This is a genomic window from Arthrobacter sp. ISL-65 (assembly GCF_018613795.1).
In the GTDB taxonomy this organism is placed as follows: Bacteria; Actinomycetota; Actinomycetes; order Actinomycetales; family Micrococcaceae; genus Arthrobacter.
The window spans coordinates 1-57,671 of record NZ_JAGGPN010000028.1; the positions used below are offsets into that span (position 1 = coordinate 1).

Sequence of the window (57,671 nt, forward strand, 5' to 3'; positions counted from 1 at the left end):
AGGGCGTTCCCAGCGCTGGGAACGCCCTCAGCTGCTACTCAGTTGGGTGTTGCTACCTGCCGAAGCGGCGGAGCCTCAGCGAGTTAGCCACCACCAGCACCGAGCTCGCTGCCATGGCCACGCCTGCGATCATCGGATTGAGCAGGCCGAGGGCCGCCAGTGGAATGCCCAGCGCGTTGTAGAAGAAGGCCCAGAACAGGTTGGTCTTGATGGTGGCCAGGGTGCGGCGGGACAGCTCGATCGCGGTGGCCACCTGCCCCAGGTCGTTGCCCATCACGGTCAGGTCGGCGGCTTCGATCGCCACGTCCGTGCCGGAGCCCATCGCGATGCCCAGATCGGCCTGCGCCAGGGCCGCGGCGTCGTTCACGCCGTCTCCTGCCATGGCCACGGTCGCGCCGCCAGCCTGCAGCCGACGGACCGCTTCCACCTTGCCCTCGGGCAGGACGCCGGCGAAAACATCCTCCGCGGCGATTCCGACGACGGCGGCCACCTGGGCTGCGACCGCGGCGTTGTCGCCCGTGAGCAGCATGGGCCGGAGGCCGAGGGCCTTGAGACGTGCCACAGCGGCCTGCGATCCCGCCTTGACCGTGTCCCGCAACTCGACGATGCCGGCCGTCTCGCCGTCCACTGCCACCCAGATGGCCGTGGCACCGGACTGTTCCGCGGCGCGGAGCGCCTGATCCTGTGCCGGCGTGGGCTCCACGCCGTTGTCCCGCAGCCAGCCGCTGCGCCCGGCAACCACGAGCCGGCCTTCAACGGTTCCCACCACTCCGCCGCCCGGCGCGGAATGGAAGCCGACGACGGCGGGCAGGCCGGCGCCGTCGTCCGCTTCACTGCCGCTGTGGCTGGTGTGCGACCGCTGGCCCATGGCGGGCACGGCGGACCGTGCGGCGGCGGCGATCGCGGCGGCGATCGGATGCTCCGACGCCGACTCGACCGCACCGGCCAGCCGCAGGACTTCCGCCTCGCTGAACGAAGCGAATGCCAGGGTGGCCTCGACGGAGAGCTGGCCGCTGGTGACGGTTCCGGTCTTGTCCAGCAGGATGGTGTCCACCGTGCGGGTGTCTTCCAGGACCTGCGGGCCCTTGATGAGGATGCCCAGTTGCGCGCCGCGGCCGGTGCCGGTGAGGAGACCCACGGGGGTAGCCAGGCCAAGGGCGCAGGGGCAGGCGATGACCAGCACGGCCACCGCGGCTGTGAAGGCCGAGCGGAGCTCCGGCCCGGTGATGTCAGGCCCGGCTGCCAGCAGCCAGCCGGCGAACGTGAGAAGGGCTATGGCCAGGACCACCGGCACGAATACTGCGCTGATGCGGTCAGCAAGCCGGGCGATGGGCGCCTTTCCGGTCTGCGCCTGGGAAACGAGCCGCCCCATCTGGGCCAGGGTGGTTTCCGCGCCGACGCGCGTGGCCCGGACCAGCATCCGGCCGGACGCGTTGATGGTGGCACCGGTGACAAGGCTGCCCGGACCGACGTCCACGGGAACGGATTCGCCGGTGACCAGCGAGGCGTCCACCGCCGAGGCGCCGTCCACCACGACGCCGTCGGTGGCGATCTTTTCGCCCGGGCGGACCACGATCAGGTCCCCGACCGCCAGCCGGCTTGCCGGGATCTTTACCTCGGCGCCGTCTTGCAGGATGGTGGCGTCCTTGGCACCCAGGTCCAGGAGCGCGCGCAGGGCGTCACCGGCCTTCGATTTGGCGTTCGCCTCCAGGAACCGGCCCAGCAGAAGGAACGTGGTGACCACGCTGGCCACCTCGAAGTAAAGGCCGCCTGAGCCAGCGCCCATCTGCTCCATGCCGGGGTGTTCGGTCAGGCGGGGGTCGGCGAGGAGCTGCCAGGCGGAGAACAGGTAGGCGGCGATGACTCCGAGCGATACCAGGGTGTCCATGGTGGACGCGAAGTGCCGGGCGTTGACGGCGGCCGCCTTGTGGAACGGCCACGCCGCCCAGCTGACCACCGGCAGTGCCAGCGCGCCCACCACCCAGCCCCAGTTGGGGAACTGGAAAGCCGGGAACATCGAGATGAGGAACACCGGCACGGCCAGGCCCGTTGCGACGAGCAGGCGCGGTTTCAGCTCTGATGCCTTGCCGCCGTGCGACATGTGGTCTTCGTGGTGCGGGTCGACGTCCGCCGAAGTCGCGATGGCCTCGTGCCGGGCGCTCTCTTCTTCTTGGCTTCCGCGCGCAGGTCGTTTGATCCTTGCCTTGTAACCGGCTGAGGCTACCTGGTCTGTGATCTGTTGGTCCGTGATGCCGGCCGGGACGGTCACGTGGGCTGTTTCCAGGGGGAGGTTGACGGTGGCCTGGACGCCTTCGAGCTTGGCGAGCTTCTTTTCCACCCGGTTCACGCACGACGCACAGGTCATGCCCTCGACGTCGAGTTCGATCACCCGGCTGGCGGAGCCTGCGGAAAGGTGTTCGGTGCCCATGACTGGTCCTTCTCTGGTCGTGCCCGATTTTGGTCGTGCTCGGTGCGAATGGGGCGGGTCAGGCCTCGTTGGCCACCACCAGGTAGCCCGCCTCGGCCACTGCCTCGCCGATTTCGGAGGGGGAGAGCTTCTGCGTGGAGGTGATGGTGACGGTCGAAACGCCGCCGGCATTGAGGTCGATGTCGATCTCCTCGACGCCGGCCAGCGCCTCGAGCTCCTCGCTGACGGCCGATACGCAGTGCCCGCAGGTCATGCCGGAGACGTGGACTTTGGTGGAGATGGTGCTCATTGCTGACTCCTTGTTGGGGCGACGACGGGGTTGGTCGGCTGGTGGGTGGTGGTTTGCGCCTAGCGCAGCAGGCGCCCGATGGCACCCGCCGCCTCCTTAACCTTGAGGTCGATGGCTTCAGCCCGCAGGTCAGGATCAGGTTCGGAGGCCGCCCCGACAACGCAGTGGCCGATGTGTTCTTCCACAAGGCCCAAGCTGACGGCGTGCAGGGCCTTGGTCACGGCCGCGACCTGCGTCAGGATGTCGATGCAGTACTTGTCTTCCTCAACCATCCGGGCAATTCCACGGACCTGTCCCTCGATCCGCCGGAGCCGGCGCAGGTACGCATCCTTGTCGGCTGTGTAACCGTGCTGCGGGGCCTCAGCAATCGCTTCTTCGTTAGACGCCGTCGGCGTCCGTCCTTCGGAAGTTTCCATGACCTCAAGTTATACCCCTAGGGGGTATTAGTCAAGGGCCGGGCGGCAAGCCGAAGTGGATGCGGAAGGTGATGGTGCGGAAAGGAATGGTCCAGTGCCGGCGGTTTTCGGGCAACAAAAAAGCTCCGGAGCGCGTTATTGGGGGATACGCACTCCGGAGCAGTCTTTAGGCGGGCCTCGTCGGCCTGCCTGATCAGCTTACTTGCCGGTAGCCGAGTTGGCCACCACCTCGAATAACTACTTTCGCTTTACTTTTCTGAGGCTGCCTGGAGCCGCTAATGGCTATTCGGCGCGGTCCTGGTGTGCGGCCATCCGGAACGGGACCACCAGCACGGGACGGCTTTGATGGTGGGTGAGCCAGGCAGCCACGGAGCCGTTCAGGAGTTCCGTGATCCGGTGCCCGAAGCCGCGCTCCGGCGTGCCCACGATGATCATCGGAGCATTGACTTCCGATGCCAGCCTGCCGAGGGCCCGGGCAGGATCCCCGGCCAGCGTGCGCAAGGTCCACGCCGGCCCTCCGTCCTGCATGGCCGAGCCGATGGCCGACTTCAGATCCGTCGTTACGGAACGGATGTCGTCGTCGTCCCTGTCGGGATGCAGGGAAAGCCGGTGCGCAGAGCGCGCGGGATCCCACTCAACCAGGTAGCTTGCCTCGTCCACGTAGGCGCACAGCAGCGGGGCGGACAGCTTTTCCGCCAGGGTGACGGCGGTCTTGAGGACCTCCGGATGCTGGCCGGGAACCATACCCACTAGGAGGGGAGGCGGGCCGCTGAAATGCTCTGCATCCATAGTCAATTGTTGCCTGCGGCATCAGGAAAGACCAGAGCCACTGCCGCCTGCGCCCCAGCTCAGCGGCGGTTTTCAGCCCTGCGGTACGGCTGCTGCCCCGTGGAGAAGAGTGCTGATTCTCCCTTGAATCCCGGCCGCGGCGAGCCTAGCGTGGAGACGTAGAAAGGCGGCGTCCCATGCAGATTTACATGTGGTGGCTTGATCTGGACTTGAAAAGCAAGGAGTGGCTTCGCGAGAACCTGCGGGCCGGCGACGTTCCGGTGTTCGTGATGCAGGGGATTGCCGAGGCGGGAGGTCCGCACCCGGACACGCCGCAGGCAGTCCTGACCGAAGCCGAGTGGGATTTCATCGAGACGCAGTCTGAATTCGTGGACTGACTGATCGCGGACCGGTTCGCCGCTGCCGGTCATGCCGCGCGCACCACCGGCAACTCGTCCCAGTGCGCCGTGTACCGCGGCGAACGCATGCCACGCCTCATGCTCCAGTCCAGGTCGCTCCTCAAGCCTGCAAACCCGAGTCCGATGGTGCCCCTGCCGTACTTCCGGCTGATCTGCTCAAGCAACGGGCCGATCCCGCGTTCCTCGTGCGGGTTGGTGAAGGGCTCCAGAGGCTGCTGATTGCCGGAGGGCCGAAGGTCGGTCACCATGATGCCGGCGCGGGCGTATTTGACGCCATCCTGGATCGCGGGAAGCAGGGCGTGGGCAGCCCTGGTGAGCAGTACCGGGTCTGAGGTGGGCATGGGCAGCGGAATGCGCACCGAGGGAAACGACTTGTCCTTCGGGTTGTAATGGGACGTGCCGGCGAACGCGGTGAGGACCTTGGCCTGAAGGTGGTGCCGGGCCAGCCGGGCAATCGCCTGCTGCGCGTAGACGCTCAGGACCTGGCGAAATTCGGGGACCGACGTCAGGGGAGTGGAAAACGAGCGCGAGAAGATCAGCTGATCCCGCCCCAAGCGTTCCTCCTCCAGCGGTATGCACGGTGTTCCACGCAGCTCCAGCACGGTGCGCATGAGCACCACCGAAAAGCGGTCGCGCACCATCACCGGATCGGCCCGGCTCAGCTCCAGGATGGAGCAGATCCCCATGGCGTTCAGCCGCTTTTCCAGCCGGCCCGCCACGCCCCAGACCCGATACCGGCAGCCGGGCCATCGGCAGTTCACGCGCTTCCGGGTCCATCGACTCCCAGCGGCACACCCCGCCGAGAGCGGGGTTGTTCTTTGCCCACCGGTTGGCGAGCTTGGCGAGCGTCTTGGTGGAGGCGATGCCTACGCATACGGGCACCCCGACGTTGCGCTGGACCGCGGCCTTGATGGTCCGGCCGAGGCCCGCAACCGTCAGCGAGCTTGCCAGGACAGCGGCGTGTCACGCTCCTGGCTTTACACCCAGCCAGACCTGTTGGAACAGCTCCAGCAGCGGAAAGGACCGGCCAGAACATCACCAACGGCGTAGTCCGTTCGAGCGTCGGAGGCATCGATGCACCGACGGCTTCAGCTTGCCCACCAGCGCATCCGTCAGCTCACGGACGAGAATCGCCGACTGCAAGATCGGCTGGCACGGGCGCATGGAGCGGCGCGCGGGGCCCGACATTGACATTGCAGTAATCCCCCGTCTCCGTGCATTTGATCCTGCACGCTCCGGGCTGTGACTGTTCGTTCGGAATGGCGGTTCACTTTTGTAGGCCTCCCACAAGGGCCCACATCTTTGGAACGGAGACATCGTAGCCGGCGCGCCGGGCATGCGGGAGCCACATTCAAACTCGGCGGCCGGATGTTGGGCATGCTGCGGCTGACGGCCTTTACAGCGGGGTCAGCCCGAAGGCGCGGACGCCCTCGGCCCGCTCAGCGCGGCCCAGACATGATTCGCATCTTAATCAGCTATCTCCTGAGTGCGCAGCACAAGGTCCAGACTGTTTTTCTCCACATAGTCCAAAGCGCTCCTCGTGGCACCTACAGCAACTATCGAATCTTCTAGCGGAGAAACGGCGATCCGCGGCGGGGTCGCCGTAAATTCTTTCAGTCGCTCGGCGATGGGTTCAAGCAGCACCCCGGCGGACTTTGCCACGGCGCCGCCGATGACGACCAGTTCCGGGTTGAAGATGGTGGCTACCGCTCCGATGACCCTGGCCATCCTGTCCGCGAGACGGTCCAGAATTTTTACGGCCACATCGTCTCCATCTGCGGCTGCGTCGAAAACATGTTCGGCTTCGACGCCCTGTCGGGTATGAGTTCGGAGGGATGTCTTGGCTTTGCCTGCCAGGGCTTCGGTGGCCCATGTTCTGGCCATGAGGGCGATACCGAAGGTATCGCCTACACCTTCAACCTGCTTCAGGAACGCCAACTCGCCGGCGCCGCCGTGGCTGCCGTGCAGGAGCCGCCCGCCGTCGATGACTCCCGAACCGAAGCGTTCGCTGGAGAGGATCACCACGACGTCGTCCACGCCGACAGATGCGCCGCGCCAGCGTTCGCCCAAGGCAGCAAGGTTTGCATCGTTTTCCAGCAACACGTTCCAGCCGTGGAGGTCTTGGAAAGCGGCTTTGAGGTCGACGTCAAAAAGCTCCCAGAAGCGTTGAGTGGCCAGCACCTCACCGTTTCGGTCAACGGGTGCTGCTATTCCCACGCTCACGGCAAGCACCTTGTCGGCAGAAACACCTGCGTTTTGAAGGGCCGTCATCGCCGTCCGATCGATGACGGCAAGGCGTTCCTCGGCAGTCATCTGGACGCCCGGGATGCGCTCCTCGGCCCTGATCTGGACACCGGGAAATGGCTGACTGGACCTTCCGACAGTTTCCCCCCGGAGGTTTGACACGACGGCAGTGGCCTTTGCGATTCCCACGTCCACGCCCATGACGTAACCGGCACTTTCGTTGAGCTCGAACCGGCGGGCGGGCCGGCCTTTCTGGTACTGGCCGAAGGCGCGCTGGTTCTCCAGTTCCCTGATCCAGCCCCGCTCCATCAGCTCCTCGCACACCGATATGGCAGTGGCCCGCGCGAGTCCAGTTGCCTGCATGACCTGGGTAACGGTCACTGCACCCGAAGCTCGGATGAAGTCCAGAACAGCAGTGGCGCTTACTCTGCGCAGCAGCTGGGGCCCGGGTGGGGAGATCACAGAAGACATAGGTATTGACCTCTCTCTGAGTTACGTCACATAATACTTGAGCGACTAAATTTTTGTACTGAATTAAAGTCGAACGGTAAATGGACTCCCCTCCGGAGCACTCCCCTGTTCATGACGGTTCCCCTTACTCACATCTTCCGGGCCCAGCATGGGCCTGGTCAGGAGGTCAACGATGATCCAACAATTCTCGATGAGTGGCTGCAGGCGAAAAGCGCTGTTATCGGCTTTGGCCATCGGCACCAGCATTCCCGCTGCACTCGCCGGTGCGGCCTTACCTGCAGTTGCGGCGCATACAGAGTTGCCAAGCTCTGTGACTCTTGTCGGATCGCTTCAGGATGAACTGGGGTGTGCAGGGGAATGGCAGCCGGAATGTGCAGCTACACGGCTTCAGCCTGTCCCCGGCACCGATGGTCTTTACAAAGCGACCTTCGACGTTCCGGCAGGAAGTTATGAAGTCAAGGCTGCCCTGAACGACTCCTGGGCAGAGAACTACGGTGCGGATGGAATTGCTGGCGGTGCAAACATCCCGGTCCAGGCACCGGGAGGACCGGTCACGTTCACTTACGACCACAGCACGCACCGCTTAAGTGACGACTTGCCTGAGTCCTTGGGCGGTCCCTCTGCAGGACACTGGCTCACGTCGGACACGATCACGTGGAAGGGACTTGACCCGGCCCAGGCGACTTCATTCGCGCTCTACACTGCCGCGAACGGCGGCCTTACAGTCTCGGACGGGAAGATACTCGGCGGAACGGCCAAGCCCCTTAGCCTCAAGCCTGGGGGACTTGACGGCGCGTTGGCTGCGAAATATCCGCACCTGGCCGGGTCCACGGTATTGAAACTGCCCGCGGAGGCAGCACGGGAAGCGCGGAGACTTCTCAAGGGCCAGCTGATTCTGGCAGCCCAGGATGCGGCAGGCAACACCGTCGCAACCACCGGTCTTCAGATCCCCGGGGTCCTGGATGAGGTGTATGCCTCTGCTGCAAAGCAGGACCTCGGGCTGCGCTGGAAGAGCGATCGGCCGGAGCTGTCCCTTTGGGCGCCCACCGCCCGCAACGTAACACTGCATGTCTATGACAACGGATCCGGCGGTGAGCCCAGGGCCAGCGTCCCGATGAAGGACGGCCGGAACGGCGTGTGGGCAGTCCTGGGCGACAAGGCCTGGAAGGGTGACTACTATCTCTTCGAAGTGGAAGTTTTCGTCCCCGAGACAGGCAAAGTCGAGAAGAACTTCGTCACCGATCCTTACAGTGTGGGATTGTCAACGAACTCCGAACGCAGTCTCTTCGTGAACCTGGCCGACCCGGCCCTGGCTCCCGCCGGTTGGGAAAACATCGCCAAGCCGGTTGTCGAAAAACCCGAGGACCTCTCGGTCTACGAACTGCACGTCCGTGACTTCTCTATAGCAGACAAGACCGTCCCGTCCTCAGACCGCGGAACGTATAAGGCTTTCACCCACCAAGACAGTGACGGCATGCACCACCTGCAGGAAATGACCAAGTCCGGCATCAACGCCGTCCACCTTCTCCCGGTGAACGACATTGCCACCATCGATGAACGTCGCGAGCTGCAACAGGAACCGCAATGTGATCTGCCGGCCCTTCCTTCGAACAGCGAAGAACAGCAGGCCTGCGTAGGCGCCGTTGCCGCCAAGGACGGGTTCAACTGGGGTTATGACCCACTGCATTACGCAACCCCGGAGGGGTCATACGCCACCAATCCCCAAGGCGCCGTCCGAACCCTCGAATTCCGTGAAATGGTCGCTGGGCTAAACAAGGCAGGGGCCCGAGTGATCCAGGATGTCGTCTACAACCACACTTCCGGCACCGGACAGAACTCCTCCCACAACCTGGACCGCATCGTCCCGGGCTACTACCACAGGCTCAACCCAACCACCGGCGCCGTGGAGACTTCAACCTGCTGCGCCAACACTGCAACGGAAAAAACCATGATGGGCAAGCTCATGGTCGATTCCCTCGTCACGCTGGCCAAGACATACAAACTGGACGGATTCCGCTTTGACCTGATGGGACACCACACCAAGCAGAACCTCCTCGATGTCAGGGCAGCCCTGGACAAGCTGACACTCCAGGGGGACGGCGTGGACGGCAAGAACATCTACCTCTACGGGGAAGGCTGGGAATTCGGGGAAGTCGCTAACGACGCACGCTTCGTGCAGGCCACTCAGCAGAACATGGCCGGCACGGGAATCGGCACCTTCAACGACCGGCAACGTGATGCCGTCCGCGGAGGCACCCCCTTTGACGAGGACCCGCGCATCCAAGGCTTCGCCTCCGGGCTCTTTACCGATCCGAATCCGTCCCCGGCCAACGGAAGCCCGCAGGAACAACGCGCCACGCTCCTGCTCGCCCAGGACCAGCTCAAAGTCGGCCTGACCGGAAACCTCAAGGACTACTCATTCATCGACCGGACCGGGGCCACCGTAAAGGGATCGGACGTCGTCTATGGGGGCAAGCCCGCCGGGTACACGGCGGACCCCTCTGAAGCGATCACCTACGTTGACGCGCACGACAATGAAACCCTCTTCGACGCACTGACGCTGAAGCTTCCCCAGGGAACCTCCATGGAGGGTCGCATCCGGATGAACACCCTCGCCCTGAGCACCACGGCCTTCGGCCAAGGCATATCGTTCTGGCATGCAGGCACAGAAAACCTGCGCAGCAAGTCCCTGGACCGAAACAGCTACGACTCCGGTGACTGGTTCAACGTGCTGGATCACACCGGTACCACGAACGGATTTGCCCGGGGCCTACCGCCTGAGCGCGACAACAGGGACAAATATCCCTACATGAAGCCCCTGCTTGCAGACCCGGCACTGAACCCGCAACCGGCACATATCGCCGCCGCTCGTGAGCGCGCCGAAGAGCTGCTCGAAATCCGCAGGAGCTCTCCGCTGTTCCACCTTGGGGACGCCAAACTCATCCAGCAAAAACTCTCCTTCCCCTCGGCCGGCCCAAACCAGGCTCCCGGGGTTGTGGTGATGCGACTGGACGACACCGTGGGCTCTGACGTCGACAAGGACCTCAAGGGCATGGTCGTCATCTTCAATGCCTCGGACAAGCCGGCCACCCAGACCGTTCCGGGCACAGCGGGCGCGAGGTACAGCCTTCACCCGGTCCAGGCCTCCGGCCCTGACCCGATTGTGAAGACAGCAGCCTATGATCCCGCCAGCGGTTCATTCACCGTCCCCGCTCGCACCGTAGCCGTCTTCCAAGCCAAGTAAACGCAAGGGGGCCGGCAGAGCCACTCTGCCGGCCCCCTTGACCCTGTAGCGCGAAAGGAAACGCTCAAATGCAACTGGTTATCCGTATCTCGCCCGAGACCTGCTCCAAGAGGGACGTGGACGTCCGGCTTAATGAAGCGATCGACACCGCCATGAGCATGGCGACAAGGGAACGGAGCGGAGGGGTGCTTGTCACCAGGCACTCGCCCGCATACTTCACCGTCTCTATCACCGCCGAGGTCCCTTATGGCTGGGTGAGAGAACATGACGAGACATGACCGGCCACATTCACATCACCAATAGTTCTGACGGGCCCACCGGGGAAAACATGACGCACCGGAACCGCTCAGTCGAACACAACTCCTCCGAATCCGAGGACGGGCGATGGGAAAGCTCTGGGAACCGGCAGCCCGCCACTACCAGCCCATAGAACACCCCGCACCAGGCGCCACGGGAAGGACGGCTGCGCCCTACCGCCGCTAGCGATGCATACGTTGGCGGAACTTGAAAATCTTCTGGTCGCTGCGCGACCAGAAGAACCCCAACGCAGAATGCAGAGCGTCCCACTCACACAATCAGGCTGGTTGAATTCAGCAATAAAGCGACCGGTTATGAACTCCGGAGATGCACAGCCGTGGATGGGCTGTGACAGCCCCTGTGCCAATGGCACGGGCCTCAGCCATTCTCTGCCTTCCCCTCTGTCCTGAATGGGCACCTATGGAGGACTGCACCCTAGTTTCAGGCCCGAACTTCATCTAAAAGTCTTAACCCCTCGAAGCTTGACTTTGTGGTCTGCGTCACCCCATGCTTTTGACGGACACTAAATTTACTAGCAATATAAACTGCTCCGCGGTTTGGCCTGCCTCTTGGCCACCCGCTTAGCTGAAAGGACTGACGTCGATGTCTGACTCCCTCTTCTCACGTTCTGTTGACCGCCGTGCCGTTTTGCGGACCGGCATGTTGGGTGCGCTGGGCCTGGCGGCCACCCCGGCACTGGCGGCCTGCGGTGGCGGTTCTGCCTCCGGCGGATCCGGCGCCGGAGGCAGTGTTTCCTGGGCGGCATGGGCCAACCCGGGCGAGGGTGAACGGTATAAGCAGTTCGCCACCGAGCTCGGCAAGAAGATCAACGCCAAAGTCAACTTTCAGGCCGTCGTCGGCGACTATCAGGCCAAGATGCTCTCACAGCTCGCGGGCGGTGCTGCCCCCGATGCCTTCTACGTGGGCGATGCCGATATGGCCAAAATGATTGATGCCAAGCAAATTTCGGATTTGACCGAATACCTCAACGGCGGGAAGGCCCCCATCAAGCTTGAGGACTTCCCGGAGGATCTGTACCAGTGGTGCAAGCCTGCCGATGGCAGCGCCGGGATTTTCGGTATCCCGGTGGACTGCAATCCTTCAGTGCTCTGGTTCAACAAGGACGTTCTCTCCGCCGCAGGGGTGTCCCAGGATCCCTCCCAGCTTTTCGAGGCAGGCAGGTGGACTCCGGACGCGCTGGAGGATCTGCTGGGTAAGGTCCGCGCCTCCGGCAAGAAGGGGCTGATCCTGGCCAACTGGTGGTTCAACTGGTGCTGGGCCACCACCATGTTCGGCGGTCAATTGACCGACGGATCCGGCAAGCTGGTTTTTGCCGACGATCCCAAGGCCCAGCAGGGACTGGAATGGCTGCTCGCGCAGTTCAAGTCGGGCAACATCACCTATGCAGGTTCCCTGCCTAAGGGCCAAAGCGGGGACGCCCTTTTCCTTGCCGGCCAACTTGCTTTGAACAATGTCGGCCGTTGGGCCCTGCCGACGCTTAAGGATGTCAAGTTCGGTTATGACATCGCCCCGGTCCCCTCGCCCTCGGGCAAGGACATTGTTCCGGTACCGGTCGCTACGGCGGCTATTGCGCTCAATGCCAAAGCCAAAAACCGAGAGAAAGCCCTGGAGCTGATCGGCAACTACGTCAGCCGTGACGGTCAGAAGTTCCGGCTCTCCGGTGGCGGTAACGCCGTGCCGTCAATTAAGGGACTGGACGAGATCGCCACAGAGGGCGGCGTGCCGGTGCACGGCCAGTGGTTCAACGATGTTGTGGCCAAGGGATACGCCATTCCCCGTGCTTTCGTCGGCAATTCGAAAACCGCCACTGAGCTGCCCCTTCTGGTCGACAAGCTGTTCAAGGATTCCTCGACGACGGCGGCGTCTTTCAGTTCTGCGGTCACCCGGCTGGTGGAGTCGACGAAGTGAGCACGCTGACCGCCGCCCCCACGCAGGCACGGGTTGCCCAGTCCTCTGGACGCGGTCTCTCGCGGCGGCGCAAGGACACAATCGCCGCGCTGGTCTTTCTGTCGCCGCAACTGGTCGGGCTGGCCGCCTTCATGGTCGGACCGTTGGTGTTTGCGCTGGTGTTGGCCTTCAGTGATTGGGATGGCTTCGGTGCCGCGACGTTTGCCGGGTTCGGGAACTTCGCGGACGTGCTGTCCAACCCGCGGATCCAGCGCTCGGTCCTGAACACGGTGTGGTTTACGGCGCTGCAGGTGCCGGGTCTGATGATTTCAAGCTTTGTCTTTGCCGTGCTGATGCAGAAGGCCGGCAAGATGACTTCGGTCTACCGGCTTTGTTTCGTGGCACCTGTGGTGACGTCTTCGGTGGCGGTTGCTGCGATCTGGCTGTGGCTGTTCAACCCGGACATCAGCCCGCTCAGCAGCGCTTTGCGCAGCATCGGCATTCAGTCCCCGGACTGGCTGCAGGACCCCAATTTCGTCATCCCGGCCTTCGCTATCGTGGCAATCTGGCAAGGCCTGGGCTATCAGCTGGTGATGTTCATGGCCGGACTGCAGAGCATCGGCTCGTCCTTCCTGGAAGCGGCCGAGCTGGACGGCTGCAGCGGGTGGCAGAAGCTTGTGCACGTCACTATTCCGCTGCTGTCCCCTACCATCCTGTTCCTCTCGATCACCTCGATCATCGGCTCCTTCCAGATCTTCGACTACATCTATGTCTTCATGGACAGCAACGCTCCGGAGGCGGCCCGCACGATCGTGTACGAAATCGTCCAGATCGCCTTCCGCGAGTTTAATTTTGGCCAGGCATCGGCCTTGGCATTCCTGCTCCTGCTGTCACTGCTCGGCATTACCGCCCTGCAGCTGGCAGTCCAAAAGAGATGGGTCCACTACGCAGAATGAGCACTTCCACCACTATCCGAAACAGCCGCCGGAGCGCGAGCGAGGATCCGAAGCGCAGGGGGTTGCACCCACGGCGTCTGGCCGGCCGGACTATCCTTCACGTTGCACTGGCTGCCTGCGCCATCCTGATGGCCCTGCCATTCCTCTGGATGCTGCTGTCCTCGTTCAAACCGCTGACCGAGATCTTTGCGCAGCCCCCGGCCTTGTTCCCGCTTGAATGGACCACGGAGGGTTATGAGAAAGCCTTCGCAGGTGCCGACTTCGTTCGCGGTTTCTGGAATAGCACCTACATTGCAGTAACCGTCACCGCAGTTTCCCTGCTCACTTCATCCATGGCCGCTTACGCCTTTGCCCGGATCGAATTCCGCGGAAGCAAGCCCCTGTTCATGGTGTTCCTGGCGACGATGATGGTTCCGGCCCAGCTGACCATCATCCCGCTCTACATCATCATGGGATGGCTCGGCTGGGTTGACACCCACGCAGCACTGATCGTACCTGCCGCACTCTTCAACGCTTTCGGCGTGTTCCTCATGCGCCAGTACGTTAAAGGCATCCCAAAGGAGCTTGAGGAGGCAGCCGAGCTCGACGGTGCGAGCCGCTTCCGGATCTTCACCACCTTGATCCTGCCGCTGCTGCGCACCCCGCTCACCGCGCTCGGAATCTTCACGTTCCTGGGGCAGTGGAACAACTTCTTCGGCCCGCTGATCTTCCTCAACAGCGACGCGAACTTCACGCTCCCGCTGCTGGTGAACCAGTTCAAGGGCCAGTACGGCGCTGACTGGACCGCCCTCATGGCCGCTACCACCTTGGCGGCAGCACCATTGCTGATCATGTTCGGCATCGCCCAACGCCAGATCGTCGAAGGCATCGCCCTCTCCGGATCCAAATCCTAACAACCTCATCGACGGCCGGATGACGGTGGCAGGAACCACCCTCATCCGCCATGGTGGGCATCTTCGCCTTCCTGGGGCTAATGGAACGACTTCCTCCTCCCGCAGATGATGATCGCTGACCCTGCCCTGCAGACCTTCCCGTGGTGCAGATGCTGTTCCAAAGCGAGTTCAACACCAACTACCGCCTCGCATTCGCGTCCTACCTGATGGCCATGACACCCACCCTGGTCGGTTACCTCCTCGCTCAGCGCTGGGTCCTGTCCGGAGTAATGCGCCGGACCGTTAGATAGCCAGACCAAGCTCATCAGCAATAACGAGCCCATCAGCAATAAGCAGCTACAACAAGAAAAGGATCACCCTTTGTCCATAACCGCCACCCTGGCAAACTCCTCTGAATCCGAGCGCATGGCCGATCCGAACTGGTGGCGCCAGGCCGCCGTCTACCAGATCTACCCGCGCAGCTTCGCCGACTCCAACGGCGACGGCATCGGCGACATCAAAGGCATCACCGCCAAGGTCCCGTACCTGAAGTCCTTGGGGATCGACGCCGTGTGGCTGAGTCCGTTCTACCCGTCGGCGCTGGCTGACGGCGGCTACGACGTCGATGATTACCGCGACGTGGACCCGAAACTGGGAACGCTCGAAGACTTCGACGAGATGGCCGCTGCCCTGCACGCCGCCGGCATCAAGCTGATGGCAGACATCGTGCCCAACCACTCATCTGACCGTCATGAATGGTTCAAAGAGGCCCTCGCCTCGCCGAAGGGTTCCGCGGCGCGCGACCGCTACATCTTCCGTGACGGCAATGGCGACAACGGGGAGCTGCCGCCGTCGGACTGGGACTCGGTGTTCGGCGGACCGGTCTGGGAACGCATCACGGAGCCGGATGGTACGCCGGGCCAGTGGTACATGCACATCTTCGCCAAGGAACAGCCGGACTTTAACTGGGACAACCCGGAAGTCCGCGGGGACTTCCTGAAGACCCTGCGTTTCTGGTCCGATCGCGGCGTGGACGGCTTCCGCATCGACGTCGCCCACGGCATGGCAAAGGACCTCACCGAGCCGCTGCCGTTGAAGGCTGAGCTGGAAGCCAAGGCCGGCGCCGAGGGGTATATAGACGGTTCACATCCGTTCTGGGACCGCAACGAGGTCCACGAGGTGTATGCCGAATGGCGCAAACTCTTCAACGAGTACAACCCGCCGCGGACAGCTGTTGCCGAGGCGTGGGTACACGAGACGCGCCGTGCCCGGTATGCCAGCCCCGAAGGGCTGGGCCAGGCCTTCAACTTCGACCTCCTGCAGGCCGACTTTGAGGCGCCGAAGTTCAAGAAGATCATTACGGACAACCTCATCGCGGCCAAGGAAACGGGGGCATCCTCGACCTGGGTGTTCTCCAACCACGACGTTGTCCGCCACGCCACCCGCTACGGCCTTTCCAAGGGCAATACCACGGCAGCCCAGGGAACCAACGCCGCCCAGGACGTGACGGCGACCGAGCCCAAGGGCCAGGACGGCAAGGCCTGGCTGCTGGCGGGCGGGCCGGCCGAGGAACTCGACGTCGAACTTGGCCTGCGCCGCGCCCGCGCCGCATCCCTGCTGATGTTCGCCCTGCCCGGTTCGGCCTACCTGTACCAGGGAGAGGAACTCGGCCTCCAGGAAGTCGCGGAAATTCCCGATTGGGAGCGCCAGGACCCCGCGTTCTTCCGGAACAAGGGCGTGGAAGTGGGCCGCGACGGCTGCCGCGTGCCCCTGCCGTGGAAGGTGGAAGGTACCGCCTTCGGCTTCGGTGACGGTGGCGCGCACCTGCCCCAACCGGACTGGTTCAGCAAGTACGCGGTGGAGGCTCAGGACGGGACCGAAGGTTCCACCTTGGAGCTCTACCGCGCCGCCCTGCGGCTGCGCCGAGAGCTCCAGGCTGACGAAGAGCTGGAATGGATCGAGACCGGCAACCCGGACGTCCTGCACTTCAACCGCCCCGGCGGCTGGCAGTCCATCACCAACTTCGGGGACACCCCTGTCGGCCTTCCCTCCGGAACCGTGCTGGTCAGCAGCGCGCCGATGGAAGATGGCAAACTCCCAGCAAACACCACGGCGTGGGTGCGCTGAGCCCAAATCCTCCCACACCGGTTGGCAGGTCCGATGCAGAACCCACGGCAGCGTAGGTCATGACCAAAGCCTGTGTGGAGGCTGCAGACGCTTCCAGCTCGATCCCGTCAGCCACGTCATGATGGTGCGCTAACTCCCACAAAGTTAATTGCATTGGTGGTCGTTCCGAAGCCTGGAACGACCACAAATGCGCCCAGCCGCCCCGGCCGTACGCGAATCAAAGCCGCCACAGCGTTGTCTTACCGTCGAGGAGTATGCCGGTAGAGGTTCGGTGAAGGGTCAGCTAAACCGCCGCCACTCTGAGTTGAAGCATGTGTCGGAGGGCCAGCTATCCATTCTTCGTTCACGCCGAACCCGAAGGCTGCGTGGGTCATGATGCCTCGTTCCCCGATGCGCTTCCTTTCGCGCGTAATCCACGACTGCGCCACGACTAGAGCCACAGCTTCTCGCCGACTCGACGGGTGGTTGTCAACTTCGAGCTCCACCGTGCTGGCCAGCCGGCCGCGACCCACTCGGCCTGCGGGTGGTGACCGAGCCCGCCGAGATAGACCACCTCATCAATCGCAATCTGCTGCCGGGCGGTGACGGCAGCAACCACATCAAGAGGTCCCTCCCACCCGTATCCGTCAAGGAATGCGGCGGTGCGAGTTCGTCGGTTCACCGTTTTATCGAACCCGCGGGATCGAAGCTCGGCCGGGTCATCCTCGAACGGAGCGAACCACTCCAAGGCATATGCAACGTCGCTCAACCTGCTCGCCGGACGCGCCATATCCCAATCAAACAGGCCGACGGCGACACCGTTGCGCCACGTGAAGTTAGCTGGCTGCGGGTCGCCATGGCAGATTACTTCGCCTGGCGAGAAGGGCACCGCCCACGTCGCATCCGTCGGTGGCACCCAGCCGACCGTCGCATCATGAACCCTGCGCAGCAGCCGGCCAGCAGAACGAACCGACTCGACGCTGAGCTGATGAGCCCATGCATCCGCTCCAGCTTCGCCGGGAACAAGGGTCACATGCTCGACTGCATCGCCGAAATCAAGGGGCCTTGGAACGGGCAACCCCGAATCATGCAAATGCGTGAGAAGGGCATGTACCGTCGGTGTCCACGGTTTCACCGGGCGCTCCACCGCATTCTCGTTGACACGGATCGCACGCTTGTATCCCATCCGACAAGATTAGCCGCGGCGCATACAGCCCGGCGGCCCACTCGTGCAGAGCCTCTTTACTGGAAGTATCGGTGGATGGTTCTTATCACCGCTGCTGACGTCCCGGCTCGGCTTCGCCCCGCACTCCTCCAATTGCTCGCGGCGTGCAGTGACGACCTTCGAGTGCGTGCTGCATGGCTGGAAGGCTCGTTTGCACGGGGTGAGGCCGATGCATGGAGCGACATCGGCCTGCACCTCATCGTTGAGGAACCCGAGACGTTCGGCGCTGTTGAATGGCTGGGCTCGCTGATGCCTCTGGTGCTGGCGGATGCCATCCCGGGATTATCCGCGGCCTTCATCTGTCTTACACGTGATTGGGTCCACATCGATCTGAACCTTCACTCGGTGGAAGATGAACTACGCCAGGAGACACCGCGGCAGGTACTGGTGGATAAAGATGCGCTGATACCCAGCACATCGGCGGCGGAGGTCTCCTCGGGGCCGCCGTTCTTCCCGGCGCAGCAGACCCAAATTTTCCTGTACCTGATGGGTAACGCCGTCACTGCCTTCCAACGCGGCGATCTCATTGCACTCTCGCAAACAACCGTGATGATGCGCGATGGTCTGTTGATTCCGCTGATGCTGGCAGAGAACGGGATCCTGAACGAGACAGGGGCCAAACGGGTTGCCAGGCATCTGACCACGGAGCAACAGGACTGCCTGGAGCGGCTGCCAGCCATCGGGCTCACCGAGATTGGCCTACGGGAGGCGCAACGGACTTTGGCCGTAGAGTACTTGACCAGAGCCCGAAGGCTCGCCGACGTGTGCCACGCCATCTGGCCAACCGAGCTGGAACTGGCAGCCACGCGGCTATGGCGGCACGAACTCGGAATCGATCTGTAGAAATCCTTTACAGCCAACGTGTCCGGAAGAGGGCAAGCCGCGCTCGGGGGGGTGGTAGTCCAGTTCGCGCTCAAATGCAAGGGGCTTCAGACATTTCGTGCAGCCGGACTTCGAATTGAGAGGCTACTTTTAGAGTTCTTGGAAACGAAGGATTTCGAGAATAGGTTGATTCGAGAATCGCTGGGCTTGCAACGGGCTGCCCCCCAAGCGACGTCATTCTACGGAAACCGGCGGGCATCGCGGGGCAAGGCAGGAATCACAACTGGTCCGATCAAAGCCCACGTCGGGGATCACGGAGAAAGAAAACGCAGCGCCCTGACCGAAAAGTCTCCATGCGAACGTGGCGCACGGCTGACGACCGTTGCGGGTCCCCGCGGAATCTGGTCAATGGGGCACGCAAGGATCGGGCAGCAGTCTACGAACAGCAGAGTTCACGAGCTTGGATGTGCGACGCCACCGCCCCAGCGAGGGGATCCTTTCCGCTAGCGCTAGCGGCTTCCTGAGGGCGTAAGTGAGCAAAAACTCACGCGGGGCCCGAACGCATTCGACCCTGTCTCTGTCGGTTCCTCGTGATCCCGCTGCCAAGTCATTGAAGACAGGTGTCTTAGACGTAAAACCCATGCCCTGAGCGGGAAGACTCGCCGAGAGCTAATGGGAATATATTTTCGATAATTCAGTGTAGTCGCATGGGCTGACAGAATGTAGCCAGGCCAGGCAGCGGTTGTGTTCATCACACGTTCGCCGTGCCGTCTCTGTCACAACGGGTCTGCGTCGCATACTGGTCTCATGGGGATGCAAGGCACAGGAGGATCAGTGGTGGAAACCTTAAAAAGGGTGGTGCGGAACGAGTACTTTCCGGCAGCGGCCGTGCTGACGCTGGTGGTGCTCTTCTGGGTGGCGGGCCTGTTAGGTGGCCTGTCTTTGCTGAGCCGGAGCCAGCCTCCGATCGCCACGCTGACATGGCTACTGTTCGTTTACGCCGCCGCCGTCCTTACGCCCCTGGCCGGAGTTCTGGCCGCCGCCGACCTGATCCGCCGGTGGTGGCGAAACCGTCATGCCGCGAAAGCCGGCACCGCCAAAGCCGGTGCGAGGACCGGGTCCTAGGTCCCGCCCGGGCAACGGACCCAGGAAAATCCGTGGGGGCCCAAACCATTGCAGCCCCTCCGCCGGAGTGATTGCATGGGGTGCATGAATGCCTCAGAGAGTTTCGTTTTAGCGATCGGGACCAAAAAAGGCCTCTGGCTGGCCACCAGCCAGGACCGGAAGCAATGGTCCTTCTCCGGCCCGCACTTCCTGATGAGCGAGATACCGAGCATCGGAATCGACACGCGGGACGGCCGCACACGCATCATGGTGGGGGTGCGGTCCGAGCATTGGGGCCCCTACGTTGCCCACTCGGATGACCTCGGCGCCAGCTGGACCGAGCCCGAGCAGGGCGCCATCAAGTTCCCCGAAGGCACCGACGCCGCCGTGGAACGCATCTGGCAGATCTACCCCGACGCCGAATCACGCCCGGGGGTGGTCTGGGCCGGTGCGGAGCCGATTTCGGTGTGGAAATCGACCGACGGCGGAGACCACTTCGAGCTGAACCGCGGACTGTGGGACCACCCGCACCGCAGCGAATGGGGCGCAGGATATGGCGGCGCGGCCGCCCACTCGATCGTGGTCAACCCCTCCGGGGACGACGTGCACGTGGCAATGAGCACGGGAGGCGTCTACCGCTCGCTCGACGGCGGGACGTCCTGGGAGCCGCGGAACAAGGGCATCTCCGCCTACTTCATGCCCGATCCCAACCCGGAATTCGGCCAGTGCGTGCACAAAATTGCGGCGGATGCCGCCGTCGAAGGCCGCCTTTACGCGCAGAACCACCACGGCGTGTACCGCACCGACGACAATGCCGAGAACTGGGAATCGATAGCGGAGGGCCTGCCGGCCGATTTCGGGTTCGTCATGCTGACGCACCCCAGGCGGGCAGGCACGGCCTGGGTTGTTCCCCTGAAAGCCGACGGCGAACGCATCCCCCCGGACGGAAAGCTCGCCGTGCACCGTACCGACGACGCCGGCGCCACGTGGAAGCGCCTGGACTCCGGCCTGCCGCAGTCAGAATTCAATGCCGTCCTCCGTGACGCGGCCGGCGTGGATTCCGCTGAGCCCGCCGGGGTCTACTTCGGAACGCGCGGGGGCGCGGTGTACGCCAGCGCCGACGAAGGTGAAACCTTTGCCGAGGTGGCGTCCCACCTTCCGGATGTGCTGTGCGTTCGCGCTGCCGTAGTGGCCGGAGCCCCGGTTGCAGCGGGGACTCCCAAGTGATGACGTGCAGTGGCTGAGATCAGCGTGGTCCTTCCCGGCGTCCTCCAGCCGCTCGCCGGCGGGCAGTCCATACTGACTACACCCGCCGACGGGGCGGTGACTGTGGGTTGGTTGCTGGATTCCGTGACCGGGACCTACCCCGTGCTCGCCAGGCGGCTGCGGGACGAGACGGGTGCGCTCCGCCGTTACGTGAATATTTACGTGAACGGTGAGGAGGTCCGGCGTCTCCGCGGCCTGGAAACGGAAGTTTCTGCCGGCCAGGAAGTGCTGATTATTCAGTCCGTGGCTGGCGGTTAGCTGGCTCAGGCGACGCGCCAGACGCTGCATTCGTCCGTATTGATGGCCTTGCGCATGCCCGAGTGATGATCCATGATCCAGACGACGCCGATGCCCGGGGCCGTCTCCTGGACGCTGCCGCGGCGGACGATGACGTCGTCATAGCTGGGGCCCACCGACAGGCGGGCCTCGATCTCGTCGCCGCGATGCAGCTGGTCCAGGGCACGGACCCGGGTGATGTGGGGTTTGGCTTCCTTCAACATGGCGTGGCCTCCTGAGCTGGAGCTGGTGCCTGCAATTGCCGGCACAACCAAGTGTGGCGCCGCATTGTTGCGCCCGCGTTTCCTGCCCGTTAGCGCCCGGTTAGTTTCCGGCGCCAAGGCCGTTTCCGCGTCGGAAATGGGCGTCCCGAACTGCCGCGGAACAGGCGGCGGCTAGGCGAGGAGGCGCTCTAATGCGTGGTCCAGCGCCATGCGGACGGCCCCCACGAGTGCGGAGTGCTCCCCGAGTGTGGAGGCGGCCAGCCGGGGCCGGGCCGAGTTAAGCTGGCTCAGCTTTTGCTCGAAGACGGGAAGCAGCACGTCCCCGCTGCCGGCGGGACCACCCGCCAGGACCAGCAGTTCGGGGTCAAGGAGTGTGCTCACTACCGCTGCCGCCCGCGCCGTGCGCTCCATCACCACTGCCACCACTTCGACGGCGGCCGGCTCGCCGCGGCGGGCGGCCTCAACCACCATCTCGGCGGTGACGTCCTCGGGGCGGTGCCCGCAGAGTTCCACAAGGACGCTCCCGACGGGGGTCTCGGGACGGTCGCCGGCAAGGATCTCCGCAGCGGCGATGGCGCCAAGCTCCCGGCACATGCCCCCGACCGCATCCGTGTTGCCCACGCCCTCGACCAACTCCAGGAAGCGCATTTCGCCCGCTGCTCCGTTGCCGCGGATCAGCCTTCCGCCGAGGCAGATGCCAGCCCCGAGACGCTCGCCGGCCAGGAGGACGACGACGTTGTCCACGCCTTGGGCGGACCCGCACCAGCGTTCCGCCAACACTGCAAGGTTGGCGTCGTTGTCCACCAGCAGGGGCCACTCAAAGTCCGGCTGAAGGGCCGCGCGCAGGTCCAGGGAAGCCAGTCCCGGCAGGTAGGACTCCAGCGCGACGGCATGGCCGTCATCAGTAACCGGAGCCGGCACAGCCATGCCTGCCGCCAGCACGGTTCCGGCCTTCAGGCCTGCCTCATCGAGCAGTGCCCGCATGATGCGGCGAGCGGTCATGACGCGCTCGGGAGCGCCCACGTGTTCATCCCGCCACGGTTCGGTGGCTTCCACCAGGATCTGACCGCGGAGGTCAGCCAGGCAGCACGAGATCTTGGTGGCACCGAGGTCGATTCCCGCCACGAATCCGGCGGCGGCGTTGAGGGAATACCGGCGCGATGGACGCCCTCCCGCGTTGGGTCCGATGCCTGCCGGCTGTCCCCCCGAAGTGGCAGGCAGGGATGCCGCCGGAGCAGAGGCGGCGTCCGTTTCCCGAACCCATCCCAGGCCGATGAGTTCATCGCATACGGAGTGGACCGTGGGGCGGGAGAGCCCCGTTGCCGCAATGAGGTCGCCGGCCGTCAGCTCGCCTCCGGCCACGAACGCTTGGAGGACGGCCTCCGCGGTGATCCGGCGCAGGACCGGGGCGGTGGCGGCTGTACGCTTCGCCGACATATTTTCCCCACCCTTGACGCCCGGACAAATGCTCTCCCATACTAGCTGGCAGAGGTTTATTAAAGCTATTAATAAACCTGCTTCGTTCAGTCTGGGGGTTACTTCACGGCCTTCCGGCGGACACTTTCGCACCCACTTTTGAGGAGAGCAATGAAGCAACGCCTTAAATCCGCCTGTACCGCAACCGCCCTCGCGGTGGTGGTTTCGTCGCTGGGCGTGATCCCGGCCATGGCGGAGGCAAGCGATGCGCCCGGCTCGCCGGGCGCCGCCGCCACCTGGACCAAGGGGGACAAGGAGGGCGTAGGCACGTCCCTCAACCCGGCCTCGAAGGTCTGGTACACGCTTACTGAAGGCACCATGAGCGAGGTGTACTACCCGCGGGCCGACACCCCCAACACCCGGGAGCTGCAGTTCGCCGTCAGTGACGGCACCACAGCCCAGCGCGAGAGTGAACAGACCACCCGCACGGTGGACCTTGCCGATCCGAAGGCCCTCAGCTACCGCCAGACCACCACGGACAACGCTGGCCGCTGGCGGCTCACCAAGACTTATGTCACTGACCCCCAGCGCTCCACCGTGATGCTGGGCGTCACGTTCGAAGTGCTCGACGGCGGTGACTACCAGCTGTTCGTTCTCTCCGACCCGTCTCTGGCGGGAACCTCCGGGGGAGACTCCGGCAGTGTGTCGGACGGTGCTCTCCTGGCCTCCGACCCCGCAGACGCAGCCACTCCCGTGGCCACCGCGCTCGTTTCCTCGGTGGGATTCAGTGCTGCCGCCAACGGCTACGTGGGAACCAGCGACGGCTGGACCGACCTCGCTGCCGATGGCCGGCTGGACAACGCCTCCGCAACGGCAGGCCCCGGGAACATTTCGCAGACCGGGCAGATTCCGCTGGCGGCAGGCGGGAAAACCGACTTTTCGCTGGCCCTGGGCTTCGGTGCCGGGACGTCCGAGGCACTCGCCACCGCCAAGGCGAGCCTCAAGGCCGGGTACAAGAAGGTCAGCAAGAGCTACACGGCGGAGTGGAAGAAGTACCTGAAGTCGTTGGACAAGCCCGCCGATTCACTGCAGGGTGACCTCCGCACCCAGTACGACGTATCCCTTATGACGGTGAAATCCCACGAGGACAAGACCTTCCCCGGCGCTTTCATCGCCTCGCTGACTATTCCGTGGGGCCAGGTGGCCAGCGCCGAAACCCACCGCGAAGGCTACCACGCCGTCTGGGCACGGGACATGTACCAGTCCGTAACCGCTCTGCTGGCAGCCGGTGACGAGGATGCCGCTGCCCGGGGCGTCGAATGGCTGTTCAGGTACCAGCAGCAGCCGGACGGGCATTTCCCGCAGACCTCACGCGTGGACGGGACGATCGGCCAGAACGGCATCCAGCTGGACGAGACGGCATTCCCCATCCTGCTGGCGAACCAGATCGGCCGTACTGACCCCTCGTTCTACCGCGACGAGCTCAAGCCCGCCGCCGATTACCTCGTTGCGGCCGGTCCCAGGACGCCGCAGGAGCGCTGGGAAGAGACCGGCGGATACTCGACCTCCACCCTTGCCTCCCAGATTGCGGCGCTCGCCGCCGCGGGCGACATCGCGGCGAAGAACGGCGACGCCGGTTCCGCGGCCATTTACCGCGCCACGGCGGACGAATGGCAGCGCAACACCGAGAAATGGATGTTCACCACCAACGGCCCGGTGGGCGACGGCAAGTATTACCTGCGCATCAGCGCCACCGGCAACCCCAACGACGGCGCCACTCGCGATTGGGGCAACGGCGCCGGGGTGCACCCCGAGAATGCCGTCCTGGACGGCGGGTTCCTGGAGTTCGTCCGGCTCGGCGTGAAGGCACCGGCCGACCCCTACGTCGCCGACTCCCTGGCGGAAACCGACGCCTCGATCTCCCAGGAAACGCCGGGCGGGCGGATGTGGCACCGTTACACCTATGACGGCTACGGCGAAAAGGCCGACGGCTCGCCGTGGGACGGCACCGGCATCGGCCGCCTCTGGCCCCTCCTGAGCGGTGAACGCGGCGAATACGCCCTCGCCAACGGACAGGATGCGCTGCCGCACCTGCAGACCATGCATTCTGCGGCTAACGCCGGCTACATGATCCCCGAGCAGGTCTGGGACCGGGACGAGCCCACCTCGTACGGCCACGAACTGGGGCGAAGCACCGGTTCGGCGTCGCCGCTCTCCTGGGCCATGGCCCAGTACGTCCGGCTGGCCGCCGGTGTGAAGGGGGGCGCTCCCGTGGAGACACCCCAAAATGTCGCCGCCCGCTACACAAGCGGAGTTCCGCTTTCGAGCCCCGAACTCGCGCTCACCGCACCGGAGGCGCTGTCGACGGCGGACTCGGCGGCCGCCGTCGTCCGCGGAACGACGAGCGCAGCGAAGGTGCATGTTTCCGTGAACGGAACCGTCACGGAGGCCCCCGTCACCCAGGGCACCGACGGAAAGGGAACCTTCTCGCTGGAGGTCCCCCTCAGCGGTGCAAAGAACAAGATCGTCGTCGCAGCGGTCGCCGAAGATGGCGGCACCGCCGTCGAGGACCGCACCGTCCTTTACTACGGCAGCCGCATCGGCGCGCTTGCGGACCCCGCGGGCGACGACAACGGCCCGGGCACCTACAAGTACCCGACCAACAGCGCGTATGTGCCGGGCGCCTTTGACCTGACCGGGGTGGAGGTTTACGACGCCGGGGACGACTATGCCTTCGTGTCCACCATCGTCGGCGAGGTGACCAACCCGTGGGGCGGGCAGGCCATTTCGCACCAGCGCGTCAACATTTACCTGGGCACGGGCGAGGGCGGAGCAACACCGGGCCTGCCCGGCACCAACATCAATGTGGAGCACGCCTGGGATTCGGTGATCGTCACCGACGGCCGGTTCGACGGCGCCGGAGTCTACGCCCCGGACGGCGCCCGCACCTCACCTGTGTCGCTGCTGGCTGTTCCGGAGGCACGGCAGATCGTTACCCGGGTCCCCAAGGCAGCCCTCGGCGGGCTGGATCCCGCCACGGCCCGGATGTCAGTCGCCATGTTCGGCAACGCGGAGGCCAGCGAGGGTATCGGCAACGTGCGCCCCGTGTATGACGGCGCGTACTGGGAAGCCGGCGACCCGTCCTGGATCAAGGAATGGCGCTTCGGCGGCGGAGCAGGAGTCTTTGACGGCAGCATCCCGTCCAGGGACACGGACACGAGCGACCCCAACGCCTTGGACGTTCTCGTTGGAGAGGGCCAGACGCAGTCAGCCGTGCTCGACTGGCGGGCAGGATCGCCTGTTGTAGTGCCGATGCTGCGGCTCCAGCCCTAGGGGAACGCCTGCATCCGGTGGCGCATTTCGTCGACACCGCGCATGTACGTGACGAGTTCGTCTCCCGGGGCGAGGAACGCTGGGGTATCCGGCCGACTCCGGCTCCGGGAGGCGTGCCCGTGAAGATGACGTCGTTGCCCTTCTGGACCTGTTCGCCGTTGGCACGGATCTTCCCCGGACGTAAGCCATTGACCACCGATTCTTCTGGAACAAGACTTTCAGTGGGCCAGCAGCCCGCCACCGTCGACCAGGAGGAGCCAGCGATGACCACCCAGGAAACCGAGGCAGAAGCGGCCTACCGGGCCGGCAGGGAATGGTTCAAGAGCGCGGTGGTGTACCAGATCTACCCACGCAGCTTCGCGGATTCCGATGGCGACGGCATCGGCGACCTCCGCGGGATCATCGGCAAGCTCGACTACCTGAAAAAGCTGGGGGTCGACGTCGTCTGGCTGTCCCCGGTGTACCGCTCGCCGCAGGATGACAACGGCTACGACATCAGCGACTACCGCGACATCGATCCCGTGTTCGGCGACCTGTTAACCCTCGACGAACTGCTGGACGGCCTGCATTCGCGGGACATGAAGCTGGTGATGGACCTCGTGGTGAACCACACCTCGGACGAGCACCCCTGGTTCGTGGAGTCCCGCTCCAGCAAGGACAATCCGAAGCGGGACTGGTACTGGTGGCGGCCGCCGCGCGAAGGCGCCGGGCCGGGTGCACCCGGTCCCGGAATGCCCGGTGCGGAGCCAAACAACTGGGGCTCTGCGTTCTCGGGGCCGGCCTGGGAGTATGACGCCGAGACGGGGGAGTACTACCTGCACCTGTTCTCCAGGAAGCAGCCGGACCTTAACTGGGAAAACCCGCAGGTGCGGGCCGCCGTGTACGACATGATGAACTGGTGGCTGGACCGCGGCGTGGACGGCTTCCGGATGGATGTCATCAATTTTATTTCCAAGGAGCAGTCGCTGCCGGACGGTCCGCAGGCTGAAGGGATGCTCTACGGCGACGGCGGCCCGCACTTCATCTGCGGACCGCGCATCCACGAGTTCCTCCAGGAGATGCACCAGGAAGTCTTCGCGGGGCGGGACAAGGACCTGCTGACCGTGGGCGAGATGCCGGGCGTCACCGTCGAGGACGCCGCCCTCTTCACCGATCCCGGCCGCGGGGAGGTGGACATGGTGTTCCAGTTCGAGCACGTGGCCCTCGACCAGGAGGGCGGCAACAAATGGCGGCCCAAGAAGCTGCTGCTCACCGACCTCAAGAAGTCCCTGGGCCGCTGGCAGGAAGGGCTTGCCGGGCGCGGCTGGAACAGCCTCTACTGGGGCAACCACGACCAGGCCCGTGCCGTCTCCAGATTCGGCGACGACGGCCAGCACCGGGAGCTGTCGGCGAAGATGCTTGCCGCAGTCCTGCACCTGCACCGCGGCACGCCGTACGTGTACCAGGGTGAAGAGCTGGGCATGACCAACATGGCGTTCGGCGCCATCAGCGACTACCGCGACATCGAAGTCCTCAACCACCACCGTGAGGCCACCACGCACCTGGGCCACACCGACGCGGAGGTTCTCGCTGCCCTGGCGCCGCTGAACCGGGACAACGCGCGGACACCCGTGCAGTGGGATGCCAGCCGGCATGGCGGCTTCACCACCGGGGCGCCCTGGATTGCCGTGAACCCGAACGCGAACACGATCAACGCCGCCGCCCAGGTTGATGACCCCGACTCCGTCTACAGCTTCTACCGCAAGGTGATCGCCCTCCGGCACGCGGATCCCGTCGTGGCCTACGGGGATTTCAGCATGCTGCTTCCCGACGACGAACACGTCTACGCGTTCAAACGCTCGCTTCCGGAAGCGGAACTGCTGGTGCTGGGCAACTTTTCGGGGACCGGCCGGATGGCGGAGGTCGACGACGGTACCTGGGTTGATGGCGGCTGGGGAACGGCGGAGCTGGTGCTGGGCAACTATCCGCCGGACCCCGGCGAACTGCAGCCGTTGGGTCTGCGTCCCTGGGAGGTGAAGGTCTTCCGCCGGAATCTTTAGCAGGGGCGCGGGGCCCGCCGGCCCTAGGTCAGGGCGCCAGGCGGTCGCCGGGCCGGTGGACTCGGAACCAGCGGTGGCCGTACCGTCCCAGCTCAACGGTGAACCCGCCGTCGGCCTCCAACGGAACGTTTCCGCCGTCGAACAGGTCCAGGAGGATCGCGTCCCTGAAGGCCTGGGGCGGACTGTCCCCGGATCCAACGTTGGCGGTGACCTTGACCGGCGCCTCACCGAAGTTGTGCAGCAGCACCACGGTGGCCTCCGCTGAGCTGCAGCGGTGCGCAAACACGGCCGGCTCCGGCTGTTCGAGCACGGCGAACTCGCCCCAGCCCAGCTCCGGGGATTCGCGGTACCGCTGGATGAGCGTGACCATGAAGTTCCACAGCGACTCGGGGTCCCGTTTGGCGCTGGCCGCGTTGACCTTTTCCGGGCCATACTCCCCGCGGGGCAGCGGGACCACCAGCTCGGACACCTTGGCACTCGAGAAGCCGCCGTTCTTTTCGTCGTTCCATTGCATGGGCGTGCGGACGGCGGCGCGGCCCTTCTGCCGCAGGTCCTCGCCCATGCCGATCTCCTCGCCGTAGAAGAGCACCGGTGTGCCGGGCAGGGAGAACATCAGGGAGTAGACCATCCGGATCCGGTCGGCGTCGCCGTCCAGCATCGGCGGCAGCCGGCGCCGCAGACCCCGGCCGTAGAGCTGCATGTTCTTGTCCGGTCCGAACGCGGCGAAAACCTCCTCCCGCTCGCCGTCGCTGAGCTTGTCCAGCGTGAGCTCGTCATGGTTGCGCACGAACATCGCCCAGTGGTTGTCAGGGTGCAGCCGGGGGCGCGTCTTCAGCGTCTCGGCCAGCGGCCGGGCGTCCTGTCGGGCGAGCGAGAGGTAAATGTGCTGCATGGACATGAAGTCGAACTGCATGTTCAGCTCGTTGCCTTCGGCGCCGCCGAAATACTCCAGCTGGTCCTTGTACGGAAGGTTCACCTCCCCCAGCAGCACCGCGCCGCCGTTGCGCCGGTTGACGAAGCTGCGCAGGGCGCTGAGGTAATCATGCGGATCGATGTTGGCCGCCTCGTCCTTGGGCGCACCGAGGGTCTCAAGGAAGAACGGCACCGCATCCAGCCGGAAACCATCGAGCCCGAGCTCCAGCCAGAGGCCCATGGCCTTGGCGATCTCGTTGCGCACCTTGGGGTTGGTGACGTTAAGGTCCGGCTGGTGCTCCATGAACATGTGCAGGTACCACTCGCCGGTGGCATCGTCCTGCGTCCAGATGGAGGTCTGTTCGCCCGGGAACACCACTTCGGAGGACGTGTCCGGCGGCGGATCGCTCCGCCAGACGTAGTAGTCCCGGTACGGGTTGTCCACGGACTTGCGGGCCTCGACGAACCAGGGGTGCTGGTTGGAGGTGTGGTTGACCACGAAGTCGGCGATCACCCGGATGCCGCGATCCTTCGCGGTGCGGATGAACTCGACAAAGTCGCCCAACGTGCCGAGCCGGCGGTCGACGTCGAAGAAGTCCGTCACGTCGTAGCCGTCGTCGCGGTCCGGGGACGGGTAGAACGGCATGAGCCAGATGCAGTTCACGCCCAGCGCCGCCAGGTAGTCCACGCGCTGGGTCAGGCCACTGAAATCACCGGTGCCGTCGCCGTCGTGGTCAAAGAAGGTTTCCACGTCCAGGCAGTAGATGACGGCGGTTTTCCACCACAGGTCCGATGTCTCCGCGATGTTCATGCCACCGGCACCTTCCGCAGCTGCGGCAGGACGCTGCCCGCGAAGGCGTCGATGAACGGCGCCTGGTCTTGCCCCACAAAGTGGAGGTACAGCTCGTCGAAGCCGAGGTCCAGATACTCGCCCAGCCATTGCACGTGGCGGTCCAGGCTGGCGGACACGTTCACCGTTTTCCGGACCTGGGCCTCCCCGACGTCGGCGCTGACGCCGTCGAAGTGCGCCGCCGTCGGCAGGTCCCAGGGGATGGGCGGGGCGAAGACGTTCGAACGCCACTGGTCCAGGGCAATGGCGACGGCGTCCTCCTCCCGCGGAGCCCAGGACAGGTGGATCTGCAGCACCGCCTTCCCTTTGCCGCCTTCGGCCCGGTACGCCGCCAGCATTTCGGTGAGCTTTTCGGCCGGCTGGTTCACCGTTACCAGGCCGTCTGCCCAGCCGGCGGCGCGGCGGGCGGTCTCCACGCTGATGGCCGGCGCGATCAGGGGCGGCGGTGGCGACGGCACATCCCAGATCCGTGCCTGCTCCACGGTGACCAGGCCGTGGTGCGTCACCTCCTCGCCCGCGTGCAGCCGGCGGATGACGTCCACGCACTCCTCCAGCCTTTGCTGCCGGGTTTCCTTCAGCGGCCAGGGGTCGCCGGTGACGTGCTCGTTCATGTTCTCGCCGCTGCCCGGAGCCATCCAGAACCGGCCGGGAAACATGGATGCCAGCGTGGCCGAGGCGTGGGCGATGATGGCCGGGTGGTACCGCTGTCCCGGCGCGGTGACCACGCCGAAGCGCAGGCTGGTGCTGGCGAGGGCAGCCCCGAGCCAGGACCACGCGAACCCCGAGTGCCCCTGCCGCGCCGACCACGGTTCGATGTGGTCCGAGCACATGGCGGCGTCGAAGCCGGCCTCCTCGGCACGTTGGACGTCCTTCAGGAGCTGGCCGGGGCTGATCTGTTCGTGCGATGCGTGGAAACCGATAGCTGCCATCGTTAATGTCTACCGGGGGGCGGTGGTCATGTCGAGGGTGGGGGTGGCGCCCGGGCGGGTGCCGGGCAAGAATGGGGCCTATGCAGCTGCCGGTCATGCCCCCCGTCGCCCCCATGCTGGCCAAATCGGTCGGCGCCATCCCCGAAGGCCGCCTGAGCTACGAGCCCAAGTGGGATGGATTCCGCTCCATCATCTTCCGCGACGGCGACGACGTGGAGATCGGCAGCCGCAACGAGAAGCCGATGACGCGCTACTTCCCCGAGCTCGTGGAGGCGCTGAAGGCCAACCTGCCGCCCAAATGCGTGCTCGACGGCGAGATCATCCTGGTGGGCTCCTCCGGGGACCGGCTGGACTTCGACGCCCTGCAGCAGCGGATCCACCCCGCCGCCAGCAGGGTCAAGATGCTCTCCGAGCAGACGCCGGCGAAGTTCGTGGCGTTTGATCTGCTGGCCCTCGGCGACGAAGACTTCAGCGGCCGTCCCTTCGCGGAGCGACGCGCGGCCCTGGAACAGGCCTTCGCCTCCGCCAGCGCCCCGGTCCACCTGACGGCCGCCACGCAGGATCCGGAGCTGGCCGGAAAGTGGTTCCACCAGTTCGAGGGCGCCGGCCTGGACGGGATCATTGCCAAGCCGCTGGACGGGCCGTACCAGCCGGACAAGCGTGTGATGTTCAAGATCAAGCACGAACGGACCGCCGACTGCGTCCTGGCCGGCTACCGCGTGCACAAGAGCGGTCCGGACACGATCGGGTCGCTGCTGCTGGGCCTGTACAAGCCCGACGGCGAACTCGCCAGCGTGGGCGTGGTGGGGGCGTTTCCCATGAAGCGGCGCAAGGAGCTTTTCGAGGAACTCCAGCCCCTGGTCACCAGTTTCGACGAGCACCCGTGGGCCTGGGCGAAGCAGGAGGAGGGCGCCCGGACACCCCGCAACGCGGAGGGCAGCCGGTGGAGCGCGGGGAAGGACCTGTCCTTCACGCCTTTGAGGCCCGAACGGGTGCTGGAAGTGAAATACGACCACATGGAAGGCGAGCGGTTCCGCCACACGGCGCAGTTCGTGCGCTGGCGCCCGGACCGGGACCCGGAGTCCTGTAACTATGAACAGCTCGAGGAACCGGTGAAGTTCGACCTCGCCGAGGTGCTCGCCACCTGATCGCTGTTTAAACCCCGACGGCGGTCCGCCCCCTACCGAAAGGGGCGGACCGCCGTCGTCGTATTGGTTTGCCTGAGCCCCGGGCTACTTGAGCCCGAGCTCCTTGGTGGGAACCTTGAAGGTTTCCTTGGCCGTCAGGGCCGAGATGGCGGCGATGCCGCAAATGATCGCGGTGAAGATGCTGATCTGAACCCAGCCGCCGGGCTTGATGCCGCCCATGGCCGCGACGATGGCCGGGGCGAAGCCTGCCATGAGGAAGCCGAGCTGGGTGCCGATGGCCAGGCCGGAGAAGCGGACCTTGGTGCTGAACATTTCGGCGTAGAAGGACGGCCAGACGGCGTTGGATGCTGCGTAGCCGCAGGAGAAGAATCCGATGGCCGCGAGGAACATCAGCGGGACGTTGCCGGACTCGAGGCTCAGCAGGAACACCGGCGTGAGGATGGCGCTGGCCACGGCGCCGTAGATGAAGACGGGCTTGCGGCCGATCCGGTCCGACAGCCTGCCGAACAGGGGCTGGGTGCCGAGGGCCACGAGGTTCGCTCCGACCACGAGCCACAGGGTGGTGGTGCCGTCCACGCCGGCAACGGTCTTGGCGTAGCTGATGGCCAGGGTGCCGAAGACAGTGGAAACGGCGGCGATGAAGGCGCAGGCGACAACGCGGAGGACGTCGCGCCAGTGGTGCTTCAGCAGATCGGCTACAGGCAGCTTGGCGATCTGGGCGGACTTCTGGGCTTCCGCGAATGCGGGCGGCTCGTGCAGCGTGCGCCGGATGAAGAATGCCACCACGACAATCGCGGCGCTGAGCCAGAACGGGATGCGCCAGCCGATGCCGTACTTGACTTCATCAGGCAGGGCAAGCACGGGGATGAAGGCGAGGGCGGCGAGGATCTGGCCGCCCTGGGTACCGGTGAGGGTCCAGGAGGTGAAGAAGGAGCGCTGGTTGTCCGGAGCGTGTTCCAGGGTCATGGAGGAGGCGCCGGCCTGCTCGCCCGCTGCGGACAGGCCCTGGCAGAGGCGGGCCAGCACCAGCAGCGCGGGGGCCCACCAACCGACGGTGTTGAAGTCCGGCAGGCAGCCGATGACGAAGGTGGAGGCGCCCATCAGCACCAGGGTGAACATGAGGACCTTCTGGCGGCCCACCCGGTCACCGAAGTGGCCCAGGATGACGGCGCCGATGGGCCGTGCGATGTAAGCGAAGCCAAACGTCGCGAAGGACATGATGGCGGCATTGGCGTCAGCGTTAGGGAAAAACACGTGCGGGAAGATCAGTGCGGCTGCCGAGCCGAAAATAAAGAAGTCGTAGTACTCGACGGCGCTGCCGAGGAAGCTGGCAAGGGCTGCCTTCTTCGGTGTCCCGGCCGGGGCAACAGTGCCCGGCGTCGTGGACGGGATTGTCTGGCTCATGGTGTTCCTTCAGTGTGACGACATTGTCGCGGATGTATCGGGAGGATCGCAGCCGCCGTCCTTGTAGGGGAAAGGGGCGGCTGGAGGTCCTTGGAAAGACCCGGACTAAGTAGCCGCATGGTGAGAGCTACTTGTGCGATACAGCAACTATGACTGTGAGGGCAGTCACCTGTCAAGAAACTTGCCCACGATCTAGAAATAGCTCTCACATTGTGGCAACATCGAGGTATGAGTGTGAAGGAAGCCACAGGCGGCAATGCGGCCGCAGATACCCCCGCCGAAGAAACAAAGCCCGCAAAGGGGGAATCCCGCACCGACATGGTGGGCAAGGCGCTGGGCCTGCTGGTCCTGTTGGGGGACGAGCCCCGCGGGGCCAGTGCGGCGGAGCTTTCCCGCCGCGCCGACCTTCCCTTCAGCACCACCTACCGGCTCCTGGGCTCGCTCACCCGCGACGGGTTTGTGGATTACGAGCCGGACGGCCGCCGGTATCACCTCGGCCTGCGCATCTTCCAGCTGGGCCAGCGGGTCTCCAGCCACCACGGCTTTGCCGGTACGGCACTGCCCATCCTGCGCCGGGTCACCGAAGAGACGGGGGAGGCCACTATCCTGTCCGTCCGCGACGGCATCCACCACCTCACCGTGAACAAGGTGGACGGCCCGCAGACCTTCCGGGTCACGAGCGACCCCGGGCACCTCGGCGCGCTCCACACCACCTCCGTCGGCAAGGCGCTCGTCGCCTTTGCCGAGGACGAGGACCGCGAACGGCTGCTCGAGGAGCTCCCGCTGGAGCCGCTGACCAGCCTGTCCATCACCGGCCGGGACGCCTTCCGCGCCGAGATCGAGAAGGTCCGGCGGCAGGGGTACGCGGTCATGGATGAGGAGAACGAGCTGGGTATGCGGGCGGTGGCGGTGCCGGTCTTCAATTCGCAAGGCATCGCCTTCGCCTCCCTGGCCACCGCCGTGCCGGTATTCCGGCTCAGTATGGAGCAGCTTGTGGCGCTGGTTCCCCTGCTGCAGGCGGCCGCCGTGGAGCTTTCCGCCCGCCTGCCCCAGCGCTAATTATTTCCTTGTTCGCATCTAGAACAAGAGTGCATCATATGAACTTTTCCTGTACTGTTATCCGTATCACCCGGTCAGCACGGGGCGCAGCAGACGCCCAAGCCGGCCGAGTGCCGTTGTCAAAGGAGCCGCACGCATGAGCAATCGAACCGAGTCCTACCTGATAGGACTTGTCGGGGATGGCGTGATGCCGTCGCTCTCGCCCCACATGCACGAGCGCGAAGGTGACGTCCAGGGCGTCCGCTACCTGTACCGGCCCATCGACCTGCACGAGCTCGACCTGCCGGCCACCGCCGTCGGCGACCTGCTGCAAAGCGCCCACCGGATGGGCTTCAACGGCCTGAACATCACGCACCCTTGCAAGCAGCTGGTCCTCGAGCACCTCGACGAGATCGCCCCCGACGCCGAACGGCTGGGCGCCGTCAACACCGTGGTGATCCAGGACGGCCGGTTCATCGGCCACAACACAGACTTCTCCGGCTTTGCCGCCGCCCTGGCCTCCGGACTTCCGGACGCCAAGCTGGACCGCGTGGTGCAGCTGGGGGCGGGCGGCGCCGGATCCGCCGTCGCCTATGCCCTGCTCACGGCCGGCGTGCAGACGCTGGAACTCGTGGACATGGATCCGGCGCGCTGCGCCGAACGTGCCGCCGAACTGGCCGGCTTCTTCCCGGACCGCACCGTCACCGCGCGCACGACGGCGGAGCTGCCGCAGCTGATGCCCGCCGCCGACGGGCTGGTGCACTGCACCCCCGTGGGCATGGCCGCCCACCCGGGCACGCCGCTGGACATGGCGCTCGTGGAACCCCGCCACTGGGTGGCGGACATCGTCTACCGCCCCATCGAAACGGAACTCGTCCGCGAAGCGCGGGCAAAGGGCTGCCAGGTGCTGGACGGCGGACGCATGGCCGTGGGCCAGGCAGCTGACGCCTTCCGGATCTTCACCGGCATCGAGCCCGACGCCGAGCGGATGCGCGCCCACTTCCTGGAACTCATCGCCGCTGAAGAGGTGGCCGTCTGATGCGCACCGGAATCGCCACCGTCTGCCTCTCCGGCACGCTGAAGGAAAAGATGCAGGCCTGCGCCATCGCACGCTTCGACGGCATCGAAATCTTCGAGCAGGACCTCGTCACCTCATCGCTCAGCCCCGAAGACGTCCGCAAGATGGCCGCGGACCTGGGCCTCACGCTGGACCTTTACCAGCCGTTCCGGGACTTCGACAGCGTGACCGAGGACCTGCTGGCAGCCAACCTCCGCCGGGCCGAGGCCAAGTTCCGGCTCATGTCCCGGCTGGGCATGGACACCATCCTGGTCTGCACCAACGTCGCCACCGCCACGATCGACGACGACGACCTCCGCGCCACGCAGCTCTCCGCCCTGGCGGACCTCGCAGGCGAGCACGGCGTCAAGGTCGCCTACGAGGCCCTCGCCTGGGGCAAGTACGTCAACGACTACGAACACGCCCACCGCCTCGTGGAGATGGTGGACCACCCCAACCTCGGCACCTGCCTGGACTCCTTCCACATCCTGTCCCGGGACTGGGACACCGCGCCGATCGAAAAGATCAACGCGGACAAGATCTTCTTCGTGCAGGTGGCCGACGCCCCCAAGCTCTCCATGGACGTGCTCTCCTGGAGCCGGCACTACCGCGTCTTCCCCGGCGAAGGCCAGTTCGAGCTCGCCAAGTTCATGGGCCACGTGGTCCGCGCCGGCTACACCGGACCGGTGTCGCTGGAGGTTTTCAATGACGTCTTCCGCCAGTCCGACGTCGAACGCACCGCGGTTGACGCGATGCGTTCGCTGATCTGGCTGGAGGAGCAGAGCGCCAAGTGGCTGGACACGAACGCGCCGGTGGCTAACGGAACCGCAGCGGGCGCCGCAGCCACCCAGCCCCCTGCCCGCCGTCGTTATCCCATGGAACTGGCAACCCTTCCGCAGGTGGCAGAGCCCGCCGGCTTCAACTTCGCCGAGGTTAAGGCCGCGGACACCGGGGTGCTGGAAAAGGTGCTCGGCCAGCTCGGCTTCGAGTTCAACGGCCGCCACCGCACCAAGGACGTCCAGCTGTGGACCATGGGCCACGCCCGGGTGATCATCAACGAACAGGCCCCCGCGGCGGCCGAGCCGGCCATCGCCGCCCTGGGGTTCGACGTCGACTCCCCGGTGATTGCCTCCGCCCGCGCCCAGCAGCTCAAAGCCCCCGTGGTTCCCCGCAAGAGCCAGGCCAACGAGGAAGTGTTCCAGGGCTTCGCCGCCCCCGACTCTACCGAGATCTTCCTGTGCCAGGGCAGCCCGGACGGCACCGCGGCCTGGACTGCTGAATTCGGGCAGGGTCTTGAAGTCCCGTCCGGTGCCCGGAACGCCGTCATCGACCACGTGAACCTCGCCCAGCCGTGGCAGCACTTCGACGAGGCTGTCCTCTTCTACACGAGCGCCCTGGCGCTGGAGCCCCAGCCGTATGCCGAGGTCGCCAGCCCCAGCGGGCTGGTCCGGTCCCAGGTCATGCAGACCTCGGACCGGGACGTGCGCCTGGTGCTGAACCTGGCCCCCGTCATCCAGCAGGAGGGCGCGGACCCGGGGACGGCCCCGCGGAAGACCTACCAAGAGCACATCGCCTTCGCGGTTGATGACCTGGTGGCAACCGCCCGCGCCGCCCGCGACCGGGGACTGGCCTTCCTGCAGATCCCGGAGAACTACTACGAGGACCTGGACGCCCGCTTCGACCTCGACCCCGGATTCCTGGACACCCTGCGGGACCTCAACCTGCTGTACGACCGCGACGCCGACGGCGAGTTCCTGCACTTCTACACCGCCACGGTGGGCAGCGTGTTCTTTGAAATGGTGGAACGCCGCGGCAACTACGACGGCTACGGGGCCCCCAACGCGCCGGTGCGCCACGCCGTCCAGTACGACCACCTGCATGACCTGACCCAGACCAACCACTAATTGCCCAACCACAGATTGAAAGGAGGCTGCTGTGCCTGAAGACGTGAATCTCGCAACGTACAACGCCGACGCGCTGACCGAGGACCTGTCGGACGCAGTACCCGCAACCCCGGCCGCCGCCCCGGCAGACGTCCCCGTTGAGGCGCCCCGCGTGGAAACCCAGCAGGATCTCAGCGCCGAGATCAAGGCCCTCGGAGACGCCTACGCCAAGGCGCTGAAGGACGGGACGGCGCCGGAAACGCAGCCGCGCCTGGACTTTGCGCCGTACCGCAGCAGCATCCTGCGCCACCCCACCAAGAGCCTGCACCACGCGGACCCGGAAACCATCGAGCTGTACTCCCCGGCGTTCGGGCACCAGGACGTGCACGCCCTGGAATCGGACCTGACCATCCAGCACAACGGCGAACCGCAGGGTGAACGGATCATCGTCGCGGGCCGCGTGCTCGACGGCGACGGCCGCCCGGTCGCAGGCCAGCTGGTAGAGATCTGGCAGGCCAACTCCTCCGGCCGCTACATCCACAAGCGGGACCAGCACCCGGCACCGCTGGACCCCAACTTCACCGGTGTTGGCCGCTGCATCACCGGCCCGGACGGCTCCTACCGCTTCACCACCATCAAGCCGGGCGCCTACCCGTGGAAGAACCACCTCAACGCCTGGCGGCCCGCGCACATCCACTTCTCGCTGTTCGGTCAGGAATTTACCCAGCGGATCGTGACGCAGATGTACTTCCCGGGCGACCAGCTCTTCCCGCTGGACCCGATCTACCAGTCGATCGTGGACCAGGATGCCCGCGACCGTCTTGTGGCCAACTACGACCACGACCTGACCCAGCCGGAATGGGCGCTGGGCTACAACTGGGACATCGTCCTGACGGGTTCCAAGCGGACCTGGACCGAGAACGAGGCGCTGGGTGCGGAAGGCGATGACCATGAGTAACTCCACCAAGCTTGTTCCCACCCCGGGCCAGACCGTGGGCCCGTTCTACGGCTACGCCCTGCCCTATGACAAGGACCGCGAACTGCTGGCCCCCGGATCCGCGGGCTCCATCCGCCTCCAGGGCACCGTCTATGACGGCGCCGGGCACCCGATTCCGGACGCCATCCTCGAAATCTGGCAGCCGGATGCGGAGGGCAACATCGTCCACCGGACCGGCTCGCTGGTACGCGACGGCTACACCTTCACAGGTTTCGGCCGCAGCTCCGTCGGCAACAGCGGCGTCTACACTTTCACCACGGTGAACCCGGGACCCACGGAACCCGGCGCTGCACCCTTCATCTCCGTCGTCATTTTTGCCCGCGGCCTGATGAACCGCCTCTTCACCCGCGTTTACCTGCCGGAGAACGAGGAGGCGCTGGCCAAGGATCCGCTGCTGTCTTCGCTGGATCCCGAGCGCCGCAAGACGCTGATCGCGCGCCGCGATGCCGACGGCGGCCTCACCTGGGACATCCGCCTGCAGGGTGAAGGCGAAACCGTCTTCCTCGACTTCGACGGAACCGGAACCGGGGGCGCCACAAAGTGACCGGGTTCCAGGCAGCGGGCGCCGGCGGCGGGCTTTACGGCGACGTCGGGCTACTCAGTCCCGTGTCGGCGTCGCCCCTCGTGGCAGCACTGACCGGTGACCGGGCCGTCCTCGCGGCAATTCTCGCCGTCGAGGCGGGCTGGGCCGCGGTGCTGGAGCAGCATGACCTCGCTCCCGCCGGTTCCGCTGCCGTGGTAGCCCACGCTGCCGACGCCTCCCGGCACGATCCTGCCGATATTTCCCGCCGTGCTCAGGGCGGCGGAAACCCCGTGATCCCGCTGCTGGCCGACCTCCGGGCCCAGGTCAAGGCGCTGGACACAGCCGGCGTCGGTGCAGCAAAAGCCGTGCACACTTCGCTGACCAGCCAGGACGTGCTGGACACGGCCCTGATGCTGGTGGCCCGCAACACCCTTGCGGCGCTGCTCGCCGACGTGAAAGGCACGACGGCGGCGCTCGCCCGGCTGGCGCAGCAGCATGCGGACACGCTGTGCGTCGGCAGGAGCCTGACCCAGCACTCGCTGCCGTTCACGTTCGGGCTCCGGGCGGCGCAGTGGTTCCATGGGCTGGCGGCCGCGGCGCGCCGGCTTGAGGCGCTGGAGCTGCCGGTGCAGTTCGGCGGCGCGGCGGGCACGCTGGCCGCCGGCACTGTGCTGACCTCCAGCTCAGCCACGGACCCCTTTGCACTGTCTGACGCTTTGGCCGCGCAGCTGGGCCTCGCCGCCACGCCGGCACCGTGGCACACCAACCGGCTGGCCGTGACGTCGCAGGGCGACGCCGTGGCTTCCGTGGTGGACGCGCTCGGCAAGATCGCCGCGGATGTCCTGTTCCTGAGCCGTCCCGAGGTGGCCGAGGTTGCCGAGCCCCGCGCGCCCGGCCGGGGAGTTTCCTCGGCGATGCCGCAGAAGCAGAACCCCGTGCTTTCGGTGCTGGTCCGCAGCGCCGCCCTCCAGGCCCCGGCCCTGGCTGCGCAGCTGCACCTTGCCGCCGCCACCTTCAACGACGAACGCCCGGACGGTGCGTGGCACACCGAATGGCCGGCCCTGCGCCAGCTGCTCGCCCTGGCCCTCGGCGCCGCCGGCCACATGCGGGAACTCGCGGAGGGATTGCAGGTCTTCCCCGACGGGATGCGGCGGAACCTGGACCTGTCCGGGCCGCTGTTGCTCAGCGAGGGAGTGTCCGCCGCGGTGGCGCCGCTTCTTTCGGCGGACGGGGCAGGCGGATCTGGTGACGGGAAACAGCAGCTGCAGGCCGTCGTCGACAAGACGCTGCAGGCGCCGGCGGCCGAACAGGCTGCCACCTACCGCCGGCTGCTGCGCGAGGCTGTGCCCTCGGACCGGCTCTCCGACGCACAGCTGGAGGAACTGCTCGACCCTGCCAGCTACCTCGGGCAGGCAGCCGAGATCTCGCGGCGGATCCTGGCCGCTTTCCCGGATTTTGCGCTTACTTCAACCGAACCAGACGGAAACGGAGATTCCCGTGGCTAAACCAGCAGTGAAGGCAGTGCTGCTTTCCCCCCAGCGTGCGCTGGGAGACAAACCCCTCCTGATCGTCGGGCCGTCGCTCGGCACCTCCTCGGTGCTGTGGTCCCAGGCCGGCTCACTCCTGGGCAACGATTTCGACGTCGTCGCCTGGGACCTGCCCGGCCACGGCGTCTCTGCCGCCGCCAGCGAAACCTTCAGCGTTGCGGACCTGGCGGACGCCGTCGTCGAGCTTGTCGACTCGATCGCCCCCGGCGAGACGTTCCACTACGCCGGCGTGTCCCTGGGCGGGGCCACCGGCCTGCAGCTGGGCATCAAGCACGCCGACCGGCTCAAGAGCCTCTCCGTGCAGTGCTCCGGCGCCAAGCTGGGCACCCCCGAGGGCTGGCTGGAACGCGCTGAGACCGTCCGCAGCCAGGGCACCGCCGTGATGATCCAGGGCTCGGCCGAACGCTGGTTCGCGCCCGGGTTCATGGACCGCGAGCCGGAACTCAGCAGCCGGCTCCTGCACTCCCTGCGCGACGCCGACCGCTTCAGCTACGCCTTCTGCTGCGAGGCCCTGGCCGCCTTCGATGTCCGCGACCAGCTCGGCAGCATCACCGTCCCCACCCAGATTGTGGCGGGCGCGCACGACGGCGTTGCGCCGCCGGCGATGGCCGAAGAAGTGGCGGCCGGAATCACCGCCGGTGGCGGCACCGCTTCTGCGGCCACCCTTGAGGGCGTTGCGCACCTGGCGCCCGCCGAGGCACCTGCCCACGTGGCCGAGCTGATGCGGAGCCTCATTTCCTGGGCCGAAACCCGCGGAGCAGCCAAATGAGTGGCGCCGAACGCCACGGGGTGGTCCAGCCGGACGCCACCAGCCAGGAGATTTACGACGGCGGCATGGTGGTCCGGCGCGAAGTGCTCGGCGAAGCTCACGTCGAACGGGCCAACGCCAAGAAGGACGCCTTCACCGAGGACTTCCAGGACATGATCACCCGCATCGCGTGGGGCGGCATCTGGACCCGTCCGGGACTGCCGCGCCAGATGCGCTCCGCCGTCACCATCACCGCCATGGTGGCGCACGGGCACTGGGAAGAACTGGCCATGCACATCCGCGCGGCCATAACCAACGGATTGAGCAGGGACGAGATCAAGGAGATCCTGCTGCAGACCGCCATCTACTGCGGAGTTCCCTCCGCCAACACCGCCTTCAAGACAGCCCAGCAGGTCTTCCATGACATGGACAGCACCGGGCCCGCCAACGCCCCCACCCCACCCAACTAGGTAGCAGCAGATGGCGTTCTGAGCCCTCAGAACGCCCTGATGTGCTACCCAGTTGAGCCAGAGTATTTGAGGAATTCATGAACCAGGCTTTTGTATACGACGCCGTACGCACGCCGTTCGGAAAGTTCGGCTCCGGCCTCGCCGGCATCCGTCCGGATGACCTTGCCGCGCATGTGATCGGCGAGTCCGTGAAGCGCGCGCCCGGTTTGGACGTGGAGCGCATTGACGAAGTGGTCTTCGGAAACGCCAACGGCGCCGGCGAGGAGAACCGGAACATCGCCCGGATGGGCACGCTGCTGGCCGGTCTGCCGGTCTCGATCCCGGGCACCACGGTGAACCGGCTGTGCGGTTCGTCGCTGGATGCGGCGATCATCGCGTCCCGGCAGATCAACGCCGGCGATGCGGATTTGCTGTTGGTGGGCGGTGCCGAGTCGATGAGCCGCGCGCCGTGGGTGCTGCCCAAGACGGAGAAGCCCTACCCGGCCGGGGACATGACCCTGGCGTCCACCACGCTGGGCTGGCGCCTGGTGAACAAGGCGATGCCGAAGGAGTGGACCATCTCGCTGGGCGAGGCCACCGAGCGTTTGCGTGAGAAGTACGGCGTGACCCGCGAACAGCAGGATGAGTTCTCCGCGAACTCGCACAACCTGTCCGCCGCGGCGTGGGACGAGGGGTTCTACGACAACCTGGTGGCCCCGGTGCCGGGCACTGACCTGGTTCGGGACGAAGGCATCCGCGCCGGCTCCTCTGCCGAGAAGCTTGCCGGCCTGAAGACGGTGTTCCGCACCGAGAACGGCACCGTCACCGCGGGCAACGCCTCCCCGCTGTCCGACGGCGCCTCCGCGGCCTGGATCGGATCCGAGAACGCTTCCTCGATGCTGGGACTGGAGCCTTTGGCCCGGATCGCGGGCCGCGGTGCGCACGGCAACGACCCCCAGTTCTTCGGTTTCGCCCCCGTGGAGGCGGCGAACAAGGCACTCGCGAAGGCGGGCATCGGCTGGGACCAGGTGGGCGCCGTCGAACTTAACGAGGCGTTCGCCGCGCAGTCCCTGGCGTGCATCAACGCCTGGGGGATCGACCCCTCGATCGTGAACCGCCACGGCGGGGCGATCGCGATGGGCCACCCGCTGGGCGCCTCCGGCACCCGGATCCTGGGCACGCTGGCGCGGAGCCTGCAGGCCTCCGGTGAGCGCTGGGGTGTCGCGGCGATCTGCATCGGCGTCGGCCAGGGCCTTGCCGTCGTGCTCGAAAACGTGACCGCTTCTGAAGGAAAGGCATAGGCGATGCTGAATTTCGTTGACACCGTCGGCGAGGCCGTCGCAGCCGTCAAGGACGGCTCCACCGTGATGATCGGCGGGTTCGGCAACGCCGGCCAGCCGTTCGAACTGATCGACGCGCTGCTGGAGAGCGGCGCCACGGACCTGACCGTCGTGAACAACAACGCCGGCCAGGGCGACCAGGGTTTGGCCTTGCTCATCAAGGAAGGCCGGGTCCGCAAGATGATCTGCTCCTTCCCGCGGCAGTCCGACTCCTGGCACTTCGACGCAAAGTACAAGGCCGGTCAGATCGAGCTGGAACTGGTGCCGCAGGGCAACCTGGCCGAACGCATCCGCGCCGCGGGCGCCGGCATCGGCGGCTTCTTCACACCCACCGGGTACGGCACCATGCTGGCCGAGGGCAAGGAAACCCGCATCATCGACGGCCGCGGCCAGGTCTTCGAAACGCCCATCCACGCCGACGTCGCCCTCATCAAGGCGCTCAAGGCCGACGGCGTCGGGAACCTGATCTACCGCAAGACGGCCCGGAACTTCGGCCCCATCATGGCCGCCGCGGCCAAGCACACCGTGGTCCAGGTCTCCGAGATCGTGCCCACCGGTTCGCTGGACCCGGAGAATATCGTGACCCCCGGCATTTACGTCAACAGCATTGTCCGTATTGATTCCAGCGGTGCTGCCGCCGCCGGCACCGCAGAACAGGTGGCCTGAGATGAGCCTTGTAGAGACGAGCATCCAGACGTCCGAAACGCCGCTGGGCCGCGATGACCTCGCCCGGATGGTGGCGCGGGACATCGCGCCGGGGTCGTTCGTGAACCTGGGGATCGGCCAGCCCACCCTGGTGTCCAACTACCTCAAGCCGGAGCAGAACATCACGCTTCACACCGAGAACGGCATGCTGGGCATGGGTCCGGTGGCCACCGGGGACCAGATCGACGGGGACCTCATCAACGCCGGCAAGATCGCCGTCACCGAACTCCCCGGGGCGTCCTACTTCCACCACGCCGACTCGTTCGCGATCATGCGCGGCGGGCACCTGGACATCTGCGTCCTCGGCGCGTTCCAGGTCTCCGCGACCGGTGACCTCGCCAACTGGCACACCGGCGCCCCGGACGCCATCCCCGCGGTGGGCGGTGCGATGGACCTGGCCACCGGCGCCAAGGACGTGTTCGTGATGATGACGCTGCTGACCAGGGAAGGTGCCTCCAAGATCGTGGAAGCCTGCACCTACCCGCTGACCGGGCTGGGCTGCGTGACCCGCGTGTACACCGACAAGGCGGTGTTCCTGACCGGACCCGACGGCGTCCGCGTCCGCGAAACCTTCGGCTGCACGCTCGAGGAACTCCAGGCCCTGGTGCCCGTCCCCCTTACGGCAGCCCCCGCCGTCGAGCGTTAACCAAGCGCGAACGGACACTTGGCACCCCTGACCCGCGCTCGGGCGGGGCCGGAAGTGTCCGTTCGCGCCGATTAGGATTGGTAACCATGACCGACGCAGCAGCAGGGACCGCGCCCCGGGCGGGCCGCCCGCCGAAGGACGGCGCGGCGCCGGCGGCCAGTGACCAGTATGTGCAGTCGCTCGCGCGCGGTCTCGCGGTGATCCGCGCGTTCGACACAGAGCATGCCGACATGACGCTCACCGAGGTGGCTGCCCGCACGGATCTCACTCGCGCCACGGCCCGGCGCTTCCTGCACACGCTGGTGGAGCTCGGCTACGTCCGGACCGACGGCAAGACTTTCGCGCTTACGGCCCAGGTGCTGCAGCTCGGCTACGCCTACCTTTCAGGTCTCTCCCTGCCGCAGCTGGCCCAGCCGCACCTTGAAGAGCTGTCGCTGAAGTTGGGGGAGTCGACGTCGGCAGCGGTGCTGGACGGGACCGATATCGCCTACATCGCCAGGGTTACCACGCGCCGGATCATGACGATCGGCATCACCGTGGGCACCAGGTTCCCCGCCTATGCGACGTCGATGGGCAGGGTGCTGCTCGCCGGGCTTCCCCCGGAACAGCTGAAGGAATACCTGGCCGCGGCAGAGATCAAGCCGCTCACCCCCCGTGCCGTCGGCACGGTGAAGGACCTGTTGGCCGTCCTGGACAAAGTCCGGGCTCAGGGCTGGTGCCTTCTGGACCAGGAGTTAGAGCTGGGGCTGATGTCCGTGGCCGCTCCGGTTTACCACGGCCCGAAGGTGGTGGCGGCCGTCAACGTATCTCTGCAGGCACAGTCCGTTGCCGCCAAGCCCGATCGCGAGGCCTACCTCGAGTCCGTACGCAAGGAAATCGTAGCCACGGCAGAGCGAATTTCGTCGGACTTCTCCAGCGGGCGGTAAGGAACGCGGGGCCACCCACAAGCGGGTTCATCTCCGTTGGGGTCGTGAGCGGAAGTAGTTGTTGCGGGTCACCCTCCCGCCACGCGCCCGTGGGCCATAGACTCTAGCCAACTACGTGCAGCAGCGCCGCTCCGTTTATCCCGCCCCGGGCGGGACCCACCAGAGCAGAAGCCGTTGCACCCGTTGGAAGGGAAGTGGCGGGTGAAGCTGGGCATAGCGCGGGAGCGCCGGGAAGGTGAACGGCGGGTGGCCGCGACGCCGGAAACCGTGAAGCAGCTGGCCGGACTGGGCCTGGAGGTGCTGATCGAATCCCGGGCGGGTGTTTCCGCCGGGCATGCCGACGACGAATACCGCCAGGCCGGCGCCCACATCGTTTCCGACCTCGATCCCGCCGGGCTGGACATCCTGGCACACGTCCGCCCGCTGGAACTTCCGACGGCGACAGCCCTGAGGCGCGGTGCCGTCACCGTGGGTCTGGCGTCGCCGTCGTCCGAACTCGCCACCGTCAGGGCACTCGCCGCAGGCGGGGTCACGTCCTTCGCGCTGGAACTCGTGCCGCGCATTTCCCGGGCCCAATCCATGGACGCCCTGTCCTCGCAGGCCCTTGTGGCCGGCTACCGCTGCGTCCTCGAAGCCGCCATCCGCCTGCCCCGCTTCTTCCCGCTGTACATGACCGCCGCCGGAACCGTCCCGCCCGCGCGGGTGCTGGTGCTCGGCGTCGGTGTGGCCGGGCTGCAGGCGATCGGAACGGCGAAGCGGCTCGGCGCACGCGTCTCCGCCAACGACATCCGGCCCTCCTCCGCGGAAGAGGTCACGTCCATGGGCGGCACCTTCATCAAGCTGGATCTGGAGACCGCAGAGGCGGCCGGCGGGTACGCCCGTGAGCTCAGTGCTGACCGCGGTGCCCTGCAGCGGCAACTGCTGGCACCGCACGTTGCCGATGCCGACGTGCTGATCACCACGGCGGCCGTTCCCGGCAGGCACGCCCCGCTCCTGGTGACCCGTGAAATGGTGCAGGGCATGCGGCCCGGATCGGTCGTCGTCGACCTCGCCGCGGAGTCCGGCGGCAACGTCGAGGGGTCCGTAGCCGGCCGGGACATCCACGTCCCCACCGCAGACGGAAGGGGGACCGTCGCCATCGTCGGCCTCAAGGACGCGCCGTCGGCTATGCCCACGGACGCCTCCCGGCTCTACGCGAAGAACGTGGCCAACCTGCTGGCGCTCATGACGCGGGACGGGATTGTGGCCCCGGATTTCGACGACGACGTGATAGCAGGTGCCTGCCTGACGCACGACGGCGTGGTGCGGCACTCGCCGACGGCGGAGGCTCTGGCGGCTCTCGCCGGGGAGAACGCGCCGGACGGCGCCGTCAGGCGAAGCGCCACGGGACGCGCCAGAGGACATCCCCGACGAAACGGACAACGAACTCGCAGACGAGTTGGCAAATGACCCAGTGAAGGCGTCAGAAAACGAAGGGGTGGTCTGATGGACGGCATCAGCCTGCTGACCATCACCGTGCTTGCGGTGTTTGTCGGCTTCGAAGTGGTGTCAAAGGTTTCCAGCACGCTGCATACACCCCTGATGTCCGGTGCGAACGCGATCCACGGGATCATCCTGGTGGGCGCCATCATCGTCGCCGGCCAGGCCACGCACCCATGGGTCCTCGCGGTGGCGCTGCTGGCGGTGGTGCTTGCCACGGCGAACCTTGTGGGCGGCTTTGTGGTGACGGACCGCATGCTGGAGATGTTCCGGGGCCGCAAGCCGGGTAAACCGGCCCCGCCCGGTGTTACGCGAGGTAAGACCAAGGAGAGCACGGAGGCCAAGCGTTGACCCTCCTGGATCCCAACGTCACCGCGCTGCTCTACCTCGCGGCCGCCGTCTTTTTCATCCTGGCGTTGAAGGGCCTTAACTCCCCGCGCACCGCCCGCCGGGGCAACCTCATCGGCGCGTTTGGTGCGCTGGTCGCAGTCGTCACCGTCTTTTTCTCGACCCGGCTGGACAACGTCCCCCTGATCCTCGGCGCCATAGCCGTGGGCTCCGGCGTGGCAGCCCCCGTGGCCAGGCGCGTCAAGATGACCCAGATGCCGCAGCTCGTCGCCCTCTTCAACGGGGTGGGCGGCGGCGCCGCCGCCCTCGTGGCGCTGCTGGAACTGCCGCATGCGGAGGACGCCTGGGTGCGCGTCGCCGTCGTCTTCACCCTGCTGGTGGGGGCGGTGTCCTTCGCCGGCTCCGCCGTGACCTTCGCGAAGCTGCAGGAGCTCATGACCACCCGCCCCGTGGTGTTCCCCGGCCTGCCGGTGCTCATGGGCGCGGTGCTGCTCGCCGCCGTCGGTGCCGCGGCCGCCGTCGTTCTTGGGGGTTCGCTGGTCCTGGCGCTGCTGCTCCTGCTGCTGGGCCTGGCGGCCGGCGTGCTGCTGGTGCTGCCGGTGGGCGGCGCCGACGTGCCGATCGTCATCTCGCTGCTCAACGCCTTCACCGGCCTGGCGGTGGCGGCCTCGGGCCTGGTGCTGGGCAACGTGCTCCTGGTGGTGGCCGGCACGCTGGTGGGGGCGTCGGGCACCATCCTCACCCGGGCGATGGCCGCGGCCATGGGCCGCAGCGTGGCCGGCATCCTGTTCGGCGCGTTCCGGGGAGGATCGACGGCGGGATCCACCGCCGTGAGCGACCGTCCGGTCCGCTCGTCCAGCCCGGAGGACGTGGCCGTGCTGCTGGGCTACGCCCAGCGCGTGATCATCGTCCCCGGTTACGGGCTGGCCGTCGCGCAGGGACAGCACACCGCCGCAGAGCTGGCGCAGGCCCTGGAGTCCCGGGGTACCCGCGTGGACTTCGCCATCCACCCGGTGGCGGGGCGCATGCCCGGACACATGAACGTGCTGCTCGCCGAGGCCAATGTGCCTTACGAGTCGCTCAAGGAAATGGGTGAGATCAACTCCGAGTTTCGCACCGCCGACGTCGCGCTGGTGGTGGGCGCGAACGACGTCGTGAACCCCGCGGCCAAGACCACCGCCGGCTCACCGATCTACGGGATGCCGATCCTTGAAGTGGCGGACGCACGGCAGGTGGTGTTCCTTAAGCGCTCCATGCGCCCCGGGTTCGCCGGGATCGAGAACGACCTCATGTTCGAGCCGCAGACCACCCTGCTGTTCGGCGACGCAAAGGAGTCCCTGACGAAGGTGCTGGGCGCGGTGAAGGCCCTGTAGGGTGCAGCATCTGGGGTTTGTCCACACGCTCTCCGACACACCCTCGTTACTGAAATGTGACTTCTGGTGCACAAGTGCGATAGCCTCGGCCGGTGCCCTGGTTCCGCTCAGGGCATTCCCGGGCAGAATGCCGAGCCCTGCCGCTGGACCGGGATCCGTTCGCTATGACCAACAGGCAGGGACGGGGGAACCACCTTAGTACCGGCCTTGCGCGCAAGGCCTAGGGGTTAAGTCCAGACGCTTCGCCTAGCGGCGGGCAGGACCGGGTGACTCCCATCCGAACCCGACAGCTCACCCCGCAGGCATGGGAGAGGCAAATCAACCATGTCACGTAAGTCCATACCCGCGCGCCACCGCGCCACCCCAACGACGTCCGTCGCCCTGCAGGGCCTGTCGTATTCCCTTAAGTCCAACGCCGCCTCGGTTGCCAAGCCGGCGGCCGCCGCCGCCGTCGCTTCCGGACTCCTCTTCGGCGCCGGAGCACCCGCACACGCAGGTGCCTACGCTCCAGAGACGCCGGACGCTGCTGCTGTGCAGTCCGTCGCTGGCCAGGCGCTGGCAGCACCCACCCAGGCGCAGGCCGCACCGGCAGTCCCCGCCCCGGCGGCCCCCGCGCCGGCAAGCGGAGGATCTGCTGTTGCCGGCGCGTCGCACACCGTTGTGCCCGGCGACACCCTTGGTGCCATCGCAGCACGCCACGGGGTGAGCCTCGACACACTGCTCGCAGAGAACGGCCTGTCCCAGGCGTCTGTCATTTACCCCGGTGACCAGATCCTCATCCCGGGACCGGGTGCAGCTGCAGCTCCCGCGGCTCCGGCAGCACCGGCCGTACCTGCGGCTCCGGCAGCCCCGGCTGTCCCCGAGCCCGCCGGCATGGGAATCTACAACGCCTCCGCGTCGATAACGCCGGCGGCAGCAACCGCTCCGGCAGCGGCTGCAACCCAGTCAGCCAGCGGCGTGGGCGCAGCCATTGTGGCCTCTGCCCGGGCGCAGCTCGGCGCCACCCAGGACTGCACCATCTTGGTGGAACAGGCACTGCGCTCGGTCGGCAAGTCGGTCGGTGACCTCGCGCCCACGCAGTTCCATCAGTACGGCACCCCAGTCTCCGCCCCGCAGCCCGGTGACCTGATGATCAGCGCCGGACACGTCGGCGTCTACATCGGCGGCGGGCAGGCCATTAGCAGCGGCATGAACGGCGTCAACGAAACCATCGTGCACCCGGCCTCCTGGCTCACCGGCTCCACCTACGTGCGGGTGAACGCCTAACAGCGGGTGAACGCCTAACGGGCGGTTCGGAACACACAGCAGCGGCGGGTGCACCAGCACCCGGCGTTGTTGTGTTTGGTGGCTAGTTTCGGTGTGGTGGCAGGTCTTGGGCGGCGCGGACGACGGCGTTCGTCACCTCCGCGAGGCCCGGCGAGTCCAGCGTCCACACCTGCCAGTAGAGGCGCAGGTGCTCGCTCCACGCCGGGTCGAGTTCCACGAGTGAGTTCTCCTGGTCCTGCTGGTCCGGCACCATGCCCCAGCCCAGGCCGGCATGAATCGATTCGACGTACTGGACTGAATCGGGAATGAAGTGCTGTGGGGGAGTGGCGTCGGGCGCGATGCGCGCGAGGACAGCGAGCTGGTGGGTGTCCTTCCTGTCGTACTGCATGACCGGGGCGGCGGCGAGGGCTTCCGGGGTGGGGCCGTCGGGGAACCAGCGGGCCGCAAACTCGCGCGACGCCTTGGCCCGGTACACCATGGTGCCGAGAGCGCGAATCGTGCACCCCTGCACCGGTCGGGGATCCGCGGTGATCGCGCCTACTGCGTCGCCGGACCGCAGGAGGTCGGCTGTGGCATGCTCGTCGTCGCGCAGCAGCTCAAGGGCCACCCGGCCGCCGAGCGCAATCTCCCGGTAGGCCGCCGGCAGCCACGTCGCTATCGAGTCCGCATTAGCCACGATGGGAACCCTCAGCCGCTCAGCGCTCGGCCGCCTGCCGTCGTTCCTCTCCGTAGGTTCTGGCCCGCGCAGGCCAAGGACCGCCTCGTCGGCGAGGAGCAGCAGCTGGCGCGCTGAACGGAGGAGCTGCTCGCCCGCCGGCGTCGGCCGGACCGGCTTGAGGCGCCGCACCAGCACACTACCCACGGAGCGCTCGAGTGCCTTGATCCGTTGGCTCACGGCTGAGGGAGTGAGCCTGAGTTCCCCCGCCGCCGCGTCGAATGTCTCGTGGTCGACGACGGCGGCAAGTGCCCTGAGCTGGTCCAGTTCCATGAAGATATTCTAATGAAACTACAGAAAAACTGAATTGTGTTTCAGGTTCTCCGCCCGTACCTTCGAAGAATGCTTCCCTTCCTGACCGGGCTCGGAGCCGGCCTCAGCCTCATTGTCGCCATCGGAGCCCAGAACGCGTTTGTTCTGCGGCAGGGCCTCAAACGGGAGGCCGTCTTGCCGGTTGTTCTGGTGTGCCTCGTCAGTGACGCGGTCCTGATCCTGGCCGGAGTCGCCGGGATCGGCGCGCTCATCCAGGGCGCACCGGTGCTCCTGGCCGTGGTGCGGTGGGTCGGCGTCGCGTTCCTCCTCGCCTACGCGGTCTTCGCCGCCCGGCGTGCCCTGCGGCCCGGGATCCTCAAGGCAGCTGATTCCCCGGGCAGGGGGACCGTCTGGTCTGCCGTACTCACTGCCGCCGCGATCACCTGGCTCAACCCCCACGTTTACCTCGACACGCTTGTGCTGCTGGGCTCGCTGGCCAGCACCCACGGTGGTTCGGGCAAATGGCTCTTCGGGGCAGGGGCCGCCGCCGGCAGCGCCGTGTGGTTTCCCCTCATCGGCTACGGCGCTCGCGGACTCAGCGGCTTCTTTGCGCGGCCGGCGTCGTGGCGCTTCCTCGACGGCGGCGTCGCCGTGCTCATGCTTACCCTGGCTATCGTCCTCGCGACCGGGCGCTGACGCGCGCGACCGGGCACTGACGACCGCCGCACACTAAGGGTGTGGCCGGCGGTATAGGGCCGTGTTGCTACGGCGGGCCGCCAGCCATTCGGTCGAGTAGGCCGGCGATGATGTCCAGCGCACGCGCAAGTTGGAGATCGGTCGGGGCGCCGTACCCGATGACCAGGCCGTTTTCCGGCGTCCGTTCTGCAAAGTAGCTGGCCAGGGTCACGACCCGCACCCCCAGCCCCAGTGCTTCCTTGGCCAGTCGCTCGGCCGGAACGTTCTGCTGAAGCCGGATGACGGCGTGCAGACCGCCATCCAAGGCCGTCAGCTTTACGTCTGCCCGTCCGCCAAGGCGGTCGAGCAGCAGTGTGCGGCGATGCGCGTACTCGCGCCTTGCCCGGGCGATGTGTCGTGCGAGGCCGCCGCCGGCGATGTAGTTGGACAACGCAGACTGCATCACTCCGGCAACCGGCGTGCCGAGGTCAAGCCGTGCGTTCTTGAGGCGCTGCCCTGAGCCACCGCGAACCACGAGATAGCCACACCGCAGCCACGGGCTCAGTGACTTTGAGAAGGTGCCCACCAGGACGACCTCTGCGGAGGAGGGCAAGGAGGCAAGGGCAGGCAGTGGCATCCGCCGGTGCCGGAATTCGCTGTCGTAGTCGTCCTCGAGGATGATCACGCGGTTGGCTTCGGCCCAGGCCAGCAGGGCCAGTCTTTCCTTTACCGGCATCCGGCCGCCCAGAGGGTACTGATGGCTGGGCGTTACCAGGACGGCGTCAGGCCGGTGATCAAGGGCCGCAAGCTGGGCCGCCTCCAGCCCGTCGTCGGCAACCGGAAGAACGTCCACCGCGGCGCCCGCCGCGGAAAGCACCCGCCTGGCCGTGGGATAGCCGGGGTCCTCCATCAGCACTCGGGGCGGGTCCGCCTGGCCGCGGAGTGCTGCGACGATCAGTTGCAGGGCGTCACTGGTGCCCGCCGTAATGACGACGTCGTCAGCACTCACCGTAAGTCCGCGGGACACGGCGAGGTGATCGGCCACGGCAGTGCGAAGGGCCGGCGTACCCAAGGCGGCCGGAAGCTCAACCTCCACCGGCTCGGCAACGGCCATCCGCCAGGCGGCCCGCCAGTCGCGGTCACGGAACGGGGCGCCCGACGGCCGTCCTGGCGTGAGGTCGATCGTTGCATTTTGCTCCATGCCGGATGCCGCCTGGTTGCCTTCCGACGCCATGCCCCGGCCGTCGGAGCGCACCGTCACACGGGTACCGCCCGAGCCCCGGCCTTCCAAGTACCCCTCGCCGGCCAACTGCTCATAGGCGCGGACCACCACTCCGCGGGAGACGCCCAGCCCGGCCGCAAGGCGCCGCGATGCCGGGAGCGGGTGCTCCGGCCTCAGCGCCCCGTCCAGGATGGCGTCCCGCAGCCGGCCGACCAACTGGGCAGCAAGCGGAACGCGGCTCTGGTGGTCCAGAACCAGCGGCAGTTCAGCTTCGATCTTGGTCCTCCTGAATCGTGGATTCTTGGATCTATGCTAGGACCAATCCGGCTGTGAGCATGAAGGGAGTAACCAAAGCTGACTGAAGAGAGGACACCCTCGTGTCTACCGGCCTTTGTGCATTTCCCCTGACGCCGCTTAGCGGGGACAACGTCGACGAAGCCGCCCTGGCTCGGCTGGTCAGGCGGTGCGCCGATGCCGGGGTGGACTCCATCGGTGTGTTGGGTTCGACAGGCATCTACACCTATCTGCTGCGCGAGGAACGCCGCAAAGTGGTGAAGGCAGCCGTCGAAGCCGCGCAGGGGACTCCCGTGGTGGCAGGTGTCGGCGCAATGCGCACCCGGGACGTGCTGGACTGTGTTGAAGATGCCCAGAGTGCGGGCGCCTCGGGTCTGCTGCTCGCACCGGTGTCGTATCAGCGGCTACGCGACGAAGAGGTCTACGGCCTCTACCGCGAAGTCTCGTCTGCGTCCGATCTGCCGATCGCCGTCTACGACAACCCGGCCACCACAGGGTTCACTTTCTCTGATGAACTCCACGCCCGCATCGCCGAACTTCCGGGCATCGCATCGATCAAGTTCCCGCCCCCGGCACTGGGCCAGGCCGCCGCTCGCATCGCCCGGCTTCGGGCGGCAGTTCCTGAGAGTGTTTCCTTGGGCATCAGCGGCGACTGGACCGCGGCGGAAGCCCTCCTCGCAGGGTGCGACGTTTGGTATTCAGTCATCGCCGGTCTGTTTCCCAAGGCCGCCAGGGTGATCGTTGATCTTGCCAAGACCGGGCAGACTGGCCAGACAGGCCAGACAGGCCAGGGCGACCTGGCGCTGGAAGCCTCTACCGCGCTGGAGCCCGTGTGGGCGCTCTTCCGTATGCACGGCAGCCTTCGGGTCGCTGCCACCATGGCCGAAGCGCTGGGCTTCGTGGAGGCGCCGTGCCTGCCCCGTCCGCTGCAAAGCCTGGAAGGTGAGGACCGCATCAGGGTCGAGGAAGCCCTGCGGCTCAGCGGACTGGGTGCCTGAGCAGGTACGGCATGGGTAGTCTGAACCGCGGCACCGCAGAGCAACAAACACCAGCGGAGCAACGAACACCAGCGGAGCAAGAAGCGCCGAGACAGCAGAGTGCAGAGCAGGAACAGGCGGCACTGGCCCTGGCCCGGAAAAGTGGCGGATTGGCGCGCTACGTGGCGGCCGCGACGCTGGCGCGCACTGCGGACGGCGGGGCCGTCGTCGCGATCGTACTCATGGTCACAACCAGCGGGGCGCCGGGTTGGCTTGCCGGCCTGCTCGGCGCCTGCATCACCGCCCCGCACCTGCTGGGGCCGCTGGTGGCGCGGAGCCTAGACTCTTGCCGTGACGGCCGTGTCCTGATCGCGTGGGCGTGCGTCGTGCACGGCGCCACCCTGGCGGCTGCGGTGCTGCTGTACCCGGTGATGTGGCCGGCGGTGACGGGGGTTCTGCTGGTGGCCTCGGGGCTGGTTGGCCCGCTGCTGACCGGCGGGATCAGCAGCCGCCTTCCGGCGATCGCAGGCCCGGGCCGGGTCAGCCAGCGCCGGGCCCAGGGCTGGGATGTGGCCACCTACGGAATCGGCGGGACCATCGGTCCAAGCGTCGTGGCTGCTGTCTCCGCCTGGGCCGGACCCACTGCAGCCGCGCTTATCCTGGCGGCGGGCACATTCGTGGCCGCCGGGGTCGTGCGGTTGCTGCCCTACGTTCCTCCTGCAGCCGGGACAGCCGATGTTCCGAGGCCCGTTCAGACCCTGCGGCTCATGGCTGTCACGGGCCGCCTTCGGAGGATGCTTTACCTGACCATCATGGTGGCGTTCTCCGTTGCGGCGCTTCCCATCGCGGCTGTCGCTTCCACTTCCATGTTCCACGTGCAACCGGCCGCGGCCGGCGTTCTGACGGCTGCCTACGGGCTGGGCGGCCTGGCGGGTTCGCCCGGGGTGATGTGCCGTCCGCTGCGGGGGGACGCCGATCGACTGGTGACGCGGCTCGCCGGATTGGTCGCCGCGGCACTCGCCGTCGCCGCTTTGTCCGGCTCCTTTGCACCTGCGGTCGCCGCTTACGCAGCCGCAGGGGTCATGAACTCGTACTTCTTCGCGGCGACCCTGGCCGCCCGCAGCGAATTTGCCCCGCCGCGGGTCCGTGGGCAGGTGTTTGTTTGGGTTGGTGCCCTCAAGATCGCCGCCGGGTCCGCCGGAACAGCCGCGGCCGGCGTCGTCATCACAGGGGAGCCGCAGCTGCCGCTGTTCCTTGCCGCCGCGCTCATACTGGCCGCCGCCGGGGCATCGGTCCTGGACCGCCGCACCGCCGGCGGGCCGGAGGCCGGGCGCTGAGGGGCGCCGGCTGCGCCTCGGCTGCCTCCGCAAGTTTCAGCCGGATTGATAAGGTTGCTGCCCATATCCCGGGAACGCGGTTACGATTTGAGTTCCGGGGCTTTCGGGCCCGCCCGCAGCAGCCGAAGGACACCATGACAGCCCAGAATGCTTCCCCGCCGCCACGGGCCGCCGTGGTCGTAAACCCCGCCAAGGCTGTAGGCGCCGACCTCCGCGCCTCGCTGGTCCGGCTGTGCGACAAGCAGGGCTGGGCCGAGCCGCTGTGGCTGGAAACCACCGTTGAGGACCCTGGAGTGGGCCAGGCCCGCGAGGCGCTGGAGGCGGGGGTCGACGTCGTTATTGCCGCCGGCGGCGACGGTACCGTGCGGTGCGTGGCTGAGGCGCTGGCCGGGACCGATACGCCGATGGGGATGGTGCCGCTGGGCACGGGCAACCTGCTGGCCCGCAACATGGGCGTGGATATCTCCGATCCCGTCTCCGCCGCGTACGACGTCCTGAACGGCACCGACCGCACGATTGACGTCGCCAGGAGCACCTTTGACGGGTCCGACGACGAGAACGTCTTCCTGGTCATGGCTGGCGTGGGCTACGACGCCGCGATCATGGCGGACACGGTGGACGCACTGAAGGACCGCATGGGCTGGCTCGCTTACGTTGAAGCCGGCATCCGCAAGCTGCCGGGCAAGCCCGTCAGGGCCACAGTTAAGGTGGACGACAAGCACCCCGTCAAGCGGCGGATCCGCAGTGTCATGGCCGGCAACTGCGGCCGGATCATGGGCGGCATCGAAATTTTCCCCGAGGCGAAGGTCGACGACGGCATCCTGGACCTGCTGATTTTGGCCCCCCGCGGGCACTTCGGCTGGCTGGGCGTCGCGGCAGGCATCTTCGGCCGCAAGAAGAACCAGAAGGAATCCGCCGAGTACTTCCAGGGCAAGAAAATCGAGGTGACCTTGGAGCACGAGGAAGAGTTCCAGCTCGACGGCGACCACGTGGGTACCGTCAAGCGCCTGTCCATCTGGGTGGAGCCCGGGGCGCTCAAAGTCCGGATGTAGCTACCCTCAGTCACCCAGGAGCCTGCCCCACCTTGGTGCGAGCAAGGGGGAACCGGCAAGTTTCAGGCAGTGCCACAGCGTCACGGCCACCGAATCCAGCACCGGAACGCCCGTGCCCGCCTCGATTTCCGCCGCTATGTTGGCGCCGTACAGGTTGGTGCAGAGGTAGATCAACGCATCCGGAGCATCGGCCGCGAGCTCCAGGGAACCGGGACGCATCTCATCGTCGGTGACCCGGCCGAAGGACTCGTTGTCGCTCAGGCCCAGGCAGCGGTGGCTGACAGTTTTGATGCCGTCCCGCTCATAGGACCTGATGATGGCCTCGTTGACGTCCTCCGTGTACGGCGTGAACAGCCCGATCCGCTTGGTGCCGAAGGACCGGAACGCCTCGAGGTACGCAAGCGTGGACGTCGTGGCGGGGATGCCGGTGGCGTCGGTGATTTCAAGGACGAGGTCGCGGTCGTGCCCGGATCCCAGCCACGATCCCGAGGTGCCGTTCCAGGCGATCACGTCCACGTCCGCCGTCGCCAGCAGCCTTGCGGCCTCGCGCATGACCGCCGGGTCGAACTGCCTGTCGGATGAATTGTCCAGCGCAATCCGGGTGACCGGGATCCGGGTGAAGTGGATGGTGACGTCCGTCCGGTCGCCCAGGATGCGGTAGCTCTGCGGTTCCAGGCAGGTGTTGGAGGACGGCACGATCATGCCGATCCGGGTTGGGCGGTTTGAAGAAGTCATGGCGAGCTCCTAGAGTGTCGCGGCGGACAGGCCGGCAGCGGCGGCAAGGTGTTCCCGGAACCCGTTCCGGGCCACGAAGCGGCCCACCGCGCCGGGATCGTGGAAGCCCTCCCGGTCCAGCACCACGCGGCCTGCGGAAACCACGACGGCGGGCCAGCCGGCCAGCGTGCGGCCGTCAAACGGCGAGAAATCGGTGCCCATGTGCAGCGCGCCGCCGTCCACGGTCCGCTGTTCCTCCGGATCGAAGAGCACCAGGTCGGCGTCGAAGCCCTCGGCGATGGCACCCTTGCCGGGCAGGGCATTGATGCGCGCCGGACCGGCGGAGAAGACCTCCACGAAGTCCTCCACGCCGCTGCCGGACTCAGCCATCGCCGTGAACGTGACGGGCATGCGCGTCTCCACGCCCGGGAGGCCGTGCGGCATGGCCCGGACGTCGTCGGTGCGCTCCCGCTTCTGGGTCATGTCGTAGCAGGAATGGTCCGAGGCCACGGTGTGGATGGCGCCGCTGGCCAGACGCTCCTTGAGGGCTGCCACTGTCTCCGGGCTGCGCATCGGCGGGCAGCAGGCATACCACTCCGGAAAGGCCGAGCCGTATACGGTGTCATCAAGTGTGAGGTAGTGCGGGCACGTCTCGGAATAGGCCTCCTGGCCGCGGGCCCTCGCCTCGGTGACCAGGTCGACGGCGCCCGGCGTGGACTGGTGCACGAAGTACACCGGGGCC

The 57,671-nt window shown here is 66.3% G+C and carries 49 protein-coding genes, 2 pseudogenes and 1 riboswitch (1 of these 52 running past the window's edge); of the genes and pseudogenes, 35 read left to right on the top strand and 16 right to left on the bottom strand.

Annotation, left to right across the window (positions count from 1 at the left end; translation table 11 throughout):
• Positions 1-52: 52 nt before the first annotated feature.
• The 4 genes from J7I85_RS11830 to J7I85_RS11845 all read right to left on the bottom strand — a co-directional run bounded on the left by J7I85_RS11830 (position 53) and on the right by J7I85_RS11845 (position 3,922).
• Positions 53-2,428 carry a cation-translocating P-type ATPase gene (locus J7I85_RS11830; RefSeq protein WP_214851951.1) on the bottom strand — a complete coding sequence of 792 codons (2,376 nt, stop codon included), beginning with the start codon at positions 2,426-2,428 and terminating at the stop codon, positions 53-55.
• 58 nt (positions 2,429-2,486) lie between these two features.
• Positions 2,487-2,717, bottom strand: a complete 231-nt coding sequence (locus tag J7I85_RS11835) for a heavy-metal-associated domain-containing protein (RefSeq protein ID WP_003799993.1) — start codon at positions 2,715-2,717, stop codon at positions 2,487-2,489.
• 59 nt (positions 2,718-2,776) lie between these two features.
• Positions 2,777-3,133 carry a metal-sensitive transcriptional regulator gene (locus tag J7I85_RS11840; protein WP_214851952.1) on the bottom strand — a complete coding sequence of 119 codons (357 nt, stop codon included), beginning with the start codon at positions 3,131-3,133 and terminating at the stop codon, positions 2,777-2,779.
• 282 nt (positions 3,134-3,415) lie between these two features.
• Positions 3,416-3,922, bottom strand: a complete 507-nt coding sequence (locus tag J7I85_RS11845) for a universal stress protein (RefSeq protein ID WP_214851953.1) — start codon at positions 3,920-3,922, stop codon at positions 3,416-3,418.
• A gap of 176 nt (positions 3,923-4,098) precedes the next feature.
• On the opposite strand from J7I85_RS11845, the gene J7I85_RS11850 reads away from it, so the two are divergent.
• A complete protein-coding gene (locus tag J7I85_RS11850; RefSeq protein ID WP_214851954.1) occupies positions 4,099-4,299 on the top strand; it encodes a hypothetical protein in 201 nt (66 codons plus the stop codon).
• A gap of 29 nt (positions 4,300-4,328) precedes the next feature.
• Here J7I85_RS11850 and J7I85_RS11855 read toward each other — a convergent pair.
• Positions 4,329-5,244 (bottom strand): annotated as a pseudogene (locus tag J7I85_RS11855) (DUF4113 domain-containing protein); the annotation flags it as partial.
• 543 nt (positions 5,245-5,787) lie between these two features.
• A complete protein-coding gene (locus tag J7I85_RS11860) occupies positions 5,788-7,035 on the bottom strand; it encodes an ROK family transcriptional regulator (protein ID WP_214851955.1) in 1,248 nt (415 codons plus the stop codon).
• Between the two features lie 190 nt (positions 7,036-7,225).
• Between J7I85_RS11860 and pulA the strand changes: the two genes are divergently transcribed.
• The 7 genes and pseudogenes from pulA to J7I85_RS11895 all read left to right on the top strand — a co-directional run bounded on the left by pulA (position 7,226) and on the right by J7I85_RS11895 (position 16,439).
• On the top strand, positions 7,226-10,279 hold the full coding sequence (pulA, locus tag J7I85_RS11865) for a pullulanase-type alpha-1,6-glucosidase (protein WP_374102466.1): 3,054 nt from the start codon (positions 7,226-7,228) through the stop codon (positions 10,277-10,279).
• Positions 10,280-10,347: 68 nt separating this feature from the next.
• Positions 10,348-10,557, top strand: a complete 210-nt coding sequence (locus J7I85_RS11870; protein WP_214851957.1) for a hypothetical protein — start codon at positions 10,348-10,350, stop codon at positions 10,555-10,557.
• A gap of 622 nt (positions 10,558-11,179) precedes the next feature.
• Positions 11,180-12,505 (top strand): ABC transporter substrate-binding protein, encoded by a 1,326-nt coding sequence (locus tag J7I85_RS11875; RefSeq protein ID WP_214851958.1) that lies wholly within the window; start codon positions 11,180-11,182, stop codon positions 12,503-12,505.
• Positions 12,502-13,440 carry a carbohydrate ABC transporter permease gene (locus J7I85_RS11880; RefSeq protein WP_214851959.1) on the top strand — a complete coding sequence of 313 codons (939 nt, stop codon included), beginning with the start codon at positions 12,502-12,504 and terminating at the stop codon, positions 13,438-13,440. Before J7I85_RS11875 ends, J7I85_RS11880 begins: the two co-directional genes overlap by 4 nt.
• The gene (locus J7I85_RS11885) at positions 13,437-14,333 is read left to right on the top strand and encodes a carbohydrate ABC transporter permease (RefSeq protein WP_214851960.1); all 897 of its coding nucleotides are present in this window, start codon (positions 13,437-13,439) and stop codon (positions 14,331-14,333) included. The genes J7I85_RS11880 and J7I85_RS11885 overlap by 4 nt, the downstream gene beginning before the upstream one ends.
• 38 nt (positions 14,334-14,371) lie before the next feature.
• Positions 14,372-14,623: pseudogene (locus J7I85_RS11890) on the top strand (carbohydrate ABC transporter permease); the annotation flags it as partial.
• Positions 14,624-14,693: 70 nt separating this feature from the next.
• Positions 14,694-16,439: a glycoside hydrolase family 13 protein gene (locus J7I85_RS11895; protein WP_214851961.1), complete on the top strand. Its 1,746-nt coding sequence runs from the start codon at positions 14,694-14,696 to the stop codon at positions 16,437-16,439.
• 430 nt (positions 16,440-16,869) lie between these two features.
• Here J7I85_RS11895 and J7I85_RS11900 read toward each other — a convergent pair whose 3' ends face one another.
• Complete coding sequence (locus tag J7I85_RS11900; protein WP_214851962.1) at positions 16,870-17,604, bottom strand: phosphotransferase enzyme family protein; 735 nt, start codon at positions 17,602-17,604, stop codon at positions 16,870-16,872.
• Between the two features lie 75 nt (positions 17,605-17,679).
• Between J7I85_RS11900 and J7I85_RS11905 the strand changes: the two genes are divergently transcribed.
• The 4 genes from J7I85_RS11905 to J7I85_RS11920 all read left to right on the top strand — a co-directional run bounded on the left by J7I85_RS11905 (position 17,680) and on the right by J7I85_RS11920 (position 21,093).
• Positions 17,680-18,486 (top strand): aminoglycoside 6-adenylyltransferase, encoded by an 807-nt coding sequence (locus tag J7I85_RS11905; protein WP_214851963.1) that lies wholly within the window; start codon positions 17,680-17,682, stop codon positions 18,484-18,486.
• Between the two features lie 816 nt (positions 18,487-19,302).
• Positions 19,303-19,590: a hypothetical protein gene (locus J7I85_RS11910; protein WP_214851964.1), complete on the top strand. Its 288-nt coding sequence runs from the start codon at positions 19,303-19,305 to the stop codon at positions 19,588-19,590.
• Positions 19,591-19,665: 75 nt separating this feature from the next.
• On the top strand, positions 19,666-20,796 hold the full coding sequence (locus J7I85_RS11915; RefSeq protein ID WP_214851965.1) for a sialidase family protein: 1,131 nt from the start codon (positions 19,666-19,668) through the stop codon (positions 20,794-20,796).
• 9 nt (positions 20,797-20,805) lie between these two features.
• Positions 20,806-21,093: a MoaD/ThiS family protein gene (locus J7I85_RS11920; protein ID WP_214851966.1), complete on the top strand. Its 288-nt coding sequence runs from the start codon at positions 20,806-20,808 to the stop codon at positions 21,091-21,093.
• Positions 21,094-21,098: 5 nt separating this feature from the next.
• Here the strand turns inward: J7I85_RS11920 and J7I85_RS11925 are convergent, their stop codons facing one another.
• Both J7I85_RS11925 and J7I85_RS11930 read right to left on the bottom strand, forming a co-directional pair.
• Positions 21,099-21,335, bottom strand: a complete 237-nt coding sequence (locus J7I85_RS11925) for a hypothetical protein (RefSeq protein ID WP_102972536.1) — start codon at positions 21,333-21,335, stop codon at positions 21,099-21,101.
• Positions 21,336-21,506: 171 nt separating this feature from the next.
• Positions 21,507-22,772 carry an ROK family transcriptional regulator gene (locus tag J7I85_RS11930; protein WP_214851967.1) on the bottom strand — a complete coding sequence of 422 codons (1,266 nt, stop codon included), beginning with the start codon at positions 22,770-22,772 and terminating at the stop codon, positions 21,507-21,509.
• A 150-nt stretch (positions 22,773-22,922) separates the two neighbouring features.
• Here J7I85_RS11930 and J7I85_RS11935 point away from each other — a divergent pair, with 150 nt between their 5' ends.
• A complete protein-coding gene (locus tag J7I85_RS11935; protein ID WP_214851968.1) occupies positions 22,923-26,084 on the top strand; it encodes a glucan 1,4-alpha-glucosidase in 3,162 nt (1,053 codons plus the stop codon).
• Between the two features lie 263 nt (positions 26,085-26,347).
• Positions 26,348-28,123: an alpha-glucosidase gene (locus J7I85_RS11940; protein ID WP_214851969.1), complete on the top strand. Its 1,776-nt coding sequence runs from the start codon at positions 26,348-26,350 to the stop codon at positions 28,121-28,123.
• A 28-nt stretch (positions 28,124-28,151) separates the two neighbouring features.
• Here the strand turns inward: J7I85_RS11940 and J7I85_RS11945 are convergent, their stop codons facing one another.
• A complete protein-coding gene (locus J7I85_RS11945) occupies positions 28,152-29,846 on the bottom strand; it encodes an alpha-amylase family protein (protein WP_214851970.1) in 1,695 nt (564 codons plus the stop codon).
• Complete coding sequence (locus tag J7I85_RS11950) at positions 29,843-30,814, bottom strand: TIGR03885 family FMN-dependent LLM class oxidoreductase (protein ID WP_214851971.1); 972 nt, start codon at positions 30,812-30,814, stop codon at positions 29,843-29,845. The genes J7I85_RS11945 and J7I85_RS11950 overlap by 4 nt, the downstream gene beginning before the upstream one ends.
• An 80-nt stretch (positions 30,815-30,894) precedes the next feature.
• Between J7I85_RS11950 and J7I85_RS11955 the strand changes: the two genes are divergently transcribed.
• Positions 30,895-31,962, top strand: coding sequence for an ATP-dependent DNA ligase (locus J7I85_RS11955; RefSeq protein ID WP_214851972.1), 1,068 nt, complete (start codon positions 30,895-30,897; stop codon positions 31,960-31,962).
• Positions 31,963-32,046: 84 nt separating this feature from the next.
• Here the strand turns inward: J7I85_RS11955 and J7I85_RS11960 are convergent, their stop codons facing one another.
• Positions 32,047-33,366 carry an MFS transporter gene (locus J7I85_RS11960; RefSeq protein ID WP_214851973.1) on the bottom strand — a complete coding sequence of 440 codons (1,320 nt, stop codon included), beginning with the start codon at positions 33,364-33,366 and terminating at the stop codon, positions 32,047-32,049.
• A 228-nt stretch (positions 33,367-33,594) separates the two neighbouring features.
• On the opposite strand from J7I85_RS11960, the gene J7I85_RS11965 reads away from it, so the two are divergent.
• The 16 genes from J7I85_RS11965 (at position 33,595) to J7I85_RS12040 (ending at position 49,691) form a co-directional block, all read left to right on the top strand.
• Entirely contained in the window at positions 33,595-34,425 is an 831-nt protein-coding gene (locus J7I85_RS11965) for an IclR family transcriptional regulator (RefSeq protein WP_214851974.1), read from the top strand.
• A 136-nt stretch (positions 34,426-34,561) separates the two neighbouring features.
• Positions 34,562-35,443: a shikimate dehydrogenase gene (locus J7I85_RS11970; protein ID WP_214851975.1), complete on the top strand. Its 882-nt coding sequence runs from the start codon at positions 34,562-34,564 to the stop codon at positions 35,441-35,443.
• Positions 35,443-37,365: a bifunctional sugar phosphate isomerase/epimerase/4-hydroxyphenylpyruvate dioxygenase family protein gene (locus tag J7I85_RS11975; RefSeq protein ID WP_214851976.1), complete on the top strand. Its 1,923-nt coding sequence runs from the start codon at positions 35,443-35,445 to the stop codon at positions 37,363-37,365. The genes J7I85_RS11970 and J7I85_RS11975 overlap by 1 nt, the downstream gene beginning before the upstream one ends.
• 31 nt (positions 37,366-37,396) lie before the next feature.
• The gene (gene pcaH, locus J7I85_RS11980; RefSeq protein WP_308159468.1) at positions 37,397-38,302 is read left to right on the top strand and encodes a protocatechuate 3,4-dioxygenase subunit beta; all 906 of its coding nucleotides are present in this window, start codon (positions 37,397-37,399) and stop codon (positions 38,300-38,302) included.
• Positions 38,295-38,885: a protocatechuate 3,4-dioxygenase subunit alpha gene (gene pcaG / locus J7I85_RS11985; protein ID WP_214851977.1), complete on the top strand. Its 591-nt coding sequence runs from the start codon at positions 38,295-38,297 to the stop codon at positions 38,883-38,885. The genes pcaH and pcaG overlap by 8 nt, the downstream gene beginning before the upstream one ends.
• Positions 38,882-40,369 carry a lyase family protein gene (locus J7I85_RS11990; protein ID WP_214851978.1) on the top strand — a complete coding sequence of 496 codons (1,488 nt, stop codon included), beginning with the start codon at positions 38,882-38,884 and terminating at the stop codon, positions 40,367-40,369. The genes pcaG and J7I85_RS11990 overlap by 4 nt, the downstream gene beginning before the upstream one ends.
• Entirely contained in the window at positions 40,362-41,180 is an 819-nt protein-coding gene (locus J7I85_RS11995; protein ID WP_214851979.1) for an alpha/beta fold hydrolase, read from the top strand. The genes J7I85_RS11990 and J7I85_RS11995 overlap by 8 nt, the downstream gene beginning before the upstream one ends.
• Positions 41,177-41,629, top strand: coding sequence for a 4-carboxymuconolactone decarboxylase (gene pcaC / locus J7I85_RS12000; RefSeq protein ID WP_214851980.1), 453 nt, complete (start codon positions 41,177-41,179; stop codon positions 41,627-41,629). Before J7I85_RS11995 ends, pcaC begins: the two co-directional genes overlap by 4 nt.
• Before the next feature lie 77 nt (positions 41,630-41,706).
• Positions 41,707-42,909: a thiolase family protein gene (locus tag J7I85_RS12005; RefSeq protein ID WP_214851981.1), complete on the top strand. Its 1,203-nt coding sequence runs from the start codon at positions 41,707-41,709 to the stop codon at positions 42,907-42,909.
• 3 nt (positions 42,910-42,912) lie between these two features.
• A complete protein-coding gene (locus J7I85_RS12010; RefSeq protein ID WP_214851982.1) occupies positions 42,913-43,614 on the top strand; it encodes a 3-oxoacid CoA-transferase subunit A in 702 nt (233 codons plus the stop codon).
• A gap of 1 nt (position 43,615) precedes the next feature.
• On the top strand, positions 43,616-44,299 hold the full coding sequence (locus tag J7I85_RS12015; protein ID WP_214851983.1) for a 3-oxoacid CoA-transferase subunit B: 684 nt from the start codon (positions 43,616-43,618) through the stop codon (positions 44,297-44,299).
• 86 nt (positions 44,300-44,385) lie between these two features.
• Positions 44,386-45,225, top strand: coding sequence for an IclR family transcriptional regulator C-terminal domain-containing protein (locus tag J7I85_RS12020; protein ID WP_251024270.1), 840 nt, complete (start codon positions 44,386-44,388; stop codon positions 45,223-45,225).
• Positions 45,226-45,426: 201 nt separating this feature from the next.
• Positions 45,427-46,674 (top strand): Re/Si-specific NAD(P)(+) transhydrogenase subunit alpha, encoded by a 1,248-nt coding sequence (locus J7I85_RS12025; protein ID WP_214851984.1) that lies wholly within the window; start codon positions 45,427-45,429, stop codon positions 46,672-46,674.
• Between the two features lie 36 nt (positions 46,675-46,710).
• Positions 46,711-47,055: an NAD(P) transhydrogenase subunit alpha gene (locus J7I85_RS12030; protein WP_214851985.1), complete on the top strand. Its 345-nt coding sequence runs from the start codon at positions 46,711-46,713 to the stop codon at positions 47,053-47,055.
• Positions 47,052-48,425 carry an NAD(P)(+) transhydrogenase (Re/Si-specific) subunit beta gene (locus J7I85_RS12035; RefSeq protein ID WP_214851986.1) on the top strand — a complete coding sequence of 458 codons (1,374 nt, stop codon included), beginning with the start codon at positions 47,052-47,054 and terminating at the stop codon, positions 48,423-48,425. The genes J7I85_RS12030 and J7I85_RS12035 overlap by 4 nt, the downstream gene beginning before the upstream one ends.
• 150 nt (positions 48,426-48,575) lie before the next feature.
• Positions 48,576-48,745, top strand: a riboswitch (cyclic di-AMP (ydaO/yuaA leader).
• 4 nt (positions 48,746-48,749) lie between these two features.
• On the top strand, positions 48,750-49,691 hold the full coding sequence (locus tag J7I85_RS12040) for a LysM peptidoglycan-binding domain-containing protein (protein ID WP_214851987.1): 942 nt from the start codon (positions 48,750-48,752) through the stop codon (positions 49,689-49,691).
• An 82-nt stretch (positions 49,692-49,773) separates the two neighbouring features.
• Here the strand turns inward: J7I85_RS12040 and J7I85_RS12045 are convergent, their stop codons facing one another.
• A complete protein-coding gene (locus J7I85_RS12045; RefSeq protein WP_214851988.1) occupies positions 49,774-50,679 on the bottom strand; it encodes an ArgP/LysG family DNA-binding transcriptional regulator in 906 nt (301 codons plus the stop codon).
• 69 nt (positions 50,680-50,748) lie between these two features.
• On the opposite strand from J7I85_RS12045, the gene J7I85_RS12050 reads away from it, so the two are divergent.
• The gene (locus tag J7I85_RS12050; RefSeq protein WP_214851989.1) at positions 50,749-51,354 is read left to right on the top strand and encodes a LysE/ArgO family amino acid transporter; all 606 of its coding nucleotides are present in this window, start codon (positions 50,749-50,751) and stop codon (positions 51,352-51,354) included.
• A gap of 67 nt (positions 51,355-51,421) precedes the next feature.
• Here J7I85_RS12050 and J7I85_RS12055 read toward each other — a convergent pair whose 3' ends face one another.
• On the bottom strand, positions 51,422-52,771 hold the full coding sequence (locus J7I85_RS12055) for a PLP-dependent aminotransferase family protein (RefSeq protein ID WP_251024271.1): 1,350 nt from the start codon (positions 52,769-52,771) through the stop codon (positions 51,422-51,424).
• A 161-nt stretch (positions 52,772-52,932) separates the two neighbouring features.
• Between J7I85_RS12055 and J7I85_RS12060 the strand changes: the two genes are divergently transcribed.
• The 3 genes from J7I85_RS12060 to J7I85_RS12070 all read left to right on the top strand — a co-directional run bounded on the left by J7I85_RS12060 (position 52,933) and on the right by J7I85_RS12070 (position 56,215).
• Positions 52,933-53,847 (top strand): dihydrodipicolinate synthase family protein, encoded by a 915-nt coding sequence (locus J7I85_RS12060; RefSeq protein ID WP_214851990.1) that lies wholly within the window; start codon positions 52,933-52,935, stop codon positions 53,845-53,847.
• Between the two features lie 11 nt (positions 53,848-53,858).
• Positions 53,859-55,163, top strand: a complete 1,305-nt coding sequence (locus J7I85_RS12065) for an MFS transporter (RefSeq protein WP_214851991.1) — start codon at positions 53,859-53,861, stop codon at positions 55,161-55,163.
• A 134-nt stretch (positions 55,164-55,297) separates the two neighbouring features.
• Positions 55,298-56,215 (top strand): diacylglycerol kinase family protein, encoded by a 918-nt coding sequence (locus J7I85_RS12070; protein ID WP_214851992.1) that lies wholly within the window; start codon positions 55,298-55,300, stop codon positions 56,213-56,215.
• Between the two features lie 6 nt (positions 56,216-56,221).
• On the opposite strand, the gene J7I85_RS12075 is transcribed toward J7I85_RS12070, so the two are convergent.
• A complete protein-coding gene (locus J7I85_RS12075; RefSeq protein WP_214851993.1) occupies positions 56,222-56,950 on the bottom strand; it encodes an aspartate/glutamate racemase family protein in 729 nt (242 codons plus the stop codon).
• Between the two features lie 9 nt (positions 56,951-56,959).
• Positions 56,960-57,671, bottom strand: the 3' portion of a protein-coding gene (locus tag J7I85_RS12080) for an amidohydrolase family protein (RefSeq protein ID WP_214851994.1). It continues 710 nt past the right edge of the window; the window shows 712 of its 1,422 coding nt (coding positions 711-1,422); its start codon lies off the right edge, out of view; the stop codon is at positions 56,960-56,962.

Coding starts and splice junctions, on each gene's coding strand:
- J7I85_RS12075 (WP_214851993.1), bottom strand. CDS start 56,950: ATGACTTCTTCAAACCGCCCAACCCGGATCGGCATGATCGTGCCGTCC.
- J7I85_RS11945 (WP_214851970.1), bottom strand. CDS start 29,846: ATGAACATCGCGGAGACATCGGACCTGTGGTGGAAAACCGCCGTCATC.
- J7I85_RS11860 (WP_214851955.1), bottom strand. CDS start 7,035: ATGTCTTCTGTGATCTCCCCACCCGGGCCCCAGCTGCTGCGCAGAGTA.
- J7I85_RS11850 (WP_214851954.1), top strand. CDS start 4,099: ATGCAGATTTACATGTGGTGGCTTGATCTGGACTTGAAAAGCAAGGAG.
- pcaC (WP_214851980.1), top strand. CDS start 41,177: ATGAGTGGCGCCGAACGCCACGGGGTGGTCCAGCCGGACGCCACCAGC.
- J7I85_RS12045 (WP_214851988.1), bottom strand. CDS start 50,679: ATGGAACTGGACCAGCTCAGGGCACTTGCCGCCGTCGTCGACCACGAG.
- J7I85_RS12010 (WP_214851982.1), top strand. CDS start 42,913: ATGCTGAATTTCGTTGACACCGTCGGCGAGGCCGTCGCAGCCGTCAAG.
- J7I85_RS11970 (WP_214851975.1), top strand. CDS start 34,562: ATGAGCAATCGAACCGAGTCCTACCTGATAGGACTTGTCGGGGATGGC.
- J7I85_RS11840 (WP_214851952.1), bottom strand. CDS start 3,133: ATGGAAACTTCCGAAGGACGGACGCCGACGGCGTCTAACGAAGAAGCG.
- J7I85_RS12040 (WP_214851987.1), top strand. CDS start 48,750: ATGTCACGTAAGTCCATACCCGCGCGCCACCGCGCCACCCCAACGACG.
- J7I85_RS11925 (WP_102972536.1), bottom strand. CDS start 21,335: ATGTTGAAGGAAGCCAAACCCCACATCACCCGGGTCCGTGCCCTGGAC.
- J7I85_RS12050 (WP_214851989.1), top strand. CDS start 50,749: ATGCTTCCCTTCCTGACCGGGCTCGGAGCCGGCCTCAGCCTCATTGTC.
- J7I85_RS12030 (WP_214851985.1), top strand. CDS start 46,711: ATGGACGGCATCAGCCTGCTGACCATCACCGTGCTTGCGGTGTTTGTC.
- J7I85_RS11935 (WP_214851968.1), top strand. CDS start 22,923: ATGAAGCAACGCCTTAAATCCGCCTGTACCGCAACCGCCCTCGCGGTG.
- J7I85_RS11915 (WP_214851965.1), top strand. CDS start 19,666: ATGGGGTGCATGAATGCCTCAGAGAGTTTCGTTTTAGCGATCGGGACC.
- J7I85_RS11900 (WP_214851962.1), bottom strand. CDS start 17,604: ATGGGATACAAGCGTGCGATCCGTGTCAACGAGAATGCGGTGGAGCGC.
- pulA (WP_374102466.1), top strand. CDS start 7,226: ATGAGTGGCTGCAGGCGAAAAGCGCTGTTATCGGCTTTGGCCATCGGC.
- J7I85_RS11875 (WP_214851958.1), top strand. CDS start 11,180: ATGTCTGACTCCCTCTTCTCACGTTCTGTTGACCGCCGTGCCGTTTTG.
- J7I85_RS11940 (WP_214851969.1), top strand. CDS start 26,348: ATGACCACCCAGGAAACCGAGGCAGAAGCGGCCTACCGGGCCGGCAGG.
- J7I85_RS11885 (WP_214851960.1), top strand. CDS start 13,437: ATGAGCACTTCCACCACTATCCGAAACAGCCGCCGGAGCGCGAGCGAG.
- J7I85_RS11955 (WP_214851972.1), top strand. CDS start 30,895: ATGCAGCTGCCGGTCATGCCCCCCGTCGCCCCCATGCTGGCCAAATCG.
- J7I85_RS11965 (WP_214851974.1), top strand. CDS start 33,595: ATGAGTGTGAAGGAAGCCACAGGCGGCAATGCGGCCGCAGATACCCCC.
- J7I85_RS12070 (WP_214851992.1), top strand. CDS start 55,298: ATGACAGCCCAGAATGCTTCCCCGCCGCCACGGGCCGCCGTGGTCGTA.
- J7I85_RS11950 (WP_214851971.1), bottom strand. CDS start 30,814: ATGGCAGCTATCGGTTTCCACGCATCGCACGAACAGATCAGCCCCGGC.
- J7I85_RS12015 (WP_214851983.1), top strand. CDS start 43,616: ATGAGCCTTGTAGAGACGAGCATCCAGACGTCCGAAACGCCGCTGGGC.
- J7I85_RS11960 (WP_214851973.1), bottom strand. CDS start 33,366: ATGAGCCAGACAATCCCGTCCACGACGCCGGGCACTGTTGCCCCGGCC.
- J7I85_RS12065 (WP_214851991.1), top strand. CDS start 53,859: ATGGGTAGTCTGAACCGCGGCACCGCAGAGCAACAAACACCAGCGGAG.
- J7I85_RS11975 (WP_214851976.1), top strand. CDS start 35,443: ATGCGCACCGGAATCGCCACCGTCTGCCTCTCCGGCACGCTGAAGGAA.
- J7I85_RS12020 (WP_251024270.1), top strand. CDS start 44,386: ATGACCGACGCAGCAGCAGGGACCGCGCCCCGGGCGGGCCGCCCGCCG.
- J7I85_RS11835 (WP_003799993.1), bottom strand. CDS start 2,717: ATGAGCACCATCTCCACCAAAGTCCACGTCTCCGGCATGACCTGCGGG.
- J7I85_RS11930 (WP_214851967.1), bottom strand. CDS start 22,772: ATGTCGGCGAAGCGTACAGCCGCCACCGCCCCGGTCCTGCGCCGGATC.
- J7I85_RS12005 (WP_214851981.1), top strand. CDS start 41,707: ATGAACCAGGCTTTTGTATACGACGCCGTACGCACGCCGTTCGGAAAG.
- J7I85_RS11830 (WP_214851951.1), bottom strand. CDS start 2,428: ATGGGCACCGAACACCTTTCCGCAGGCTCCGCCAGCCGGGTGATCGAA.
- J7I85_RS11905 (WP_214851963.1), top strand. CDS start 17,680: ATGGTTCTTATCACCGCTGCTGACGTCCCGGCTCGGCTTCGCCCCGCA.
- J7I85_RS11845 (WP_214851953.1), bottom strand. CDS start 3,922: ATGGATGCAGAGCATTTCAGCGGCCCGCCTCCCCTCCTAGTGGGTATG.
- J7I85_RS11870 (WP_214851957.1), top strand. CDS start 10,348: ATGCAACTGGTTATCCGTATCTCGCCCGAGACCTGCTCCAAGAGGGAC.
- pcaG (WP_214851977.1), top strand. CDS start 38,295: ATGAGTAACTCCACCAAGCTTGTTCCCACCCCGGGCCAGACCGTGGGC.